Below are 50,352 nucleotides of genomic sequence, written 5' to 3' on the forward strand. Positions count from 1 at the left end.
ATTTGTCAAAAAGAAATGTTTATATGGTAAATATTATGAGAACTTTTCTGACTTTTCTTCAGCTATTTATGAATGTCTGAATGATGCCCATCTGAAACATAAAAAAGAACTGGATTCCTTGCTGACTCTACGATTTCAGAAGTTTAATAAATCTCAGATTATGAACGTCTAAAGTATAGTTTTAGGGGCAGTAAAACTATCCGTAAGCGGTCCGGTTAAGTTTTTTCCTAAAACCCGTCTTCTTGCCTTTGATTTCACCAGGCTCAACCTAACCCTATTTAATCGCTCTCTCTATTCTGGTTTTATTAGAAATGGCCAGGTAAGCGAAGCGAATTTTTATCAGGAAAGCATCAAAAAACAGGCATTTTTTGCCTATTTTTTGATCACAGAAACAATGATGGCAGCCCGGGGACGAGGGGGAGGATTAGCCCTTTGGATAAAAGAGATAAGTGAGACAAAACCAGCTGAAAAATAAGTGATTAGAGGAGAAATAGATGGGATATTCTATTGAGGTAGATGGGACAAATTTTGACAGTGAAGTGATCGAGAAATCCTATCTAAATACGGTGATTTTAGACTTTTATGCTCTGTGGTGTGGACCCTGTAAATTGGTAAAACCGATGCTAGAAAAACTGGCAAGCGAATATAATTTTATCCTGGCCAAAATAGATATAGATAAAAATCCCGAATTAGCCGAACAATACGATGTGGAAGGAGTTCCCGATGTGCGAATTGTCAGCAAGGGAGAAGTGTTACCCTGTTTTGTTGGTGCTTTGCCAGAAGAACAAATTAGAGACTTATTTTCCCGTCTCGATTTAAAATCGGAATTAGAAACAGGATTAGCAGAAATACAAGAAGCGATTGCTCTCGATAATTTGCCCGCAGCTAAACAATTATTTGATCGTCTTTTTCCTAAATATCCCAACGAACCGCGATTAGTTATTATGGCGGTAAAATTTCTCATGCGTCTAGAAAAATGGTCAGATGCTTATCGATTAATCAGTGCTATTAAAGAGGAAAATCCTGTTATCAAAGGATGGAAAACTCTCCTAGAATTTCAACAGTTAAAATCAGAAAATAATCCCCTCGATTCGATATTTTTTACTGGGATTAATTACGCATTAAAAGAAGATTATGCCGCCGCTTTAGATAAACTGATCAGCGTAGTGGAAGAAAGTAGAAAATATCGTCAGGATGGGGCAAGAAAAGCCATGTTAGCCATATTTCAGATTTTAGGAGTTAGTCATCCCCTCACCCAAGAATACCAAGCAAAGTTAACATTTCTGCTCTACTAGGTAGGGTTTACTAAAAAAGTTTGTTGGTGGGGTTAAGAGTCGGTCAGAACTAAAGCAATTACCCTGGAAATTTCAACAAATCTATTCCTTGAATTTCTGTTGACAACTGCCAGGGAATTGCTAGAGACAAGAAAGCTTATTTGTGGCGAATCATTTCATACAGGGCAACGTATTCTTCCCCGGGGCCATTCCAAGAGTAATCGCATTCCATGCCTTGAATCGCTAATTTTTGGAATTCTTCCGGTTGAGTGTACCACAATTCCAATGCCCGGGACATAGCTGATTCGAGGGCATTATTATCGGGATCAAAAAAGACAAAACCATTGCGTTCTTCGGGTTGGTGATAGGTATCATAATCGCGATCAAAAACCGTATTAACTAAACCACCAACTCCCCGGACGATGGGAACGGTTCCGTATTTTAAGCTGATTACTTGTGTCAGTCCGCAGGGTTCAAAATTACTGGGAACCACAATCATATCGGCCCCCGCATAAATGAGGTGAGATAATTCCTCATTAAAGCCCAATTCAATATGGACATCAGGGTTATTATTTAGGTGATTTTTCTCGTGCCAGAACCAGTTATTAATTAACGATTCGGTGGCGGAACCTAGGAGGACAAATTGCGCCCCGCGAGCTAAGGCATAGTACATGGCATGGTGAACTAAATGTACGCCTTTTTGGTCATCTAAACGACCGACATAACAAATTAAGGGCTTTTCTGGTTCATCTCTTAACCAGAGTCTTTCTCGCAGTGCCTTCTTATTGCGTGCCTTCTCGGAGAAGTTATCAATACCATAGGGTGCAGCAATAAATTTATCCACTTCCGGGTTCCAGATATTGTAATCTAAACCGTTGAGAATGCCAGTAAATTTGTGTTGATGCAGGTGAATTGTATGACCTAAACCGTAACTAACATCGGTGTGGTGTGCTTCCCAAGCATGGTGGGGTGAGACGGTGTTGAAATAGTTGGAAAAGACGATACCACCTTTCATAAAATTAATCACAAAAGGATTGAAGTTATCGCGCATTCGGGCATAGCTAAAGTAGTAAGTATCGTTATTTAATCCTGTTGCCCAGAGAATTTCCGCACCAGCAAATCCTTGATGTTTAAAGTTATGGATGGTGTAGAGAACGCGCTGATTGCCCATACCATGATATTTATAAATTTCAAAAAGTAAGGGCGGAATTAAACCAGTTTGCCAGTCGTGACAATGAATTATATCGGGACGTTTATTACTTCTGAGCAAAAATTCTAAAGCGGCTTTGCAGAAGAAGGCAAAACGCATATTATCGTCTTTACAACCGTAGTAAGTACCGCGATTAAAGAAATTATCGCCCGAATTGGGTTGAATAAAGAAACACAAGCGCCCGTGTACCCAACCACAAAAAACGTTACAGTGAATTGCCCCACCGTACCAAGGTACCCACAGGTCCCGATAAGCCTCGTGTAAGCCCCAAATTTGGTCGTAGCGCATACAATCATACATGGGTAGGATTAGCTCCACGCAATGACCGCGAATTTCTAATTCTCGACTCAATCCATATACCACATCCCCCAATCCCCCAGCTTTAATCACTGGGGCGCACTCAGAGGCAACCTGAACTATATACATATATCAATAACTCCGTCGATTAATCTACAGGTCAGCTAGAAGCAATTTTTACAAAAGTATACAGTCTTCTGTGATTAATTGACTCGATCGAATTAGTTGCGGGTTGGGGTAGTGGGGTGTTGGGGTGTTGGGGTAGTGGGGTGTTGGGGTGTTGGGGTAGTGGGGGAATTTAGCTGAAATTTCCCTATCTCCCTAAATCCCTATCTCCCCAAATCCCCAAATCCCTATCTCCTGTCTCCTGAAGATTAACAGCGTTTTAACTGTCCTAGGAGCAAAATCACCTCATCGATGCCGTTTCTGAGGGTGGTGGCGGGTTGATCGCTGTTATTTACGGTTATGCTAAAGATTAGGGGTTGATTGTCGGCGGTTGCTAGATAACCCGCGAGGGCGATAACTCCGGTTAAAGTCCCGGTTTTTGCCTGTAATCGTCCTTCTAGGGGAGTCTGGCGGAATCTATTGGTTAAAGTGCCATCAACGCCGCCAATGGCTAAAGAACGCCGATAATCAGGATTTTCTGCCATTAGTTGTAAAATTTGACCTAAAGTCTTGGGTTTAATTAGGTTTTGTCGTGATAGCCCCGAACCGTCGCCGATTTTATAACTATCGCTGTTAATTCCCAGTTTTGTTAAAGTTTCTTGCAATCCCGAGACACCGCCGAGCATTTGTAGTAGGGTTTCGGCTAGTAAATTATCGCTATTTTTATTGACTTTTTCCACCAAATATGCTAGGGGTTCTGATTCTAAATTGGTGATCTCATGGCCGAGAATCTGTGAACTAATTTCTGCGTTTTTAACGGTAATTCCCGCTTTTTCAAGGATATTACGCCAGCGAGCCAGGAAATATTCCGAGGGTTGGGGAATAGCTAAATTAAAATCATCTTGACTATCAATAGCCAGAGAACCAGTGATAATCAGGCGATTATTGGCTAAATTGCCCTTAATTGCCAGAGTATTCGGGCTTCCTTGCGCTGCGGTGCTGGTTTGATTCTCAATTAGCCATTGTTTAGCGGCAATGGGATCAGACCATTGTAAATCTAAGCTTTGCCCCAATTGTCGCGGTAAAAGCTTTAAAGTGACGGAATTTTCGTTTAAAACCAAGCTAGAAGCGGGTACAGCATAGTCAAAAAAGACATCTTCCCATTCCCAGGTTTTTTGACTATCGGAGACGACAAAAGGACTAGCAACGACAATTAAGCGATAAATTGAGTTAATTCCCTGTGCTTTTAACTTTTCTGCTAATTTTTCTAACTTTTCTGTGGTTATGGTTGCATCTCCCCTCCCGACTAAGGTTAAAGTTTCTAAATCGGGGGGGTTGCCCTGGGCTAAAATGGGGGTTTTCAGACGATAATCGCGGTTAAATTTGCTGAAAGCGGCGGCAGTGGTTAATAATTTCGCAGTAGAAGCGGGAGTAAAAAAGTTATTTTCGTGGAGACTATAGAGATTTTCCTGAGAATTAAGGGATTTTACGAAAATTCCCCAATAAGCGCCTTGATAATCGGGTCGGGCCAAAATGCGATCGATCCTGGTGGCTAAGTCTGCTGGACAGATAAACTGGGAAGGGGGGGAATTGTCTTGACTGATGGGGGTTGCGAGGGTGACGGGATGGTTTACCCAGAGAAATAGGGAACAAGTCCCCAAGAGAAAAGATAATTTCGAGCGGCGTGTTAGCATAGAATTAAGTCTTGGCAGTAGGTAAATTGACTCTAATTTAGCAGCATTAGTGACCATATTCTGCTAGTTACTCGATAGATTCAGTTAGGGATTGATCCGAGATATTCGCTCCCCTTTTTGCCAAAAAAGTTTCTTGATTCCGTCAAACTTCTATTCATTTGCGAGGATGTTTTTATGAGTTATGATTTTGATTTATTGGTGATTGGTGGTGGTTCTGGTGGTATTGCCACCGCTAGACGGGCAGCCGAATACGGGGCAAAAGTGGGATTAGCAGAATACGATCGTTTGGGAGGAACCTGTGTTAATCGCGGTTGTATTCCCAAAAAATTAATGGTTTATTCTAGTCGTTTTCCGCAACTATTTAAGGATGCGGAAGGTTACGGTTGGAGTCCAGTAGAGAGTCAGTTAAATTGGCAAAAATTAATTAGTGCCGTTAATCAGGAAACTATACGTTTGAATGGCATTTATCAAAAGATGCTCGATAATTCTCAAGTGACGATTTTTCCTAATTATGCCAAGTTTATTGATACCCATACCCTAGAGGTGGGAGACGAGAAAATTACTGCCGATAAAATTTTAATTGCCGTGGGGGGACATCCCGTTAAACCTGATATTCCGGGGATCGAACATACGGTAGTTTCTGATGCCATGTTTCAACTGCCAGAACAACCGAAAAGAATTATAGTTTTAGGGGCAGGATATATTGGGGTAGAATTTGCTGGTATTATGCACGGATTAGGGACAGAAGTGGTGCAGTTAATCCGTAAAGACAAGATTTTAAGAGGGTTTGATGAGGATATCCGCGATGAGATTCAAGCGGAAATGATCCGTCAGGGAATTAAAATTATGCCCCAAACTTTCCCCACTTCGATCGAGAAAACTGCTGCGGGTTTAAAAGTACATATTCAGGGTAAAGAAATCTCAGAAATCTTATTTGTTGATGCCCTAGGATTAGCCGCTACTGGAAGAATCCCTAAGCTGGAAAAATTGGGCTTAGAGAATGTCAATGTCGAGGTAAAAAACGGGGCAATTGTCGTCAACGAGTATAGCCAAACCAGCGAAGATAATATCTATGCCGTGGGCGATTGTACTGATCAAATTAATTTAACTCCCGTGGCCATTAATCAGGGGCGAGCTTTTGCCGATACAGTCTTTGGTAATAAACCCCGGTTAATGAGTTATGAAAACGTTCCCTCGGCAGTATTTTCTACTCCTGAAGCGGCGACAGTGGGATTAACAGAATTGCAAGCAAAAAACCTATATGGTGACACGGGAATTAAAGTTTATCGGTCTAAATTCCGCCCCGGTTACAATGTTTTACCAGACCGAGAGGACAAAACTTTGATGAAATTAGTTGTCCATCAGGAAAGTGGTAAAATTCTCGGAGCGCACATGGTGGGAGATCACGCCGCCGAAATTATTCAAGGAGTAGCCATTGCCGTAAAAATGGGGGCGACAAAAGCCGATTTTGATGCCACAGTCGGCATTCATCCCAGTGCTGCTGAGGAATTCGTCACCATGCGTTGATTAGCAATTTTAGGTGTGTTAAACCAACCTAACACACCGGAGAAAATTAACCCTTTTGGCTATTGACAATTGAGCCATTTTGTGATGGTTTTTCGGCTAATTTTTGAGCAAGATTTAAGATATCGGAGGGGATCATAATGATGGTACTGGTGTTATTTTCCGCTCCAATTTCCGTTAACATTTGTAGGCGGCGTAATTCCAAAGCGGCGGGATTTTCCATGATTAATCGGGAAGCTTCCGCTAATTTTAAGGAGGCTTCCTGTTCTGCGGCAGCTTTAATCAAACGGGCGCGTTTTTCTCGCAATGCTTCCGCTTCCTTGGCCATAGCTCGCTGCATAGCGGTGGGAATTTCCACATCTTTCATCTCCACCCGTTCGATATCAATGCCCCAAGGTTCGCTAATTTCATCGACAATTTGTTGGACTGCTTGATTAATTTTGTCTCGTTTTTGCAAGACATCATCGAGACGATTTTGACCAACTACATTTCTTAAAGTGGTCATGGCCGCTTGGTAAACGGCCGCAGAATAGGATTCGACTTTATTAATCGCTTTGCTAGGATCGATAATGCGATAGTAGAGAACCGCATTAACCTTAATTGTGACATTATCGGCGGTGACAGTTTCTTGCGGGGCGATATCGACGGTTTTGGTGCGAATATCCAGCTGCATTTTTTGGTCAACTAGGGGATTGACATCCTCACCGCCGTAAAACGGACGGCGATTCCCAAACCTCACGATTTAGGTTTCTGCTTCTTTCCCTTGCGGGGTTCCGCACCTGCCTTAACAGATTTACTCTGTTCTGGTCTTATGGTCGCTCTACAGACTGACACCGCAAGCCCTGCGGCCAAAATATTTTTACTGGCGTTAATATCTCGGTCATGGTGAGTCCCACAGTCTGGACAATCCCATTCTCGAACATTTAACGGCATTTTTTCAGCAATATACCCGCAATTACTACATCTTTTAGAGCTAGGAAACCATCTATCTATTTCGATGTAATTTCTTCCATACCAACGGCATTTATAGGCTAATTGTCGGGTAATTTCTCCCCAACTAACATCAGATATTGCCTGAGATAATTTCGGGTTTTTGACCAGATTCTTGACGGCTAAATTCTCAACTACAATCGTTTGGTTTTCACGAACTAATTGAGTGGTTAGCTTATGTAAATGGTCTTTTCTGCTATCGGTGATTTGAGCGTGAATCCTTGCTACTTTGATTCTCGCTTTTTCCCGATTTTTTGAGTCTTTCTGTTTTCTAGAAAAATTTTTCGCTGCTCTTCGCAACCTCTGATAATGTTTCTTAAAATGCTTAGGATTAGATACCTTGTCTCCATCGCTGGTAATCACAAGGCTACTAATTCCTAAGTCAATTCCGATGGCTTTATCGGTTGGGGGTAATGGCTTAATTGTTGGGTCATCAAATCTTATTGAGATATGCCAGCGTCCAGACGGATGTAATCTGACTGTTACTGTGCTTGGTTCACAGCTTTCTGGTATTTGTCTTGACCATCGAATAGGTAAAGGTTCTGTGCATTTGGCTAAATAGATTTGTTTGTCTTTAAATTTAAAAGCAGATTTGGTAAATTCGGCACTTCCTCCCTGATGTTTTTTCTTAAAGTTAGGATACTTAGTACGACCAGCAAAGAAGTTAGTGAAAGCTGTTTGTAAATGTCTTAACCCTTGTTGTAAAGGTACACAGCTTACTTCATTGAGAAAGTTTAATTCTTCTTGCTTTTTCCAATCGGTTAGCATTGAAGAAGTTTGAGCGTAGCCTACTCTTTCTTGTCTTTCGTACCAAGCTTGTGTTCTGACATGGAGAGCTTTGTTGTAAACTAATCTTACACAGCCCAAAGTGCGCCGCAATAGCGACTCTTGTTCGGGTGTTGGGTAAAATCGAAACGAATAGGCTTTTTCCATGTCTCACATTTTAGCATATATTTCGTAAACGATGCTCATATTTAACAGTAAAGCCGTCGTAGAACGACGGGGTTTCAGACCCAAATTTTCGATGATCCAGTACAGTCCGGGGCCTTTGGTGTCTTGATAACGACCTAGACGAAAGATAACACCACGCTGGTATTCTCGATCGATTTTAAAGCCATTTAACCCCAGAATGCCCGCTATCAACAGCAAGGGTGCTAGAAATTCCATATTAATTACCACTTATCGGGTTCAAGTTAATCAGTGTGCGGTGACATCTCAATTACAATCTCCTCGCTCCTGACCACTAATACATTCATTCTAGAGAGTAACCGGGCTGTCGGGGAAACTCATAACGAAATATTACAATTTTTAGGAATTGCCCAACCAGCAGCGATGACTCGACTTCCAGACCCCGACCTGAGATAAACTACAGAATGTTATCAGAATTTACCTTGATATTATGAGCGTAGTTAGCCAAGTCATCCTCAAAGCCGACGACGAACTTCGTTATCCTAGTAGTGGTGAACTACAGGGTATCGGGCAATTTTTAAAAACCGGTGAGCAGAGAATTCGCATTGCCGAGACTCTCGCTGACAATGAGAAAAAAATCGTCGATCAGGCTCAAAAACAACTGTTCAAGAAACGTCCCGATTATAGAGCGCCGGGGGGTAATGCCTACGGTCAGCGTCAATATAATCAATGCTTGCGCGATTATGGTTGGTATCTCCGTCTAGTTACCTATGGGGTATTAGCCGGAGATAAGGGACCGATCGAACAAACCGGTCTGATCGGGGTCAAAGAGATGTATAACTCTCTTAATGTTCCCATCCCCGGCATGGTGGAGGCGATTCGTTGTCTCAAAGAGGCCGCTTTAGGTCTTTTGACTCAAGAGGATGCCGTGGCAGCAGCCCCCTACTTCGACTTTATCATCCAGTATATGTCCTAAGCGATCGGGACAATCCCAAGGGCCTGAAGTCTGAAAAGGGGCAATTTTCGTCTCTTTCAGAGTTCAGGCTTGACTTTTTTCAGTTATCAGTGATCACTGATAACTGATAACTGATCACTGATAACTGATTATGTTTTGGCGCATTGTACTACTTACTTTTCTGATTCCATCGGTCTATGGGGTGTTTGGCTGGTCGATCACCCATGAGCGTTTATCATGGAGTGATTGGTTACTTGCCCGCGGTGATGAGATGAATTGGACTCTCACTAGCGAATGGCTAGAAATCATCATCTATATCCTAGCGGTAGGGGTTATCCTCTCAATTGCCCTAGGATTAACTCTGTTTAGTCACTTAATGCCGGTATTTTTCCGCAGTTGGTTTAAAAACGATATTAGTGCTGTATTATCAATTCTCGGCTGGTCTTTGGCGGTAGTCTTTATCTTCCACAAGTGGGCGGTATTTAGTCGAGTTTTAATCCTCTTAGCCGCCACTATCCTTGGTCGTCTAGAACTTCAGGAAGCAGGTTACAATAGGTGGCAAGTTTTCCTGATGCTCACCATCCTCTGCTTAGGTAGTTTTGGCTTGGGAATTTGGGCTTATAATCTTTGGGGTCACGAATTTCATCGAGTTACTACGGATTAATCTTATCTGGTGCGTGGGGTGCGGATTACTAATTTTGGTTTTTCATTCCAAGGTTATCGCCGCAAACACGCACCCTACAAAATTGCTTATCTCTAATCTTTAAAAAGTATGCCAAAAAAAAATAACGATACGCTCAAACGAGTCTTAATTGTTTCCTCTGGCTTAGTATTTCTGGCTTTAATGGTGGTGCCAACTTTAGGTTTATGGAAAAATAATAATTCTAATTCCCCCCAAGGCAGTCAACCCGGGCAAGAGGCAACTATTCCTACCGAAAAATTAGAAGAAATGGTCAAAGGTTACGAGAAAATTCTCGAACGTGAACCAGATAACCCCACTGCTTTGCAAGGACTAGCCCAAGCTCGCTTACAGTTAAAAGATTTTATCGGAGCCAGAGAACCTTTAGAAAAGTTATATCAAAAATATCCCGACAATCTGGAAGTTATGCTAGTTCTTTATGGAACAAGATTACAAACTCAAGACGTTTCTGGAGCCAAAAGTATTCTAGTAAAATTAGTCAAAAACTATCCCCAAGAACCGAAGTTTAAAGAAGAATTAACCCGTTTAAATCAAGCGATTGCGGCAGCTTCTAAACAGCCACCCCCAGAACCTAAAAAGTAATGAAAAAAGAATTAATCATCGAAGTTGGGCGAAGTGAAAGACAATATCGAGAATTTTTTATTTCTTGACTTGTTGCGATTATCGACATTGCTTGGGCATTACTGCGGCCCTTCTTCGGTAAATTAGCCCCTTTGCCTAGGAATGGCACTGCCCCCTAGACGACTAGAAAGAAACTTCGCTAATATCATCTAACCCTGACATTAGCTAACTTTGTTAGATAAGAACTTTTTCGAGAATATATGATCGGCCTATAATAGTAACTGTAGTCACCCCTATCCTTTAGCGATAATTCTTGGTTTGGGGTTGATGTCCTTCAGCGCAAGCGAGATTGGTTATGAAAATTAGCGAACTAGAAAACTACTTGGCTCAGGTTAAGTCAGAGATTGGTGACATCGATATCGTCTATCAATGTCACAGCCAGCACTATAGTTGGTTGGACAAAATGAGAAGCCATCAACTGAAAGTGTTAAAAAATACCGTAGACACTAAATTATTAATTTCTCTGCAATAGCCATTTTCTCTTGCTAGATGCCGGCAAGGTAATCCGGTCTGTCTAATCTGCTTAACAGTTTATCTTTTCTTCACTGTCGATAGGTTCTTAAACCAGCCGCGTCGCCAAAAGAAAATGATTAAACTGAAAGCAACGGTTAGCATCAACACCCAGACGAATACATAGCCCCAATACCATTCTAATTCGGGCATATTATAGGGGGATTTATCAGTATCAAAGTTCATGCCATAAATACCGACAATGAAGGTGAGCGGGATAAAAATCGTCGAGATTACCGTTAAAGTTTTCATAATCTCGTTCATTTTATTACTCACGGAAGACAGGTAAAAATCCATTAAACCATTGGCAAATTCCCGGTAATTTTCGATAACATCGAGAATTTGTACCACATGGTCATAACAGTCTCTTAGATAGGGTTTAATGGTTGTATCGATGACAATATACTCATCGCGTAAAAGCGCATTGAGGGTGTCCCTTTGCGGCCAAATTGCTCGTCGCAGGGAGAGTAATTCCTGACGCAGTTGGTAAATTTGTGATAAAGTCTGTTCCGTGGGACTAGCTAAAATTTCGTTTTCTAACTCCTCGATTCTTTCTCCGTAGGACTCTAAAACAGGAAAATAACCGTCAATAATAGCATCCCAAATTGCGTAGGCTAAATAACCCGATTTTTGCTGCCGGATGGAACCTTTATTTAAACGGATTCTTTCCCTAACTCCCTCTAAAGAATCGTATTGTCCTTCTTCCTGCACGGTTAAAACATAATTCTTCCCAACGATTAAACTGATTTGTTCTAGCAAAAAACCCTGATGATCGATCAGGATAGCCATTGGCACTATTATTAAAATATAATTCTCGCATTCTTCCACTTTTGGTCTTTGGGGAATACTGACTATATCCTCAAGGGTTAAGGGATGTAAATGAAAAATTTCCCCCAACTCTTGCAGTTTATCTTCATTACCCAAACCGACGATATCAACCCAAGAGATGGAATCATCGGATAAATATTTAAGACAGTCTTGAGGTAAGAGATTATTAACTCTAGTGGCTTGTTGAGAATTATAATTAATTAAAAATATCTCGGTAGCAACGGCATTTTCATCGATGGTGATTAACCCCGGCATCGTCCCGGGTTGGTTATAGTGATAATCATAAAGGTGGGGTTTTGTCTGGGAGGATTTTCGCCCTTTTTTATACCTAGTTAATCTTTTGTTATTGCTCATAGTTGAGATCGATCGCTGTTTGCCTTTTTCTTAGCATTGATCGCTCAAACATTCCTCAATTTTTAGCTAACTTTAAGATTGTCCCAGACTCTTAAAAAACGAAGATTAAACGTAAATGCCAATTATTAGCCGTTTCCCTCTCGATTTCGATGCGACGGATAAACTCACGAAAATAAAAACGGCGCTCTATTTCCGATAAATCTCGCCAAAATTGCGGAAAAGCAACGGCACGAGCGATAATAGTCAGGTTATCCGGGGGTAATTGGTCTAAACGTCCTTGAATCTGCGCGATCTCGTTTTTCAGTTTATAGGCCCGTAGATTAGCCGTTTCTTGATCTAAAATTCCCGCCGCTTCTAGGGAGGGCAATTGCGACAAAATATCGTTTTTTTGCCCTATTTCCTCGCTCATTCCCCGTTTGATCCCCTCTAAATCTGGTAAAGATATCTGAGCGATCGTCGGTGGTAGGTCTTGACAAATGCGCTCGATTGTGCTATTGAGAATTTTTTCATAAGCGATCGCCGAACATTTTTTTGTCCGGGGACATTGCAAAGGTCGCAAATAGAGGTATTCTAGGCCCTTTCCTCGCGCCGTCACTTTGGTAATCGTCATCCCCGATTGACATTGACTACAGACGACTAAACCCGCTAAGGAACGCGGGGCGCTGGCACTGCGGGGGGGTAATTTGCGATTATTTCTCAGGATGCGATCGATCTGGGCCGCTTCTTCCCGGGAGATAATCGGGGTGTGGGTATCGGGGATAATATCTTGACCGAGATAGCACAAATCGCCGCGATAAACGGGATTAGTCAGCCATTTATGGGCAGTAGCTACCGATATCTTCTTACCATAGCGTTTTTCTAGATAGCGCACCGTGGAACGCAGGGAAGCGGAAATCAAAAAGCGATCAAAAAAGTCTTTGACTACCGGCGCGGTACTGCGATCGAGTATATAACGCTCCTTGCCACGACGATAACCGTAGGGTGCTTTTCCGGGGGGAGGCAAAGCTTGCAGACGATTATGAGCGTGGCCTGCTTTTAAACGATTACTTAGTTCGTTTTTTGATATTTCTTGCAGAATCTTGGCAAAATTCAGCTTATAATCTGGGTCTTCTAGGGCAATTATATCTATGTCGAGGGCTTCTAAGGATTGTAAAATTTTGCTAACTTCCGTGCCATTGTCTCCCAATTCTGCTAGGCGACGCAGGATCAGCAGTCGGGGGGGAGTCTCTTGACAATCGCGGAGCAGTTGCTGCCGTTGTGAGCGATCGCCAAAATCCTGATACACTTGTTCGGGAGAATAGGTCGAAATCGAGTTATCGGGGGGACTATCAAGCAGGGGATTGGTATAGGTGTAGGCGATAATTTTCATGTTTTGCCGAGATGCTCCTATAGATAAGCTGTAGTGCTGAAAAAATGACGCACCCCACCGCTACAAGAACAGCCTACAATATTTAGACTAAATCCAGTTATTGAAGACTGATTATTTATACAACCCCGTAGAAATGTTAGATTTTAGGGGTGGTGATAATTTATCTATCTATCCCTCCCATTGATCGATCTAGGAGATAAGCAATGAAAATGAAAGTTATCGTTCACGAGGCGGAGGAAGGTGGCTTCTGGGGGGAAGTCCAGGCGCTCCCCGGCTGTGCCACCCAAGCAGAAACTTTCGAGGAACTACTAGAGAATTTACACGAGGCGATCGAAGGTTGTCTATCCATAGATGTGGAATCCTTGCCGACCGATCCGAAAACTCGTATTCTAGAAATAGCGATATGAAATCGATTTCTGGGAAAAAGTTCGCCAAAATTTTAGAGCGTCACGGATAGGAATTATTGAGAATTCAAGGTAGCCATCACATTTACTGTCAGCCGGATAATCCCACCCGTATCTCTGTGCCGATTCACGGAAATCAGGATTTAAAAATCGGATTACTCAAGCATTTTTTGAAACAAGCGGGACTTTCTGAAGAAGATATTTGATCAATGCGATCGTTGTAATTCCGTCACTCCCGAAAGATCGCAGAATTACCAATAACGATTATCAGCCTACAATATTACTAGGCGATCGAATATTCCCGGAAATTCAGATGAGTCAATCCCCCGTCACCAATTCCCTAGAAATTATCCTGACAAATATCACGGAAAAATTAGACTCTTTACAGAAAGATTTCACCGATCTAAAAGTAGATATGGCCGAGGTGAAAACCGAACTCAAGATTATTGATAGGCGATTGGAAAAAGTAGAGGGAACACAGGACGCTTTAATTCAGGATGTATCGGACCTTAAGGGAGCAAAATCGTTGATTATTCCCGTGGTAGTGGCAGTATTAACCAGTATTCTGACTCTGCTGGTGCGATCAATTCCGAATCCTTAAAGGATTTTTCTGGGAACGGCGATCAATTTTTGCAGGTGTATTCTCGTTTTCCCTTCAATCCGCCGGAGGGAGAAGGATCGGCTCGAAAACCGTCACATCCTCTTGATTTAACCTTTGAGCTAGATCAGCTTCTTCCAATCTTTCTAGAAAGGGCAAAATATCACTAAATGCCCGAAAACCTAAACTTTCAAGCTCATCGATGGTGATCGAATCGTCGGAGATATTACCTTTGCGTTGCAAAAGCAGACGAATTCTTTCCTCTTTGGCGTTTAAGGCCGCTTGTTGTCGGAAATCCTTTTCGGCTGCTTTTAATCCTTTTTCGAGAACTTCCATCGTGATCGTTTTAACCTGAAGATCGGCCGCAGTGGAGAGTACTTTATTTCCCAAGCGGTTGAACAAACGGGGTTTGCCGAGAGAAACCTCACAAAAACGTCTTGCCGCATCTGGTAAAAAGGGAAGTACACACCTGTCATCTTTCGGATCCGTACAATCGTTGTTAATTCTGGCACTTTTGAGATAGTTAATTAACATCTGGTATGTGGTATCGGCATCTAGTTCTTCTAGTGGCAAATGCAAGTCAAATAAACCGCGTTCACTGGTTAATAAATCTCCCGTCATCCCGATGGGGTGGGCCGTCAGCATAAACCAAGCCCGACCTTTTAACATTCCCTGCGCGTCGTGCATCATTTGCCGTACCACACTAGGATTTTGTTTATCTAGATCATCAATCGCGATCAGAATCCCCTGCGGATATTCTTCTTGCGCCCGCTCTAACAATGTATCGAAGCTCACAGTCGGATATTGAAATTTCGTAATCGGTAAATCTTTCTCGCCGATTTTACCACCGATTCCTAAACTACCGCTAATTTCAGCGCTACGCTCTTTCAATGGTTTTTCGGTGGGAATTCCCATCTGATGGAGTTGACGCTGCGCCCAATCGTCATTTGGCATCGCTCTAGCGAGGGCGATCAGTGCTGTAGTGGCGATATCTAAACCTGCGGGTAGAGATATATAGGTAGTCAACATTTGCGGACGATTGCGGCGCATAACCGACAATACTTCCAGTAAAAAAGCACTTTTGCCGATTCCTAAACGACCAGAAACCAGAATCCGACGACGCTCGCGACTTTGGAACAGATTAAACACCCGTCCCAATTCATTTTCTCGCCCGGTAAAAACACGATCGAGGGTATCGCTGTTTAAATCGATCGGGCTTTCGGTAAAGGGGATTTCCTTCAGTCCTAACCGTTGGATATTGTCAAAGGATTGCTTAAAAAGATCATCGGCACTTGTCATAAATATACCTCGCTGGTTTGTCGTTCGATCGCCCGTCGAGAAGCTTGATAGATAATGTCTATCTCCTCCACTTTATCGGGATCGGTCTGTGGTAGTTGTTGGTAGATTGCTTTCGCTCGATCGAGTTCCTCCATTCCTTTCTCTAGATGTCCTTGGGATACGAAAACATTCCCCAATCCAGTGCGACTTTTAGCGATTCCGGGTAAATCCTGTAAATATTCGTACCAACGCAGGGCATCGCGATAGTAGAGACGGGCTTTCTCTCGATCGGACAGAACTTCGTAGGCGCGGCCGGTGTGGTAGAGCGCGTTCGCATGGGCTAGGCGATCGTCACTGGTGCTAAGTTGATTGACGCTATTTAACAATAGTTGTAACCCTTGCTGCCATTCGCCATCCCGCACCAGACGACTACCGAGAATGGTTTGGGTAGTGGGCAGCGCCTTCCAGATATCTTTTCGATCGTAATGTTCGGGACTAATCAGATCTAGGGCGGTTTTATAAGCTACTAAAGCCTGTCGGAGATCGTCGAAATTTTTGTCGCGATCGTACCTTTGAGAAAGAGCTATTCCTAATCGGTATTGAGAGTCAATAAAATCTTGACAACCTGCGGGGGAGACTTCTAGAGCTTCTTGAAGTAGAGCGATCGCAGTATCGAGATCGCCGGGGTTATCCCGTTGCATCAAAGCTTCTGCCAAATCCCCTTTATTCTTCGCCCATCTCACAGGAAGTGCGGCGCGAGTAAAGATTTGAGCGGCTTGATTGTAGAGATCGATCGCCCGTTCTAAATTGTCCTTCCGCTCTCCTAAAACTCGCTCGCAATAGGCATTGGCCAAATTCTGCTGACTCATCGCCCAATTTTCGGGGAAATTCTCGCGGGTATAGACTTCTAACGCTTGCCCGTACAGTTCGATCGCTTTCTCCAGATTCTCCGCCCGATCGCCCAGTATTCGATTAATGTAAGCGCTGGCAAGGTTATTGAGGGTTCCCGCCCAATCTACGGGGAAATTCTCGCGGGTTCTAACTTCTAAAGCTTGCCCGTACAGTTCGATCGCTTTCTCTAGATTTTCCGCCCGATCGCCCAGTATTCGATTAATGTAAGCGCTGGCGAGGTTATTGAGGGTCATCGCCCAATAGACGGGGAAATTCTTGCGGGTTCTAACTTCTAAAGCTTGCCCGTACAGTTCGATCGCTTTCTCCAGATTATCAGCCCGATCGCCCCGAATTCGATCGCTGTAAGCGATAGCGAGGTTATTAAGGATTCTTGCCAAATCGACGGGGAAATTCTTGCGGGTATAGATTTCTAAAGCTTGCCCGTACAGTTCGATCGCTTTCTCCAGATTATCAGCCCGATCACCCCGAATTCGATCGCTGTAAGCGAGAGCGAGGTTATTGAGGGTTCCCGCCCAATCTACGGGGAAATTTTTGCGGGTTCTAACTTCTAAAGCTTGCTCGTACAGTTTGATCGCCCTTTCTAGATTCTCAGCCCTGTCGCCCAGTATTCTGTTTTTGCAAGCGATAGCGAGGTTATTAAGGATTCTTGCCCAATCGACGGGGAAATTCTTGCGGGTGTAAATTTTTAGGCTGAGATTATGAGCAATAATACTTAATTCTAAATTTGTTGCTCGATCGCCTAACGGAAACTTGTCAATGGTGACATCAATGGTGACAGCAAAATTCTCGAAAAGGCAGGCTATTTTTTCTCGCTCGTCTATTGATTTATCGGCGATTAAGCTTGTGAAGACTAAAGGTAAAGCGTCTAAAAGTAAATCATCTAATTTATTAATATTTGCTTTTAAAAATTGCTGTAGCTTCGTTTCATCTCTGGAATTTTTTCGATAAAAATCCCCAAAAGCAAAGAGAAAATCCTTAAATTTTCTCGTGGGAGTTGGCGACTGACCGAATCCTTTCGCTTTTTTCGACATCGTGGTATAAGTTAAGTAGCTGGTTATAATTAAATTAAAAATGGATTTTAGGTTCGATCCCCCCTGCCCCCCTTGATAAGGGGGGTGCCGATAGGCGGGGGGATCCCCCCTGCCCCCCTTGATAAGGGGGGTGCCGATAGGCGGGGGGATCCCCCCTGCCCCCCTTGATAAGGGGGGTGTCTGACAACTTTTAACGCCTACCTACTTAACAATCCAGATTTGTTCCGCATGGCGGGCTGTAAATCGGGATACCCGATCGAGCTATCAATATTTTACCGCAAGGAAAAAGCGCCGGGGATAAAATTGTACTTTCCCTAACCCGAAGTGATGTTTTTTCATCAAAAAAAACTCGATCGCTTAAATGCGATCGAGTCGAGAAAAAATAGACTAATTATTAATAGTCGAAGTCACCACCGCCGGCGGGAGGAGCGGATTTTTCTTTTTCCGGTTTATCCACCACAATACACTCGGTAGTTAAAACCATACCGGCGATAGAAGCGGCATTTTGTAGGGCAGAACGAGTCACTTTCGCGGGGTCAACGATACCCGCCTCAAACATATCGGAGAACTCACCGGTAGCGGCATTATAACCGACATTAAAGGGCTTTTCTTTCACCCGTTCGGCAATAACTGCACCGTTTTGGCCGGCATTTTCAGCGATCCGTTTTAAGGGGGCAGCAATGGCGCGAGAAACGATTAAAGCACCGGTTAATTCTTCATGCTGGAGGGTTTCTTTAGCCCAGGTTTCCAATTGGGGAGCCAGGTGAGCTAAAGTAGTACCACCCCCGGGGACGATACCTTCTTCTACGGCTGCTTTAGTGGCGTTAATTGCGTCTTCTAGGCGCAATTTGCGGTCTTTCATTTCCGTTTCGGTAGCGGCACCGACTTTAATCACTGCCACACCGCCGGCTAATTTAGCCAGACGTTCTTGCAGTTTTTCTTTATCGTAGGAAGAATCGGTTTCCTCGATTTGACGGCGAATTTGCTCACAACGGGTTTTCACTGCCACGTCGTTGCCTTCGGCGACGATGGTGGTGGTATCTTTGTTCATAGTGATACGGCGGGCCGTACCTAAGCTGTCAATTTTAGTGGTTTCCAGTTTTAAACCCGCATCTTCGCTGATTACTTGACCACCGGTTAAGACGGCGATATCTTCTAACATCGCTTTTCTGCGATCGCCAAATCCAGGAGCTTTCACCGCAGTGACGTTAAGAACACCGCGCAGACGGTTAACCACTAGGGTTGCCAAAGCTTCTTTTTCGATGTCTTCGGCGATAATTACTAGGGGTTTGCCTTGACGGGCCACTTGTTCGAGAATGGGAACCAAATCCTGTACTAAACCGATTTTTTTGTCGGTAATCAGAATAGCGGGATCCTCAAAAACGCATTCCATGCGCTCGGTGTCGGTGACAAAGTAGGGAGAGATATAACCTTTGTCAAAACGCATCCCTTCGGTGATTTCTAGTTCGGTGGTCATCGATTTCCCTTCTTCTAGGGAAATTACGCCTTCTTTACCGACTTTATCCATGGCCGAGGCGATCATTTGACCGACTTCATCATCGTTACCGGCAGAGATAGCGCCCACTTGTGCGATCGCTTTGGAATCTTCTACGGGTTTCGCGTGTTTGGCGATTTGACTGACGAGGAAATCGGCAGCTTTATCGATCCCTTTTTTCAGAGAAATCGGGTTAGCACCGGCGGCGACGTTGCGTAAACCTTCTTTAACGATAGCGTGAGCGAGAACGGTGGCGGTAGTAGTACCATCACCCGCTACATCGTTGGTTTTTGAGGCGGCTTGGCGAATTAAAGCCACACCAGTGTTCTCGATATGGTCTTCCAGTTCGATTTCTTTAGCGATGGTGATGCCATCATTGACGATTTGGGGCGCGCCAAATTTCTTTTCGAGGACGACGTTACGACCTTTGGGGCCAAGGGTGACGGCCACCGCTTCGGCCAGCAGATCCATGCCTTTTTCTAAGGCGCGACGGGCATCTTCGTTGTAGATAATAGATTTAGCCATAATGTATCGTTATTCGTGCAAAATAGGGGTTTTCAAGGGTAGATGATTAGGAAACGACGGCGAGAATGTCTTTTTCGGAGAGGAGAACGTATTCTTCGCCACCAAGTTTGATATCGGTTCCGGCATATTTGGAGTAGAGAACTTTGTCACCCACACCCACTTCCACAGGGGTACGGCTGCCGTCATCGTTGCGTTTGCCAGTGCCGACGGTCACGACTTCCCCGATTTGGGGTTTTTCTTGCGCGGCGTCGGGAAGGAAAATGCCACCGGCGGTTTTTTCTTCGCTGGGGCTAACTTTAACGAAAACTCGATCGCCTAGGGGTTTAACAGTAGTTACGTTGATGCTGACTGCAGCCATGGAATATCCTCCGTTTCTTTTGTATTTGGGTAAGTGTCTTTTCCAGATTAGCACTCTTACCTTCCGAGTGCTAATTTACCGAAATACAAGGCCCCCTGACAACTGCTCGATCGGTACGGGTTTCCGAACTATGGTGTTAAGCTAGGGTTTGCTGAATAAGTTTGTTGGTGGGGTTAGGAGTCAGTCGTCGGGAGAATTAAGAATGAGCATTAATCAATTAAATGCTCTATTTAGGGTCGGCTGAAAAAGTAGGGGCGAAGCATTCGGGCAATAACCTATCGGTGAAACCGTAGATTTTCTATCCGAATGCTTCGCCCCTACAGGACGCGGGCCGATGAAGACGCAAGGTTTTGAAGCACGATTCTCTCAAAATCTTGCACCTGTGGGAGCAAGAAAAGCCACAAAACCCTTACCATGCCTACATTTCACATTTATTCAGCCAGCCCTATTTAGGGTTTGCGGCAAAAAGTTTTTCCTAGGGGCAGGGTGTAGGGTGTGGGGTGTGGGGTGTGGGGTTTTACCGATTTTGAGGGGGTCAATTACCTAATTTTCAGGGAAAAAGTCCCTGAATTTCCCCCTGATCACTCCCATATCTGGTACTTTTTGAGGGGAAAAAAGTCCAAAAGTCTTATCCAACAAGGTTTTTAGATTTATTCAGCCGGCCCTATTTAGGGATTTTAGGCAATTTATGCTTATTTTTCTCATTTTTGCCCTCTCAAAAATTAATTATGCAAGAACTCTATTAAATCTGGTTATTAAAAACTGATTATTTATTCTCCCTATTGCTTTTTGCCTCTTGCCTTTTGCCTAAAACCCATAACTTTTGTACCTCACTAGACTGAAAAACGCTATAGTATAAGCTCTTGTGCAAAAACAAAGGAGTTGAGCGGAAACACTCAACTCCTTTGTTTTTTATGCTTGATTCTATCTATAAAGTGTTATTGTGACTGCCAAAAACTTGCGCTTTTAGTGCATCAATTTCGGCTAATAACTCGCGACGATTTTCATCTTTGAGCAGATAGCGCCAGACAAACCAACCAGTGTAAACGATCCCAACTAATTGTAGGATAGGAGCAAGGAGGGGAATATCATCGATCGCATCTAAAACCGCTAGGGTAACTTTCACGGTGACAAAACTGGCTAAAATTGCCCCCAGAACGATTAAAGGTTTTTTGTATCCAGAGAAGAAACTACCGATATAATCGGGGACGTTAGCCAGATAGGACATCACCGAATCCCAAACTGGTTCTACATATTCAGACCAAATCTGTTCGGTGCTGCTGCTGGGTTTGCTCAGAGACCCGGGTAAATCCGTTCTAATCGGATTTTGGGTCTCGGTGGGTTGCATTGATTCCATATTAACTGATCCTCATCATAAAGGTTAGACAGTGCGCGAATACGACCAACGGGGGTCAATTTTAACAGACTGAATAGACTAACTCGCTGTTGCCCATATTATCGGATAATTGCGATACTAGGCGGAAAGTTGCTCAACAACTATTAAGAATCAAGGATTTAGCTTCTCAATTTTATCGTCAGTCTGACCGCAATTCTCTATTCTAACAGCAGGTAGCGATCGGAGTTGAGGAATCAGGGGGTGTCAGTTGGGTGCTAGGGATTGGTTGTTAGGATTAGCAGATAAGATAATTAAATGCAGACTAAATATCTTCGAGATGCGTTCTATGGACTCAACAGTTAGCTTGCTTACCCGCATTACTCAAACACCCGGCCAGTGTGGTGGTCGTCCTTGTATTCGGGGGATGCGAATTCGAGTAACGGATATTTTGGAAATGTTAGCGGAGAATGTGAGCATAACTGAAATTCTAGAAGACTTTCCCGATTTGGAACTCGCAGATATCCAAGCTTGTTTACTTTTTGCAGCACGGTGTACGGATTTTCCTAAACTAACGGCATGAAAATTTGGATTGATGCTCAACTACCTCCAACTCTAGCAAGCTGGTTATCAGCGACCTTTGATTTAGAAGCATCGTCCCTGCGAGACTTATCCCTTCGAGATGCTCAAGATATCGAGATATTTGCAGCAGCGCGAGCGGAAAATGCCGTGATTATGACCAAAGATAGTGACTTTATTGATTTGGTTTGTCGTCTGGGAACACCTCCTCAAATTTTATGGTTAACCTGTGGTAATGTCACAAATCAGAATCTGCGGCGATTACTGACAGCTACTTTACCCGATGCGTTGAAACAACTAGAGCAAGGAACAATAATTGTAGAGATTAGCAATACTCCTTAAAGTCCTTCCCTATTCGTGGATAAGTTGCATGGGTGCGGTGCGAGGATCGATGATTTTCTGACCTAAACCCGAAAATTTGACCGCTAGATTCATTTTTTTGCCCGTACCGAGGATATGGGTCACTTCTCCTTCTCCAAAAGTAGAGTGTAACACTCGATCGCCTACCTGCCATTTTCTTTGATCAGAGACAGTTTTTTCCATGGCAACCACTTTTGGGGTCTTTTTCGGTTTCAGGTTGCTTGTGAGCAATTCTGGGGGCAATTCCTGCAAAAATTGGGAAGCTACCTTCATCTCTTTATTCCCCCAGACATATCTTTCTTTTGCGTAGGTTAAAAATAATTGTTCCTTGGCCCGAGTCACTCCCACATAACACAAACGGCGTTCTTCCTCAAGAGCAATGGGATCGTTTAAACTACGATTATGGGGAAAAATGCCCTGTTCTAAACCGACTAAAAAGACGATAGGAAACTCTAAACCTTTGGCGGAATGAAGGGTCATTAACGAGACTTTTTCTTGACCTTCCTGAAGATTATCTAAATCCGAGGCTAAACTAGCACTAGCGAGAAATTCCTGGAGATTGGTTTCTTCGTTTTCCTCTTGGAATTGTACCACAGCGCTATACAATTCTTGAATATTCTCGATCCGGGTATCAGCTTCCTCGGTTCCCTGCTGTTTTAACTCATCGATATATCCCGAATCTTCCATGATTTTATCTAGGATTTCACTAGCGGATAAATCAGCGATTTTTTCTTGCAGGTTTTGGATAATTTTAGCTAATTTATTGATGCTTTTAGTCGCACGACCGGCGAGAGTATTAACGGAAGTTTCATCGCTGATAATTTCCCATAAAGGTACTCCTAATTCTTGGGCAGCTTTGAGCAAATTATCGATTGTGGTTTTACCGATACCGCGCCGGGGAGTGTTAATAATTCTCAGTAAACTAACGGTATCAGCAGGATTGGCAATCACTCGTAAATAAGCGATCGCATCTTTAATCTCCTGTCGATCATAAAATTTAAATCCCCCGACAATATTATAGGGGATATTATTGCGAATTAACCCATCTTCAAAGGGGCGAGATTGGGCATTAATTCGGTAGAGAATGGCAAAACTACCCCAATTTAATTCGGGGTTTTCTTGGGTAAATTCTCTAATTTTATCAAGAACAAAAGCTGCTTCTTCCTGTTCATCTCTGGCTTTAAAAACATAAATACTCTCGCCTCCTTCTCTGGTGGGAACAAGGACTTTATCGATTCTTTGACTATTCTTTTCAATTAACTTATTTGCCGCTTGCAGAATATTTTCCCGTGAACGATAGTTTTCCTGTAGTTTCACCATCGTGCGAGTATCATCATCGGGTAAACCATCGCCAAAGTCCGCTTGAAAATTGAGCAGAATAGTAAAATCTGCCATCCGAAAACTATAGATAGATTGGTCGGCATCACCCACCACAAAAATCGATCGATCCGTCCAATTCCACTCACTTTTTTTCGTTTCACCATTGGTGGACAAAAGCCGAATTAACTCGTACTGAATCCGGTTAGTGTCTTGGTATTCATCGACTAAAATATGCTTAAATTGCGTGTGCCAATAACCGAGAATAGATTCATTTTGCTGAAAAAGACGGACTGGAACCAGTATCAAATCATCAAAATCTAGGGCATTATTTTGTGCCAATTGCATCTGATAAGCCTGATAAACCTCAGAAATGACCTTTCCCCGAAAATTAGGGTTTTCTCTGGCGTAATCCTCGGGAGTTAACCCTAAATTTTTAGCATTACTAATCGCATAACGTAGATTGCGGGCATCAAATTTTTTATCGTCTAAATTCATCTGTTTAGTGACGATATTTTTCACCAAACTCTGGGCATCAGACTCGTCCATAATCGAAAAATTCCTTTGCCAACTATGACCATATTCATCCTGATATTTATTAATGTCATAGCGCAAAATTCGACCACAAAGACTGTGAAAAGTCCCGATCCAGAGTTTTTTAGTATAATTCCGATAAACTTGAGAAAAGAGTTTTTTCTGTTCGTATTCTTCTAAAAGTTCTAATCTTTGACCGTATTTTTCCTGTGCTTTCTGTTGAGCAAAAGTTTTTTCAATTCTAGTTTTCATTTCCCGGGCCGCCTTATTGGTAAAAGTGACCGCGAGAATATTTTCCGGCTCGACCCCGTGATGACGGATCAAATGGGCGATACGATAGGTTAAAGCGCTAGTTTTTCCCGATCCTGCTCCAGCAACCACCAACAGGGGGCCGCAAAAATGCTCAACAGCAAGGCGCTGGGAAGGATTGAGTTGTTCTAAATAATCGGCTGTGACTGTCATAATCTTTCCCTATAGCTCTGCGACCTCTATTAATCAGGCTACATCATCGAGACGGGGATCGGGCATTAGTCAACCCCTTCAAGAAATAAAAATTTTTTGGGCTAGTTTGTTTCAAATCGCTCAAGATTCTAAGTTGTCATCTACAATGGAATTAGCGGAGACGAAAGTTTCCGTTCACTCCTCACACCACACTCCGTCCGGACAATGTTCGGGCGGTTTCTTATTGAAAATACTCGATCTCTACAAATTCCCTGTTACACTGTATGATCAAAGATTTCTTGGAATCTTTGTGCGTTCAAATGTACTACTATGTGAGGGACATCACTTGTCTAAACGTTATTTGTTCACCTCCGAATCGGTTACGGAGGGACATCCCGATAAAATTTGTGACCAGATTTCTGATACTATTCTCGATGCTCTGTTATCCCAAGATGACCACAGTCGTGTAGCGGCTGAAGTGGTTGTCAATACGGGTTTAGTCTTGATTACCGGTGAAATCACCTCGAAAGCGCAGGTTCATTTCGTCAATTTAGTTCGCAGTAAAATCGCTGAAATCGGTTATATCAACGCAGATAACGGATTTTCCTCGAATAGTTGCACCGTTTTAGTCGCTTTAGACGAACAATCTCCCGATATTTCCCAGGGTGTCACGGCTGCTCAGGAAAATCGCGAACTTCTCAGCAATGATGAACTCGATAAAATTGGTGCGGGAGACCAGGGTATTGTCTTCGGTTTCGCTTGCAATGAAACCCCCGAATTTATGCCCTTACCGATCAGTTTAGCCCACCGCATCGCTCGCCGTTTAGCGGCAGTCAGAAAAACGGGTGAACTGTCCTATCTGCGTCCCGACGGTAAAACGCAAGTATCGGTTATTTATGAAGATGGTCGTCCCGTGGGTATCGATACTATCCTTGTTTCTACCCAACACGATGCTACTATCGGCGATATCACCGATAATGATCTCGTCCAACAAAAGATTAAAAGTGATCTCTGGGAAGCGGTAGTACAACCGGTCTTCAGCGATTTAGAGATTAAACCCGATGCCAATACCCGTTATCTGGTTAATCCCACCGGAAAATTCGTCATTGGTGGACCCCAAGGCGACGCGGGATTAACGGGACGGAAAATTATCGTCGATACCTACGGTGGCTATTCTCGTCACGGTGGCGGCGCTTTCTCCGGTAAGGATCCTACCAAAGTCGATCGCTCCGCGGCCTATGCTTGCCGTTATGTGGCCAAAAATATCGTCGCTGCTGGTTTGGCCGATAAGTGCGAGATTCAAGTGGGTTATGCGATTGGGGTAGCTCGTCCGGTGAGTGTCTTCGTGGAAACCTTTGGCACCGGTAAAGTCGCTGATGATGTGATTCTGGACTTAATCAATAAATACTTTGAACTCCGTCCGGCCGGTATTATCCAAACCTTTAACCTGCGCGGTTTACCCTCGGAAAGAGGCGATCGTTTTTACCAAGATGTGGCCGCTTATGGTCATTTTGGCCGCAATGATCTCGATTTACCCTGGGAAAAGACCGATAAAGCCGCTATCCTCAAAGAAGCTTTGACTTCTGTGGTAGTATAGGGTTAGAAATTAACTGCAATTTTTGATTGAGGAGTAGAGTTTCAGGCTCTATTCCTTTTTTGGACGGTTTTTAAACAGAAAAAGCTATATTTATCAGTAAATCGAATCTGTCTTTCTGTTTGTGTTCTTTGTGCCTTTGTGTTTATCCTTAACTCTTATGGGATAACCGGACAGCAAAAGGTTTAGTTTTAAATATTGATGATACTTTCAACACTTTAGCCTCCCTATTCTCTGGGTCTTCTTGTAGCTAAAAAAAGCTCACCTGTTATACTAAATACGTTGAGTATAGGCTACATATCAGGAGAGGCACTCATGGAAAAGGCAATAGGCAATAGGGTGAATAAATAATCATTCTTTAATAACAGGATTTAGTGTTATTTGTTGATGAGTGAAGATGAATATAGCGTTTCTCATCAAGAGGAAGTGTAACCTGATTGGGTAAGGAAAACTTCCCACCTCACCAATAAGATAACTGCTATATAGTTAAAATTGACAACTTAGGTTAAGATGATGCTAGGTTTCACCAGTTAAAGACCTATGGATAACAAAATTCTCGACGTTCACCATCTCACCGTTGAATTTTCTAATCAGAAAAGAACAACAGTCGCCGTTAATAACATTAGTTTTAGCTTGCAGAAAGGTCAAGTTCTCGGTTGTGTGGGGGAGTCGGGTTCAGGAAAATCCGTCACCTCCCTCGCACTCATGGGATTGGTTCCTTCTCCTGGAAAAATTACCGGGGGAGAAATTTGCTTTCGTCCGGCAAAAGGTCAGTCAATGCAAGCAGTAGATTTATTATCTATTCCCCCGGAAGAATTGCGTTATTATCGCGGGGGAGAAATGGCGATGATTTTCCAAGAACCAATGAGTTCTCTTAATCCAGTTTATAACATCGAGTTTCAACTCACAGAAGCAATTTTACTGCATCAAAAAGTCACCACTGAACAGGCAAAAAATCAAGCCATCTCTCTACTGCAAGAAGTGCGCTTATTACCCAGTGATGAACAGTTAGAGGAGAAGTATATAGAAACTTTTCCCTTAGAAAATAAGGGTCATGTCAGAGAAAAAATTAGAACTTATATTCAGGAACAAAAAGAGGCAATTCTCAAGCGTTATCCTCACGAATTATCGGGGGGACAATTACAAAGGGTAATGATTGCCATGGCGATTTCTTGTAATCCTACCCTATTAATTGCCGATGAACCAACCACCGCTTTAGATGTGACTGTCCAAGCAGAAATATTAAGATTATTAAGAGATTTGTGTAAAAGCGATCGAGAAATGTCAATGGTTTTTATCTCCCACGATTTAGGAGTTATTAACGAAATTGCCGATCAAATTGTCGTGATGTATCAAGGAGAAATTGTCGAACAGGGAACTAAAGAAGAAGTATTAAATTATCCCCAACATCCCTACACAAAAGGTTTACTTGCCTGTCGTCCACGCTTAAACTCTCGTCCAGAAAAATTGCCCACCGTCAGCGATTTTTTACGAGTGGGAAAAGACTCTCAAGGTAAGATTATTGAATTACAGGAAATTACTCCACCAGCAGTTAAATTTATTACTCTCCAAGAGGAAGAAAGCAGAATTGAAGGTTTACAACATCACGAGAATATTTTATCGGTAGAAAATTTATCGGTTAGATTTCCAGTTAAGGGAGTTTTCGGGCAAGTAAAGACCTTTTTTAATGCCGTAGATCAGGTCAGTTTTGCCGTTAAACGGGGGGAAACCCTGGGTTTAGTCGGTGAGTCGGGATGCGGAAAATCTACCTTAGCAAGGACAATTCTGCGCTTAATTCCTGCCACTTCTGGAGATATCTATTTCCGAGGAGAAAATCTCGCTAAATTAAACCCCAGCGATCCAAAATTAAGACTACTGCGACGGGAATTACAGATAGTTTTTCAGAATCCCTACAACTCCCTGAATCCCCGTTTATCCATCGGTAAAGCAATTTTAGAACCGATGGTTATTCATCATACCGGCGGCAATTCCCAAAAGCGACGGCAACGAGTAGAATATTTATTAGAACGAGTTAAACTTGATCCTAATTGGTTTGATCGCTATCCCCATCAATTATCAGGAGGACAACGACAAAGGGTGTGTATTGCTCGCGCTTTAGCCTTAAATCCTCAGTTTATTATCTGTGATGAATCTGTCTCTGCTTTAGATGTTTCCGTGCAAGCGGGAGTCTTAAATTTACTCAAAGAATTACAGCAGGAATTTAATCTCACTTATATCTTTATTTCCCACGATTTAAGTGTCGTCAGATTTATGAGCGATCGCATTATGGTGATGAATAAAGGTAAAATTGAGGAAATGGGTACAGCTAACCAAATTATTAACTCTCCCCAAAGTGATTACACCCGTAAACTTATCGCTTCCATTCCCCAATTTACCGAAAGTATCGCTAGTTAAAATTAGCCATCAAACCTAAAGGATTAGCTGCCTCTAATTGTGCCGATAAACCTAACAAAGTGATTTCATCAGCAGGTTTACCAACTAACTGAATTGCCACGGGTAAACCCTGACTATCCACTCCTGTGGGTAAAGCAATCGCAGGTAAACCACTCGCATTAGCAATCGGAGAAGGGGCAATCCAACCAATCATCTTATTAACCGCTTCTTCCGGTGGTAAATTTTCCCACTCAGCAATTCCGGGGGGTTGATGTAGAAAAATTGGCAAAAGTAAGACATCAAAATTATCAAACATCGCCACAATTTGCCGCGAAATAACGTGCATCTGCCGCACCGCTTGCAGGTATTCCCCCGCACTGCCAGAATTGTCCAATAACCATTGGTTAAGGGGACTTAATAAATCCCTGGGAATTGCCGCCGCTGCCGTCCCCGCTTGCCAAATACGGCGAAAAGGAGCGATTAAAGCCTGTAAATCGGGAGAATACTCCGTTAAATGATGCCCCATACCCTCTAAAATTTTAGCCGTCTCGATCACAGCATTTTTATAGACGGCAGCCGCTTCGCCGAAGGGGGATATGGAAGTAGAAAAAGCGATTCTTAGGGGTTTTACGCCTCTCTGAGTGGCTTGTAGGAAAGAAAAGGGCGGATCGGGTAGCCAGTAGGGATCGCCCGTCGTATAGCCCGAAATCACGGTAAGCAGCGCCGCCCCATCTGCCACCGTCTTAGAAAGAGTGCCGTTAGTGGCGATACCGCTTTGAAATTCCCCCACCGGGGCATAGGAAACGCGCCCGCGACTGGGTTTTATCCCCACCAAACCGCAACAACCCGCCGGAGTACGAATGGAACCGCCACCGTCGGAACCCTGGGCAATCGGGCAGAAACCCGCCGCTACCGCCGCCGCCGCGCCACCACTGGAACCTCCTGCGGTATAATCGCGGTTGAAGGGGTTACGAGTCGGCAAAAAACCCGGATTTTCGGTGTAGGGAAAGGAACCTAGCTGGGAAGTGGCAGTTTTGCCCAGAAGGATAAAACCCGCCATTTTCATTCTGGTGACGATTCCTTCGTCGTATTGGGCAATATTTCCCTGTAAAGCGGCGACTCCGTAACTAACCGGCATTCCGGCGACGGCATTTAAGTCTTTAATGGCGGTGGGAACTCCAAAAAAAGGCGGTAATTCGGCAGTATCGGTGATTTGACTTAATTGTTCCGTTTGGGCGCTCGCGGTTGCTAGGGCGCTTTCCCTGGCGACATGGACAAAACTACCAATTTGACAGTCAAATTTCTCAATTCTGTCGAGGTATAAATGGGTTAATTCTAGGGGGGAGATTTGTTTAGTGCGAATCAGTTGGGCTAATTCTAGGGCGGATTTTTGCAATAATTCATCACTCATGAGCGATCGAGTTAAAATAGGTAAGTGAAAATAATTATATTCGTTAGTGGCAAGATGGTTTTAAAAGAAAAAGACAAAGAAAAAAAAAGTACATTTCCGTCAAAATTTCCCTATCCCCTATCCCCCCTTGTCTTGGAAAATTATGACCCCACAGTTAATTGAAATTCTCTCGGCTGACGAAATTCGTCGCACTATTACCCGTTTGGCTTCGGAAGTTATCGAAAAAAGTGGCGATTTAAATAACTTGATTTTGATCGGTATCTACACGCGAGGAGTGCCTTTAGCTAATTTAATTGCTAATCAAATTGAGAGTTTAGAAGGGGTAAAAGTTCCCGTGGGAGCGATCGATATTACCTTCTATCGCGACGATCTTGATCGCATTAAAACCCGCACTCCTGCTAAAACCAAAATGCCCCTAGATGTGACGGGAAAAACCGTGATTTTAGTCGATGATGTTATCTATAAAGGTCGCACGATCCGCGCCGCTTTCAATGCTATTATTGAGTATGGCAGACCGCAAAAAATCCGCTTATTAGTCCTCGTTGATCGTGGTCATCGGGAATTACCAATTCACCCAGATTTTACGGGCAAAAAACTCCCCACCGCAGCCGAGGAACAGGTAAAAGTTTATCTACAAGAGATTGACGGCAAAGATGGGGTGGAATTAATCAAATAAACAGGAGTTAAGACTATTAGCGAGGAAGGAGTTTGCTAACTAATCCCCAGAGGAAAATAAACAGGATTGCCCCGATAATAGCCACAAAAATACCCGGTATGCTCAAGCTAGAACTCCCTAGGGCAAAACTGCCAGTTTGAAGCAAATTTAACAGGGTTCCCCCCACAAAAGCCCCGATAATTCCTAGCAAAGTCGTGGCCACAATACCACCCCCCTGTCGCCCAGGATAAATAGCTTTTGCGATCGCACCAGCAATAAAGCCCAAAATTATCCAAGAAATGACATTAATCATGATTTTAATCCCGTTCAGTTAATTTTGTCTTTGATGTTTTCGATTGCGTCCTGAGCGGCGTTTTTCATGTCCTCCAACAAATTTTCTGCCTTATCTTTGACATCAGCTGCCACGTTCATTGCCGCTGCTTGTACCTGCTTTAATTCTCCTTCTGCTTTCATTTTCTCGTCGCCAGTTAATTCTCCAGCAGCCGATTGTACTTTCCCCTCGACATTTTTGGCAGCCGCTTTCATTTTGTCTTCGATGCTCATAAATTTTTCCTCGGTCAAGAAATTGTTATTGTTATTTTTATAACACAAATGCGGTAATTACTGCCCTTTAAAAACGTAAATAAATCTTAAGTTTTTGGGAATAATTAGGGCTTGCTGAATAATGGTAAAACCCTTTTAAAATAAAGCTTTTGACCTGTTAAAGTCCGATGTTAGTGCAAGAAAATAGGATTGGGACTTTCAAAAACCTTGCATTATCCTTCTTGTAGTACATCGCTTGGTACAAAAAACAAGGGCAACAAAGCCTGAAACGAGCGGCTCCTGACTCCTGACTCCTGACTCCTACCCCCAGGAAAAACTTTTTCAGCAGACCCTAATTATTATTGGTTTCGCCATTGAGAGCGATCTATATCTGGCAAGGCTTGCGCTTATTGTTAATTTTTTTAAACGGCAAAAAAATTAACAAATTTAACCATCGAATCACCAGAGCCTGCTGAAGCTTTCAGCCTCTATATATTTGCTAAATACAAAAATCATCTATTTTTAGGGCAAGGTAAAAGCAGCAATTACGGGATAATGATCGGAAGGAATAAGATTCAACCAACGAGAACGATCTACTTTTGCCCAATCTAACTGCAAACGGCTATCATAATAAATTGTATCGATGGCTAAATAAGCGGTATCGCTGTAATTATTAAAGCTCATTTGTTCTGCTAATTCCCAATCTGCTAAAGCGTCCTTTAATTTAATTTCTTGCCGGAGAGGTTGAGTTAAAATCTGACGGGGTAATTGCTGAGCATTAACATTAAAATCCCCCGTTAAAAATAGGTAATCTTCTGTTAAATCTAGTTGACAAAAATGCTCTTGTATGCACTTAGCCCCTAAGTCCTTAGCTTGGTCGCTATAGTAATCGAGATGGGTATTATAAAACTGCAAAGTTTGCCCCTCAAGAGTGCCAAATTTAGCCCCCGTTACCATGCGGGGATAAGGATTACCCCAAGCTTCAGTGATACTGCCAATAATATCGGGAGTTTCTGATAGCCAAAATTCGTATATTTCCAAACATTTTAACCGACTTGGTTGATATAAAATCGCACAATGTTCATCTAATCCTGTCCCCCTGCGATCGCCGCCTAAACTTTGGTATTTTGGCAATAAACGGTGTAGATCCAATAGTTGATTAGCGCGAGCTTCCTGAGTACCAATTATATCAGGAGAATAGTGAGCAATTAAAGCCGCTACTGCTTCCCTTCTTACTCGCCAATTACGCTCATCGGGATCGGGTTTATCGTAGCGAATATTAAAGGACATTGCTGTTAGTTTCATAGGAAAATGGAGAATGAGGAAGGGAATCGGGAGTGGGAAGTGGGGAAGTGGGGAAGTGGGGAAGTGGGGAAGTGGGGAAGTGGGGAAGTGGGGAAGTGGGGAAGCTGTCTCATCACCCTATCACCCCAAAACCCTCCGCAACGCGCACGCAGTGACCACCCTATCACCTGAATACTGAATACTGACTCCTGACTCCTAACTCCTAATAATTAATTATCAGGATTTTTTGGCAATTGTCCAGAAGGGAAAAGTCTGACTGGGATTGATGATAACCCCCGTGATGCCATGGCGAGCAAAAGCGTATTCCTTGGTTTGCCAAAGGGGAATATAGGGAACTTCATCGGCGAGAATTTCTTGAATTTTGCCAAAAATTTGCTTTCTTTTGGCTGGGTTACTTTCCCGACGGGATTGTGCGATTAATTGATTCATTTCTTGACTATAAAAAAATGAGCCTTGACTTTGCGATCCTCCTTCTTCGCAGCCAGTTTCTGGGGAACCTTTAGCACAATCTAAAAAGGGATAAATATAGTTATCTGCATCCAAAAAATCTGGATACCAATTAGATAGGGCAGTGGTATAAAGTCCCTGGCTAATATTACGGAAAAAGGCCGCTCCTAGGATACTATTGGGTTCAAATTGAATCCTATTATCTAAATCCCGTTTTGATAGGGCTTTCATCACTGCCGCCACGCTGCTGGAAGTAATCGATCCCGAGGAGTGCCAAACTTCTACAATTGCGGGTTTTTCTGGACTATAACCAGCGGCTTTTAGTAATTGTTTAGCTTGCTCTATATTATGGTTGCCATAGCGCTCTTTAAACACCGGTTGTGACTCGGAAAAAGTAGTAGGAATGAGACTAAAAAGAGGGATGCCTTGACCTTGTAAAATGCGCTCATTAAGTAAATCTCGATCGACTAGAGAAGCAATGGCTTGTCGCACTAAAATATTGTTGGTGGGTTCACTTTTGAGATTGACGCTCATAAAGTTAATTGCTGCCCCAGAAGATTCGATGGCTTGCCATTTTCCCTGCGCCGCTTCTGTGCGTAATTTTCTCACTTGAGGAGGGAGTAAAGATTGATAGGCAATATCCACCGCACCCGTCTGAAAACCGTTGAATAAATTGGCAGGATTCGAGAGATAAATTTGAACATTAACTCCCTTATTTTTGGCCGGTTCTCCCCAATAGCGATCGAAGGCTTCTAAACTAAAAGAATCGCTGGTAACTGCTTTTAATCGATAATGTCCCGTGCCGATAAATTCTTCAGGTTTAAATTTACCCTCGCCAATTTGATAAAATTTGGGTGAAACTGCACAGGCTCCGGGGTAAGCTAAAAGAGCGGGAAAGGCGGCAAAAGGTCTGGTTAGTTTAATAGTAATTTCGTCTTCTTTGGTAGCAGTGATTTTATCAATTGTATCCCGGAGAAGAAAGGAAGGTTCACCACCATTTTTGATAAATCTTTCTAGGGAAAACTTCATCGCCTCTGCGTTAAAAACCGTGCCATCATGAAAAATAACTCCTCGACGTACTGGGATAGTATAGGTCAAACCATCGGGGCTAATTTCGGGCAATTCCGTGGCAAGGAGAGGCTTTAAATTAGTGGTTCCTTCCGCGTAGGTGTAGAGAGTTTCACCGAGATTATAAATAATAAAAAGTCCTGCTAACTCATAACTATCGGCAGGATCGATCGAGCGTGGTTTTAGGGTTGTCCCGATCATCAGGCGATCGCTATCTCGTTGTGGTAAATTGGAATTAGTGGACTGACAGCCCACGGTCAGAAGAAGACAGAGGCAAAATAAACTTAAATAGCGGTAAAGTTGGCGTAAAGGTCTCATCGATGGCGATTAACGGCAGCTAGGTATCAATCAATCCTATCATTTTTGAGGATAATCTTTTTCCCTAGGTTCCCTTAAGGAACTAGGTTGATTGCTTAATTGGTTGGGTAAAATTCTTCAATAACTGGACTGATTACCCGGACAATTAAATTAAATTTTCCGGTCGAGAATGGCAAAAACTTGATCAATTTGGCCAAGAAGAAGAGCCAGGGACGAAAAAGTGTTAAATGGTTCAGGATAGCTGGAGCCATGGAGGTAGATAAACAGGGGAATGGGTCAGATTTTTCAACCTAGATCAGGTGACAGCAACTAATTAGAAACTCATCTTCTTTTATCTATCAGCCATTTAGGTTAATCCTGTCCCTTCTAAACAAGCTCGATCGAAAATTGCCCCCGTGGTTACTGCCGAGGCTAAACTAGCACAAAGAAGATTGGCATCAGTAAAATTTGTTCCGCGTAAAATCGCCCCGAAAAAAATTGCTTCCTCTAAATCAGTTGCCGACAGATCTGCCCCAGAAAGATTAGCGCTAGTAAAATCCGCTTGGGTTAAAATCGCCCCGACAAAACTCACTCCCCGGCCATCGACACCGCGAAAATCCGCCCCGGACAAATCTAGATGATTAAAAACCGCCCCAGCTAAAAAAGCGCCGGCCAAACTTGCCCCAGTCACGATCGCATCGAGGAGAATTGCCCCGCGTAAATCGGCATTACGAAAATCTGCTCCCCTTAAATTTGCCCCGGTCAGGTCAGCACCGCGTAAATTTGCCCGTAAATTCGCCCCTGCTAGGTCGGCCCCCGCTAAATCAGCCCCTGCCAAATTCATGCCCGCTAAATCTTTTATCTCACCCTGACGAATTGCTAATAAATCAATACTGGGAAAAGTCATGTTCAGCCACGGTTAAATCCTGTAAAAATATCTTAGAATATTCGTAAACCTTTGTTAAGAAAGCGCTCCATGTCCCTAGAGCTATTATCCCTAGAAAATATTGAAGAAATCGCCCACCAATACGGATACTGGGCAGTATTTGTCGGCATCACCCTCGAAAATACCGGGATTCCCATCCCCGGGGAAACCATCACCATTGTGGGCGGCTTCCTTGCCGGTAGCGGTGATTTGAACTATTGGTTAGTTTTAGTCAGCGCAATTACAGGAGCAGTTTTAGGCGATAATTTTGGCTATTGGCTCGGTCGCGCTGGGGGTTGGCCGTTTTTGTTAAAAGTTGGCAAATTCTTTCGGATTCCACCTCAAAAACTAGAATTAGCCAAGGAACAATTTAGTAAAAATGCACCCCGGGCGGTCTTTTTCGGTCGCTTCGTGGCCCTGTTAAGAATCTTTGCCGGTCCAATGGCGGGAATTGCCCGAATGCCCTACGGTCGCTTTTTCCTCTGTAATCTCGGTGGAGCAACGGTGTGGGCGACGATTATGGTGACATTATCCTTCTTTTTAGGCCGTTTGTTCCCCTTGCACCAGTTAGTCAGTTCTATGGCTCGTTTTGGTATCTTGGCTTTAATTATCGTCCTGGCCTGGACAATTATCCACCCCATCCTTGAGTCACGGAAAACGTCGGTTTAAGGCCAGGAGGCGGTCTTGGGGTTTCCCCAAGTAGAGCAACTGCCGTGTTGCTTAGTCTATTTGACGACTTAGGGCCACAGAAAACCTCAACCCGCTTGCGCTGAGGTTGAGGTAGTTTATAATCTATGTCTGCCAAAAGTTTCTCATTTTAGCTGTCCAGCCAGACAAATGAGCAGTTTTAAAGAGATTTAAAGAGGATTTGGTTCTGTATTTACCCCCGACAAACTGGATATTCACAGGCAATTTACGGCTACAGACGAACGGATATCTTTGCGTCCGTTAGCCTTTTTTCGTCAAAACGATGAAATGTCCGTATCGACTATCTGGAATCATGTACTCATAGACCTTTTCCCGATCATTTTTATCTTGAATAAATTCATCTACAGCCGTCTTTGGGCCCGAAGAAAAGAAACCGTAGTCATCGACGATGATAATCGCTCCGGGGGGGGTGATCGGGTGGAGAAACTCTAGTACCTGTTTGATTGGTTCGTACAGATCGAAATCCACATAGGCGAAAGAAACCCTCGCTGGTAAATTTTCCCCTCGATCGAGGATTCGATCGAAAAATCCTTTGTGAATTACATAGCGATGTTCGGGAAAAGAAATCTTCCGCAATCGCTCTAGAACCATTCCCTCACGGCATCGCATTTTTCCCCTATAGGCTTCCATATTCCCCAAATCGAAAATATCGTGGAGCAAGCGATCTTTTTCCGAGGGGGCGGGCAACCCTTCAAAGGAATCGAATAGATGTAAGGTCTTGTCCGTTCCAGCGATTTCATTGGCGATCAGCGCGGAGGTTTCTCCCTGCGCCACACCAAACTCGCACACATCGCCCTCTATCTCTCGACACCGGCCCAAACCCTGCACGAGATAATAGGCCTCTGAAGGAGGCGTGCCGAGTAATCTGGTTAATAGATGCAGACGAAGATCGTTAGGCTCTATTACGGGTTCGGATTCGTTGAGCCTCCCCTCGTAGGCCTGTGCCAGATTGGCGAAATTATCGAACCAGATCGGCAGCTCCGATGTCCGGTGGAGTGGTTCATCCTCGATCGAGGACGAAATCGGAGCAATGGATTGATCATTCATAGCTGTTACACATTTAAAATGGGCATTAGTATCTTAGAAAAGAAACGCAGATTTATTAATTATCGATAAGAAAGCGGTTATCAGAAATAACCGCTTCTGGAATTTTAAAATAATCTGTTTAACGTTCGCGGCGCCCGGAGTTTTTGCGCTCACCGCCGCCACCACCACCAAAATTATCTTCTTTGGGACGAGCTTTGTTGACTTTCATCTGTCGTCCCATCCATTCGGCCCCGTCAAGAGTTTCGATCGCTTTTGCTTCTTCCTCCTCGGAGGACATTTCCACAAAACCAAAACCGCGCATTTTACCCGTTTCCCGATCCACGGGCAAGTAAACGCGACTAACTGTGCCGTATTCAGCGAATACCTCTTTCAAGTCATCTGTCGTGACGTCATAAACCAGATTACCAACGTAAATCGTCATGGATTGTCTCCCAATATCACAGCCATTTCGAGAAGGAGATCGGACACAACCCAGTCAAGGCCATCAGGGAAAAACCACTTCTGTTTGAAACCAATGCTGCTACCGAACCTAACTACTCTCTCTAAACTAGCATAGCTTATCAGTGATCAGTAGGAATATGGAGTATTAAGTGAGCAGTATTATAGGGCAGTTTTCTGCTTTCTTTTCACTGATTACTGTTTACTGATCACTGATTAGGGTAGCCAAGGATATTGACTAAAATCGGGGGGACGTTTTTCCAGGAAAGCCTGTTTACCTTCGGCTCCTTCGGCGGTCATATAGTAGAGTAAAGTGGCATTGCCCGCTAACTCCTGTAAACCCGCTTGACCATCACAATCAGCATTAAAAGCCGATTTTAGGCAGCGAATCGCCAAGGGACTTTTTTCGAGAATTTCTAAGGACCATTTAATCCCTTCCCGCTCTAATTCCTCCACCGGGACGACATGGTTAACCAAACCCATTTCTAAAGCTTGTTGGGCGTTATACTGCCGACAGAGAAACCAAATCTCGCGAGCCTTTTTCTGACCGACTACCCGGGCCAGATAACTAGAGCCAAAACCGCCGTCAAAACTGCCCACTTTCGGACCGGTCTGGCCGAAAATGGCGTTATCCGCCGCTAAGGTTAAATCACAAACCAAGTGCAAAACATGACCGCCCCCGACCGCATAACCTGCCACCAGCGCGATAACTACCTTGGGGATGGAGCGAATTAATTTCTGTAAATCCAGCACATTGAGCCGGGGTACGCCATCATCGCCAATATAACCCGCCTGACCGCGCACCGTCTGATCGCCGCCGGAACAAAAAGCATATTTGCCGTCGCTGTGGGGACCTGCACCCGTGAGCAATACTACCCCAATGCGGGCATCCTCGCGAGCATCACAGAAAGCGTCGTAAAGCTCAAAAACTGTCTTCGGACGGAAGGCATTACGCTTATGGGGGCGATTGATGGTAATTTTGGCGATTCCCCCCCATTTATGGTAAAGAATATCCTCGTAGGTTTTGACGGATTGCCATTCAACGGTCATAGTCTCGGTTATCGGCACAGCTTTTTTACCTTACCCTATTTTGTCCCCCACTTTGAAGCCTGGAGCGCCAGAATAGGGGAATGGATAGTTGACCGAAAAGGTTTAAAGCTGATTCCCTTCTTGATGTTTTCTGAGTATTGATTGAAAATATATTTATCCTATTTGCTAACTTTAAAGAGGTAAAAATATGAGTACAAGTAATAAAACTAAGCTTGAATCATTAGAGTTTTATTTGGGGTTAAAATATCCAATAACAATTTATCCTGATGATGACGAGGGATATGTATCAGAAATCAAGGATATTCCAGGATGTTTCACTCAGGGAGAAACCATAGAGGAAACCTTAATCAGTAATCAGTAATCATTGAACTGAAAACTTCCATCTGATAACTGATAACTGATAACTGATAACTGAATTAAAGCCATTCGATTTCTTTAGCTTTTTCGGGTAGTTTAGCCGTGGCTTGTCCTTGGCTGCGGGACTGAAACCCAATTAAATCGAGGGGAGTAGCCAATAAATCTACTAAATCTGCTTTACCAAACAGTAACTTGAGAGTATTTTCTGGTAGCTCTTTTAATAACCAACGACCGAGAGTAAAAAATAACTCTTGATTGGTTAAAGGTCGCATCAATTCGACACCATACAATTCGTGAAGATAGCGATTTGATCGCCCGTAACGTTTTAATTGACTTCTTAAGTCTTCTAAGGTGGAACGATGACGATGGTAAATAATTGCCTCTGGTGCGTAGGTTAATTGCCAGTCGGTTTGTTGTTGAATACGCCAACAGATATCGGCATCACCACCAGTAGTTAAATAAGGACGAAATAAACCAACTTTTTGAAAAGCTTCTCGAAGAATAGCGAGGTTAGCAGTTTGACCGTAGGGACAAAAAGAATGTTCTAAAAGAAATTTTGGTGACATAAAGTGACGACGTTCTGCATACTTTTCCAACCAAGTTGAACCAGTTAAGGCAGCAATTTCACCCGCTACCAGACCGATGTTAGGATCACTAAAGGGTTGGATCAATTCTGTCAACCATTGCGGTGCGGGACGACAATCGGCATCGGTAAAGACCAAAAAAGGATAACGAGCGCTTTTGATCCCCTTGTTACGAGCAGCGTAGGAGCTTTGTATCTGATTTTCGCTTAAAATGATCAGGTTCAGTCCCCGCTGTTCTTCTGCTGCCTTTCCTAATAATTCTGCTGTGCGATCGCTACTATTATTATCAACTAAAATATATTCAACTAATTGACGGGGATAGGTCTGTTTGGCTAAACAATCAATGAGAGGGGGTAGATCTTTCTCTCCGTTATAAATTGGCACGATCACGGATACTTCGGGCAAGAACTGCAAGGTAGTTGACATCGTTGGAGTCCAATAAACGGGGGACGGTTGAACTATTCGCTACAATACTACTATAATCAATAGCAACAAAAAGCAAGTCTATTGTCACTTATTTTAAACCAACGATGAAAAGTTTCTTCCGAAAATTATTTTTCTATGTGGGTATTCTTTGGCTCTCACCCTTAATCATTGCTTTTCAGGTAGCTAACAATCGAGAACTTATCTTAGGTGATGTGCGGCGTTGGGTAGAGTTATTAGGCCGGGAAAAAAGAGCAGATTGGTTACAATTGTTAGCTCTGTGTCTGGAGGCAAAAGAATTTAGAAATTTATATTATTGTCGTCTTTTTCAAGGGGGTTCATTCAGCCGTTTTTTTATGTATATTCTTAGGTTTTTCTATCGAGAAAGTTCCTATTTATTTCTAGATTCTTCTTGTTCGATTGGCAAAGGATTATTTATTCAACACGGTTTTAGTACGATTGTTATGGCGGATTTGGGCGATAACTGTTGGATTAATCAACAGGTAACAATTGGCTATAAAGATAAAAGCGGTCGCCCCAAAATTGGCAATAATGTCAGGATTACCGCCGGCGCTAAAGTCTTGGGAAACATTACCATCGGCGATAATGTCACCGTGGGCGCAAATTCAGTGGTAGTCAAAGATGTTCCAGCTAATTGTGTGGTGGTGGGTATTCCCGCTCGTATTGTTAAACGGGACGGCGTTAAAGTAGATGAAAAATTATAAACGTTGACTTAAAATATATTCGGCAATTGCCAGATCCCCCGGAGTCGTAATTTTTAAGTTAGTTTCTTCACCGACGACAATTTTGACGGGAAAACCACATTTTTCTAATAAGGCAGCATCGTCGGTGACTTCCCAAGCTAATTTTCGGCCCTGTTCATGACATTCTTTTAATAATTTTACCTGAAAACCCTGGGGTGTTTGGGCCGCCCACAACCGCGATCGATCCGGTGTATCCTCAATCCAGCCCTTGCTATCGACAATTTTAATCGTATCTTTCACCGGAATCGCCGCAATGAAACCCTGACAAGTGGCTAAAGCGGCGGCACAGCGATCGAATAATTCGGGAGTGGCTAAACAGCGCGCCCCATCGTGAATTAAAACCGTCTCAGCCCCCTCTGGTAGGGCTTGTAAGCCATTGTAAACCGATTTTTGTCTGGTTTCGCCTCCTTGGATGATTTGCACGGGTTTAAGGGCATTTATAGGGGTGATAATTTCTCGGATCTCCTCAAAGTCTTCCGGTTGTGCCATGATGCCAATCCAGATAATTGCCCTCGATTCCATGGCAGCCAGCAAAGTCCAAGCCAGGAGAGGTTTTCCGTGCAGGGTGAGCAGTAACTTATTGCGATCGCTGCCCATCCGTTTACCCATTCCCGCTGCTGGAATTAACAAATACATATTTTTTTTCAGGTAAAAAGTTAACAAGAGTCAGGAAAGAGAATTCAGTGGACAGGAGTGGGGAGCTTTTTGCCTCTTATTTGTAAACAGTAATCACTGTCCGGCTGATGGTTAATCGCTTAAATAACCCAAAAACTATGCCTCTTAAGAGAATAAATCGAGGGGAAAGTGACCATAAGTACCGACTAATTGATCATTTTCTGACTGACAAGAAACCAGGACACCGCGATAGGTTCCCGTATAGGAATCGAGATAGGAAGCTTGTCTTTGGGTATTGTATTTAATATACACCGCTCCTGGTTCTGGGTGGTCTTCTGGGAGACTATTAGGTAGGGGGTATCCCAGGGCTTGTAGATAACTTTTCAGGGCTTTAAATCCCTCTTCATTGTTATCGGCACAGATACCTAAGTTAATTGATTCCGAACCTTGGTTAACTAATAAAATTGCCTGTCTTAGAGCTTCTTCTTCTTCAGGGGATTGGGCAATTTTTAGTTGAATACATCCATATTCTTTTAGGAGTTTCAAGGCTTCTTCCATAGACATGAGCGGTTAGATATGTGGGGCTAAAGATAAAAAATCAACTGTTGCTGCTGTCCTTACCGACAAATTCCCAAGAAAAAAGCCCTAAATCATTGGGGTTTAGAGATAGGAAAATTTTGCATTGGTCTTATCATATCAGGTTGGGGACAGGAAAATTTATCGGGGTTGTTCGATCGCTCCGGGTTGTGCGGGCATTTCACACTAAATCCGGTTATTAAAGAATGATTATTTATTCCCCCTATTGCCCATTGCCTATTGCATTAGTGCCTGTCCTGATATGTAGCCTATGCTCAACGGATTTAGTATAACTCACTCCGTTTTGATAGCCAAAGTAAGCACCTATAATAATTCCAGCACCAAAACCAATCGCTAGGTAAGGCAAAATTATACTGAGGGGAAAAGAGGATTGTCTCCGATGAGATGGAAAAAATCCCTCACCAGTCGCCACAATATTCTCAGCAGCTTCAGGGAACTCCTCCGGTTTCTCTAGGGCTTTTTCTTCGGTTGTTTCAGAGTCTTCCAAAGCTTCTGGGGCATCTTCTCGGTCATTTTCGGCGATTTCTGCGGTTATTATCGGCAAAGAGTTTAATTTGGTGACACGATTGACGATTAAATCATCTTGACTCAGGGTTATCGATTCTTGCCAAGCGGGGATATCGGATTCCTGGGTCATACCGTAAACGATCACTTGTTCTAATCCATCGATGCCCAAGCTTTTGATTTCTGCCGACAAAAAAGGTAATAACTTGTGTTGATTGGGTATATTTTTGGATTGAACTTTTAGAGTCAGGGCATTTTCTTGCGGGGTGGCTTCAACAACCTCTATTTTTCTGGTTAAGAGACTTTGGTTAAGTAGAGCAATAATAGCGGCTGGATCCTGGAGTTTAGCGGCATGGATAAGTTGTGCCTGATTCATGGCCTTGAGGGACTAGGGAGGGGATATTATAATACTAAACCCTGTGGAAAATGTATAGGAAAGTGGGTGAGTGCCGGAGCAGGGGGAAACAATCCATAACTGGGTTTTTAAAGTTGAATGGGGACTTAATCATGGTATTAAAAACCGATTTGGTATCGGTCTGTCCATCCCTGCCCCCGGTGCCACTTAAATTTCCGCCACGGCTCTTTCGATTAAACGACGAGCCAGGGTTTGAATACCAGTATGTTCATAGTAATTGGTGGTCATATCGAGGAATGCCCCAACATATACCAATTTGTCGGCAGAAAAGTCGATAAATCCCTGAATTTTGCTCAATAATCCCTGCTGGCTCAAACTGCGCTCGCTGACAAAACCACTCATCCAACCTTTAGTGGAGTCGAAACTTTGACCGATAAAGTCTAATTTTCTGGCAGTATTTCCCCCCGGAATCAATTCTTTAATACTGCCGAAAGTGGAGTTAGATTCTAATTCTTCCGGGGTGAGAATGCTCAGGCCCGATTCCACTTTGCGGATAAAACTGCCCCCCAGGGGAATTAAACCATCCAAACAAACTAACGCCGCCATCCGCATCAGGGATTCGCCGCTATAATCTCCCAGAGAAGCGACGAAATCATCGATACTATCGCCCGGAATGCCATTGATTTGACAAAAAGCGACTAATTCGGTCACTAATTTCAAGGTTAGATCGATGGTTTGCGCTTTTTCGGGGGCAGGGGTTAATTTTTCGATTAAACCGCCCATGAGGGGAATTTTACCACCGACGGCATTAGCAAGAGAGGCGGCGGCTAGGGCATTATCGGCGCTGTCGATGGTTTGGTAGAGCCAGAGCGCCCGTTGATAGCCCTGGGATTGATCATTAAACAACCAAACGGCTCGATCGCCAATCTGTTGGATCATGCTTTCGTCGGTTTCGCCGGTGACTGTGATAATCGTATTTTTAAACCCGACTAGGTTATCCCACTGTCCCGGCACGACATAATCAAGGGTTTTGAGAACTTTGACGGTGAGATTATTCGTCGGTAATTCGTCCACCAGTTCAAAAATTGGCTTACTCACGGATGTCTCCTTACTTTAATTTTGCTAGACCATCTAAATCGAACTTAGCTAACCAAGCTTGGCGATCGCTGGCGGTAAAATCCGCATCCCGCGATAAAACCTTGACTTGATAACGATTATTGACTAAAACGGCGCTGGCGGTTGCACCCTGTTCCACAGAGGGAAAACCTTTAATTGTGGTTTGACTGTCTTGGAATTTATTGGCCGCGGCGGGATTATTGCTGATGTCAGATATGGCTAACATAGCCAGAACTTTGCCATCTTGCTTCAGTTTTGCCTCAGCAAAGCCTTTTTTCTCCTGGGTATAGATGCGCTCGTATCCTCCCCCAGAAGGCGGGAAAAACCGATTAAAACTGCCGCCAGAGGTGGATTCTTTCACCACTGCCGCCGCCCCGCGAGCGGTACTTTCCTGTTGCGCTTGGTCAAATTGCGAGGGAGCTTTAGCACAGGAAGTTACTAGCAAAAGTACCGCCAATACCCCTGCTATCAAGATTTTGCCAAATCGAAAGTTCATAGTTCTCTTAATTAAAACTTGCTCAAGTTTGTTTGTAGTATATCTCTCGCTTATTGCTGATTATTGTTAAGTTTTTCTAGATTTTCTCACACCAGACCGAAAAAAACAGAAAATCAGCAAAATTCGAGTCAATAACTAATTTTTAGGAGTACATCTCAATATTAGCTCTCCTGCCAAAATCAAAAATCTGACCTTAGGTGAGGAGACTCCGAGACAGAAGAACTCAAAAAGCCGCCTCTCCCCCATACCCTAACACCCCACACCCTGCTCCCGGGAAAAACTTTTTGCCGCAAACCCCAGCTACAGTCCCGCAATTGCCCCTCGCGCCATAGATGCGATCGCTTGCTCCGTGGCCCGGGGTAGATGATAATATTTACCCCCGGCTTTTAGGGCTAATTCTTTGGCAAAACCAGTGGAGACGAATTTTTTCTCCGTATCGATGACCAGCAGTTTAATGCCTAAAGAGCGAATTTTAGCGGCAATATCGAGCAGTTCTGCCTTAATATCGGGTTTTTCCCCCTCCGGAATCGGTTCGCCTAAAGATTTCGCCAAAGGAATATTACTTCTACCGTCGGTAATCGCCACAATCACCACTTGACCGATATCCCCCGATAAACGAGCATTCATCCCCACATGAACCGCTTGGGTTAAACCGTGGGCTAAAGGGGAACCGCCGCCACAGGGCAGGGTTTCTAGACGTTTTTTCGCTAGGGTAATCGATTTGGTCGGTGGCAATAGTACATCTGCTCGCTCACCCCGGAAAGGAATCAGGGCAATCTGGTCGCGATTTTCGTAAGCTTCCGTTAACAGACGCATAACCGCACCTTTAGCCGACTGCATCCGATTCAGGGCCATGGAACCGGAGGCATCAACCACAAAGACAATTAAAGAACCGGCCTTGCGGGCCAGCCGTTTTGAGCGCAGATCCCCTTCTTCTATAATCACATGACGTTCGGGATTCCTCAAGCGACGGGCTTTTTGATAGGGGGCGGCCGCCCGGAGAGTGGCATCGACGGCGACTCTTTTCACCTTGCCCCGGGGTAACATCGGCTTAATATAACGTCCCCTATCTTCCGAGAAAATCAGGTTACGCGCCCCCGATTTCCCCTGACGCTGGGCCATCTGGGCAAAATACAGCACACTGGGATCCAGTAAAACCCCTTCCGGGTCGAAAACAAATTCTTCCGGGAGATTATCGGGCTGTTCTGGTTCTTTTTCTTCCTCTTTCTCCTCCTCTTTTTCTTCCTGTTCCTGCTGGTTTTCGTCTTGGGGCGGTTCCGGTGGTGGTGGCGGTGGTGGTGGCTGTTGTTCCTGTTCTGGGGGTGGCGGCGTAATCAGCGATCGAGGTACAATAACTAATTCGACGGCTCTTTTTAAGTCATCGGCACTGACTACATCCCGACCTTCTAAAGCGGCGGCCGCCTTGGCTACTCTCACGGCAAAAATCTCGGCGCGATGACCTTCTACCCTACCGCGCACCGCTTCCTCCACTAGATAACTAATTTGTTCGGGTTTAATTTTTACCTCTTTTAACCATTCCCTCGCCAGAATAATTTCGGTTTTTAGATCATCGATTTCTTGGGCATATTGGGCGATAAAAGCGGTGGGAGAAACAGCATACTCGATCGCCTGATTGACGGCGGTGACTCGTTGGTCTAAACTAAGGACACCATCGGCGGAAAGAGCAATGGCAATTCTATCTAATAAATGGGGTCGTAAATCCCCTTCTTCTGGGTTATAAGTAGCGATCAGAAGCGGTTTACAGGGATGTTGAAAACTGATGCCTTCCCGTTCGATTTGGTTACGTCCTTCGCTTAAAACCGTTAGTAATTGGTTAGCAATTTGGTCATCAAGTAGATTAATTTCATCGATGTAGAGAATTCCCCGATGGGCGCTGGCTAATAAACCGGGTTGAAAGACTGGTTCCCCCTGTTTCACCGATTCTTCCACATCGACGGAACCCAATAAACGATCCTCCGTGACTCCTAGGGGAATCTGCACGAAAGGGGCCCGGATAACTTCCGTGGCGACCTCTCCACTGCTATATTCTTCTTTAGTGCGATCGTCCCATTCGTCGGGATGGTTGGGATCACAATTAAAGACATTACCTGCGATAATTTCGATCGGTGGCAGTAAGGAATGTATCGCTCGCGCCATGACTGATTTGGCGGTTCCCCGACGACCGGCAATTACCACACCCCCCAGGGCGGGATCCACGGCGGCTAAGAGTAGGGCTAATTTAATCGCTTCTTGGCCGACAACGGCAGTTAGGGGAAAATTGAGGGTCAGAGTGGGCATAGATCTAGATTCAGGCGGCCAAATTCTAGTGTAAAACAGAAGCTCACTGGTCTGGCACTTTTCCCTTTTCTTCGACCCGCAAGTAAAATTTTTTTGATTCCCTTTTCTGGAATCTTAGCCGGCTCTCGATGGATTTCTTCCTCCCCGAACTGATCGAGAAGTTGCCGGGTTAATCTAGGATTAGCTCCTGATAACGGCTGTAGAGAGGACAAAAATATGATAGCGACAATAATCGATCGCCTTACGGAAACCAACCCGCAAATTATGCGAGAATGGCAAGGAAGATTAACCCCGAAAAATATCTCGATCGCCTCGATTATCTCCCTAGTTGGTCAATTATTAGTTTATTTATACTATCAAAATCTCTTGCCGGTAGGGGAGGGATTTAGTCGTTACTGTACCGCTAATCCCCCCAATAACAACGATTATTATCCCTATAGTGGGATTAAATACTGCATCCAAGACTTAAATGGTGAATGGATGATTATCTCCCGGTTATGGTGGTTAGATATCTTCACTTTTCTGAGCATTACCGGCATTTTCGCTCTTTTAGTGGTGGGAACCTATCAATTAATCGCCGATCTTTCTGGGGAAGAACGCCGGGGTACACTTAATTTTATCCGTCTGAGTCCCCAACCCGCCAGAACAATTTTTATCGGCAAAATTTTCGGGGTTCCCATTCTCCTCTATCTCGTCTGTCTTCTCGCTTTACCCTTTCACTTGGGGGCGGGTTTATTAGCAGGTATTCCCTTGTCGTTAATTTTAGCCTTCTACGCGGTTCTAATCGCTAGTTGTGCCTTTTTCTATCATGCCGCCCTTAGTTTCGCTTTAGCCACGCCATGGTTAGGAGGATTTCAACCCTGGTTAGGCAGTGCTACGGTCTTAATCTTTGTGTTTTATAGCAGTATTTTTACTTTATCGGGCTATGGTGGTTCCCGTACCCCCTTTGATTGGTTAATTCTCTTTAATCCTAGTTTTGTCCTCCCCTATCTAGTTAAATCTACCTTTCTCCCCCCCGATGCGGTACGCTATCTAGGAATCTCACAAATCTTCGACCTTCGTTGGTACGGTCAATCTCTCTGGCAATCGGTTATAATGGGTATTAGCTTAATTTTGCTCAATTTTTCCCTCTGCACCTACGGTTTAACCAGAATTCTCCAGCGTCGCTTCCATAATCCCCTCGCTACTCTTGTTAGTAAACCCCAAAGTTACTGGATGATGGGTTGTTTTAGCACTATTAGCCTAGGTTTTGTCTTCCAAACTCTGCAACCGAGGTATATTTTCGATAATTTTGCGATTCTTAGCGTTTTTGTGGCGATTTTTGGCTTGTTAATCCTTTTTGCCCTCACTCCCCCTCGTCAAACTCTCCAAGATTGGACTCGCTATCGTCATCTGCAAGGAAAAACGGGCATTAGTCTGGGGAAAGCTGTAATCTTTGGCGAAAAAAGCCCTTCTACCCTAGCCATGGCTGTTAACGTCGCCATTGCCATTTTATTCATCCTTCCCGCTATTTTTATCGCCCCTCTCGATGGATATAAACTAGCCACTGCAGCCGGGTTTCTCTTGGCAATGAACATGATTTTAGTCTATGCCGCTATCGCCCAATTATTGATGTTAGCCAGCACAAATAAACGCGCTTTGCTGGCAGCCACTAGCATCGGCATTTTGATTATTTTCCCCTTCCTCTGTTTCGCTGTCTTGGGAGTTAATCCCAGTCAATCTCCGCTGTTATGGTTTTTTACTCTTCTTCCCATTGCCGCTACTAAATACGCTACACTTCCCTCTTTCGCTTTGGCAATTTTCAGTCAGTGGTTGGGTTTAACCCTCGTCGGATGGCAAATTAATCGGCAATTAAATCGCCTTGGTGCCTCGGCAACTAAAGCGTTAATGCCAAGCTGAAAAATACCGATTCACGGGGGGGATTAAATAATATTTCTGCCGACAATTTTCTCCCCTTGAGTATCAGTTAAATTTTTTTTCCAAAAAAGCTTGACAAAACCCCACGACTTGACAGATAATTTCTTATAGAATGGGAATCCGTGCCTGCCTGCGACCCCCCTCTTTTCAGGTCAAATAAAGCCCAAAAAGATTAACCCCAAAAAGTAGGCTGAGTTAATCTCAGTTCCGGTGCTGATTCGGAGCATCTTTCAATTTGACAACGCCTATTGTAGGGCTAATTCATGAATTAGCCCTACACATAGTAATTTCAGTTCCCATCTGATTAGGAGCATCTTTCAATTTGACAACGCCACATTTTTACCCCACCACCGATAAACTATCAACAATTAGCGAGGGAGTATAACAGGAACCATTCCATTGATTATCGGCCCCCAAAGCGATTAAATTTTGCAAAGCCGTATAAACATTTCCCGTCACCATTGTATCTTTAACTCGTCCGGTGATTTTGCCCTTTTCTATGCGATAACCCAGATCGATATTGACAGAAAAATCGCCGGAAATATCGGCCCCATGACCTAAAATTTGGTCGATAACTAGGCCTTCGTCTATTTGCGAGATTAAATCCTCTAAAGTTCCCTCTCCAGGTGCAACGATTAAATTAACCAAATCTGGCAGAGGATAAACGCCTAAACTAGGACGAAAACCGTTTCCCGTCGGAGGAGTTTTTAATAATCTGGCCGTGGTAAGATCGCTATAGAATTCCTTAACTCTACCTCCCTCAATTAAAGATAAAAATTTGGTGGGAGTTCCCTCATCATCAAAGGGACAACTATAGGGTTCTCGCTGGGGTTGTTGGGATAAAGTCAACTTTTCTGACATCACCAATTGACCGATTTTATCACTCCAGGGCGAAGACTTTTCTAAGATCTGTTTACCATTTAAAGCCATCGCCACCGTACCCCATAACAGGGTAACTGCATTAGCAGTCAATAAAATTGGTAATTTACCCGTGGGACTATCCACATTATTGGCAGCCCATTGTAGTCGCTGCAATAACTGTTTAATTACCGTATCGGGATGAGGTGTACTGCGAGTATATTCTCCATCATAAACCGCCAGAAAATCCTCCCCCCGTACCCATTCAATCCCCAGATAATAACTCAAAGCTGTATCGGTATATTGACAATATAAACCCTGGGAATTAACCAAACGGGTGATTTCCCGTTCACATTCCCATTCACCACTACAAATAACCTCAGGGTAAACTTGGCGAATATGGCCAATCATTTGATTACCCATCTCGATTAAAGATTCTACCGCCACATCTTGCCCAATCGGGTCATAGATTGCCTGTCGTGGTGCCGAAAATTCGATTTCTTCCGGGGCATTGAGATAGGATAAATTTAACGCCGTTTCTACTAAAATTTCCGGTTCCACATCACCATAACCCACCGCTAACCCCGGACAACCCTCGCGCCATAATCTTAAGGCAGTTCCCACAGATTCGGAACTTTCTAGCTGTTTGAGACGATTAGCCTCAAAAAAAACGGGATGGGAAAGGGAGGAAGATTGATAAACTTCGGCTGCCACCGCTCCCGATTTGAGAGCTAGTTCGATGAGTTGTTGCGGATCGATCGTCATGGTGATAGTTTTTGAGATAATAGCTATCTGATTATCTCAAGCCCCGGCACTTCGGCGCAAACGCTGCTAATAAGACTGCGGCGAGTTAAAAAATTTTTGCTTATTCATCAATATTTTTGAGCAAAGATGATCAAGTTGGTAATGAAGTTATCATAGAATCGATCAAGAGTCAAAAACATGGATACTCCCACCTAGAGAGGCCGAAAAAATGACGATTGCCAAAAGCGACGAAACTGCCACCTCTCCGGCACTGATAGAAGAAGATTTCGAGGACTTCTGGGAACCCCCCCCACCCCCCACAGACTTAATTTTTGAT

At 43.7% G+C, this 50,352-nt stretch carries 44 protein-coding genes and 6 pseudogenes; 20 read left to right on the top strand and 30 right to left on the bottom strand.

What is annotated here, in order from left to right; translation table 11 throughout:
* From H6G48_RS19265 to H6G48_RS19270, 3 genes and pseudogenes are all read left to right on the top strand, one after another.
* Window positions 1–172: pseudogene (locus H6G48_RS19265) on the top strand (IS630 family transposase); the annotation flags it as partial.
* A 3-nt stretch (window positions 173–175) separates the two neighbouring features.
* Window positions 176–475: pseudogene (locus H6G48_RS26500) on the top strand (hypothetical protein); the annotation flags it as partial.
* 19 nt (window positions 476–494) lie between these two features.
* Window positions 495–1,295 carry a tetratricopeptide repeat protein gene (locus tag H6G48_RS19270; RefSeq protein WP_190722880.1) on the top strand — a complete coding sequence of 267 codons (801 nt, stop codon included), beginning with the start codon at window positions 495–497 and terminating at the stop codon, window positions 1,293–1,295.
* Between the two features lie 136 nt (window positions 1,296–1,431).
* On the opposite strand, the gene glgA is transcribed toward H6G48_RS19270, so the two are convergent.
* Window positions 1,432–2,910 carry a glycogen synthase GlgA gene (glgA, locus tag H6G48_RS19275; RefSeq protein ID WP_190722881.1) on the bottom strand — a complete coding sequence of 493 codons (1,479 nt, stop codon included), beginning with the start codon at window positions 2,908–2,910 and terminating at the stop codon, window positions 1,432–1,434.
* Between the two features lie 245 nt (window positions 2,911–3,155).
* Window positions 3,156–4,580, bottom strand: a complete 1,425-nt coding sequence (gene dacB / locus H6G48_RS19280) for a D-alanyl-D-alanine carboxypeptidase/D-alanyl-D-alanine endopeptidase (protein ID WP_190722882.1) — start codon at window positions 4,578–4,580, stop codon at window positions 3,156–3,158.
* Window positions 4,581–4,754: 174 nt separating this feature from the next.
* Here dacB and gorA point away from each other — a divergent pair, with 174 nt between their 5' ends.
* Complete coding sequence (gene gorA / locus H6G48_RS19285; protein ID WP_190722883.1) at window positions 4,755–6,107, top strand: glutathione-disulfide reductase; 1,353 nt, start codon at window positions 4,755–4,757, stop codon at window positions 6,105–6,107.
* A gap of 46 nt (window positions 6,108–6,153) precedes the next feature.
* Here the strand turns inward: gorA and H6G48_RS19290 are convergent.
* From H6G48_RS19290 to H6G48_RS27260, 3 genes and pseudogenes are all read right to left on the bottom strand, one after another.
* Window positions 6,154–6,795 (bottom strand): annotated as a pseudogene (locus H6G48_RS19290) (slipin family protein); the annotation flags it as partial.
* 44 nt (window positions 6,796–6,839) lie between these two features.
* On the bottom strand, window positions 6,840–8,027 hold the full coding sequence (locus tag H6G48_RS19295; protein WP_190722884.1) for an RNA-guided endonuclease InsQ/TnpB family protein: 1,188 nt from the start codon (window positions 8,025–8,027) through the stop codon (window positions 6,840–6,842).
* A 90-nt stretch (window positions 8,028–8,117) separates the two neighbouring features.
* Window positions 8,118–8,261: pseudogene (locus H6G48_RS27260) on the bottom strand (slipin family protein); the annotation flags it as partial.
* 232 nt (window positions 8,262–8,493) lie between these two features.
* Here H6G48_RS27260 and H6G48_RS19305 point away from each other — a divergent pair.
* The 3 genes from H6G48_RS19305 to H6G48_RS19315 all read left to right on the top strand — a co-directional run bounded on the left by H6G48_RS19305 (window position 8,494) and on the right by H6G48_RS19315 (window position 10,240).
* Window positions 8,494–8,979 (top strand): allophycocyanin subunit alpha-B, encoded by a 486-nt coding sequence (locus H6G48_RS19305; RefSeq protein WP_004162595.1) that lies wholly within the window; start codon window positions 8,494–8,496, stop codon window positions 8,977–8,979.
* 130 nt (window positions 8,980–9,109) lie between these two features.
* Window positions 9,110–9,622, top strand: coding sequence for a hypothetical protein (locus H6G48_RS19310; RefSeq protein ID WP_190722885.1), 513 nt, complete (start codon window positions 9,110–9,112; stop codon window positions 9,620–9,622).
* A gap of 108 nt (window positions 9,623–9,730) precedes the next feature.
* Window positions 9,731–10,240: a tetratricopeptide repeat protein gene (locus H6G48_RS19315; RefSeq protein ID WP_190722886.1), complete on the top strand. Its 510-nt coding sequence runs from the start codon at window positions 9,731–9,733 to the stop codon at window positions 10,238–10,240.
* 570 nt (window positions 10,241–10,810) lie between these two features.
* Here the strand turns inward: H6G48_RS19315 and corA are convergent.
* Together corA and H6G48_RS19325 are read right to left on the bottom strand one after the other, a co-directional pair.
* A complete protein-coding gene (gene corA, locus H6G48_RS19320; protein ID WP_190722887.1) occupies window positions 10,811–11,971 on the bottom strand; it encodes a magnesium/cobalt transporter CorA in 1,161 nt (386 codons plus the stop codon).
* Between the two features lie 91 nt (window positions 11,972–12,062).
* Window positions 12,063–13,340, bottom strand: coding sequence for a recombinase family protein (locus H6G48_RS19325; RefSeq protein WP_190722888.1), 1,278 nt, complete (start codon window positions 13,338–13,340; stop codon window positions 12,063–12,065).
* A 203-nt stretch (window positions 13,341–13,543) separates the two neighbouring features.
* On the opposite strand from H6G48_RS19325, the gene H6G48_RS19330 reads away from it, so the two are divergent.
* The 3 genes and pseudogenes from H6G48_RS19330 to H6G48_RS19340 all read left to right on the top strand — a co-directional run bounded on the left by H6G48_RS19330 (window position 13,544) and on the right by H6G48_RS19340 (window position 14,345).
* On the top strand, window positions 13,544–13,747 hold the full coding sequence (locus tag H6G48_RS19330) for a type II toxin-antitoxin system HicB family antitoxin (protein ID WP_004160718.1): 204 nt from the start codon (window positions 13,544–13,546) through the stop codon (window positions 13,745–13,747).
* A pseudogene (locus H6G48_RS19335) lies at window positions 13,744–13,950 on the top strand (type II toxin-antitoxin system HicA family toxin). Before H6G48_RS19330 ends, H6G48_RS19335 begins: the two are co-directional and overlap by 4 nt.
* Before the next feature lie 107 nt (window positions 13,951–14,057).
* A complete protein-coding gene (locus tag H6G48_RS19340) occupies window positions 14,058–14,345 on the top strand; it encodes a hypothetical protein (RefSeq protein ID WP_002736002.1) in 288 nt (95 codons plus the stop codon).
* A 54-nt stretch (window positions 14,346–14,399) separates the two neighbouring features.
* On the opposite strand, the gene H6G48_RS19345 is transcribed toward H6G48_RS19340, so the two are convergent.
* The 5 genes from H6G48_RS19345 to H6G48_RS19365 form a co-directional block, all read right to left on the bottom strand.
* Window positions 14,400–15,641 carry a hypothetical protein gene (locus H6G48_RS19345; protein WP_190722889.1) on the bottom strand — a complete coding sequence of 414 codons (1,242 nt, stop codon included), beginning with the start codon at window positions 15,639–15,641 and terminating at the stop codon, window positions 14,400–14,402.
* Window positions 15,638–17,563 carry a tetratricopeptide repeat protein gene (locus tag H6G48_RS19350; RefSeq protein WP_190722890.1) on the bottom strand — a complete coding sequence of 642 codons (1,926 nt, stop codon included), beginning with the start codon at window positions 17,561–17,563 and terminating at the stop codon, window positions 15,638–15,640. Before H6G48_RS19350 ends, H6G48_RS19345 begins: the two co-directional genes overlap by 4 nt.
* Before the next feature lie 394 nt (window positions 17,564–17,957).
* Entirely contained in the window at window positions 17,958–19,583 is a 1,626-nt protein-coding gene (groL, locus tag H6G48_RS19355) for a chaperonin GroEL (protein ID WP_002755764.1), read from the bottom strand.
* Window positions 19,584–19,629: 46 nt separating this feature from the next.
* The gene (groES, locus tag H6G48_RS19360; RefSeq protein ID WP_072926587.1) at window positions 19,630–19,941 is read right to left on the bottom strand and encodes a co-chaperone GroES; all 312 of its coding nucleotides are present in this window, start codon (window positions 19,939–19,941) and stop codon (window positions 19,630–19,632) included.
* Between the two features lie 928 nt (window positions 19,942–20,869).
* On the bottom strand, window positions 20,870–21,298 hold the full coding sequence (locus tag H6G48_RS19365) for a CAAD domain-containing protein (RefSeq protein WP_002744522.1): 429 nt from the start codon (window positions 21,296–21,298) through the stop codon (window positions 20,870–20,872).
* 325 nt (window positions 21,299–21,623) lie between these two features.
* Between H6G48_RS19365 and H6G48_RS19370 the strand changes: the two genes are divergently transcribed.
* Both H6G48_RS19370 and H6G48_RS19375 read left to right on the top strand, forming a co-directional pair.
* Window positions 21,624–21,857, top strand: a complete 234-nt coding sequence (locus H6G48_RS19370; protein ID WP_039899814.1) for a DUF433 domain-containing protein — start codon at window positions 21,624–21,626, stop codon at window positions 21,855–21,857.
* Window positions 21,854–22,195 carry a DUF5615 family PIN-like protein gene (locus H6G48_RS19375; protein WP_002759489.1) on the top strand — a complete coding sequence of 114 codons (342 nt, stop codon included), beginning with the start codon at window positions 21,854–21,856 and terminating at the stop codon, window positions 22,193–22,195. Before H6G48_RS19370 ends, H6G48_RS19375 begins: the two co-directional genes overlap by 4 nt.
* 9 nt (window positions 22,196–22,204) lie before the next feature.
* Here the strand turns inward: H6G48_RS19375 and pcrA are convergent, their stop codons facing one another.
* Complete coding sequence (gene pcrA / locus H6G48_RS19380) at window positions 22,205–24,526, bottom strand: DNA helicase PcrA (protein WP_190722891.1); 2,322 nt, start codon at window positions 24,524–24,526, stop codon at window positions 22,205–22,207.
* A gap of 325 nt (window positions 24,527–24,851) precedes the next feature.
* Here pcrA and metK point away from each other — a divergent pair, with 325 nt between their 5' ends.
* Window positions 24,852–26,102, top strand: a complete 1,251-nt coding sequence (gene metK / locus H6G48_RS19385; RefSeq protein WP_106909849.1) for a methionine adenosyltransferase — start codon at window positions 24,852–24,854, stop codon at window positions 26,100–26,102.
* A gap of 537 nt (window positions 26,103–26,639) precedes the next feature.
* Complete coding sequence (locus H6G48_RS19390; protein ID WP_190722892.1) at window positions 26,640–28,514, top strand: ABC transporter ATP-binding protein; 1,875 nt, start codon at window positions 26,640–26,642, stop codon at window positions 28,512–28,514.
* Here H6G48_RS19390 and H6G48_RS19395 read toward each other — a convergent pair.
* A complete protein-coding gene (locus tag H6G48_RS19395) occupies window positions 28,507–29,904 on the bottom strand; it encodes an amidase (RefSeq protein WP_190722893.1) in 1,398 nt (465 codons plus the stop codon). The two genes, H6G48_RS19390 and H6G48_RS19395, sit on opposite strands and share 8 nt — an antisense overlap.
* 142 nt (window positions 29,905–30,046) lie before the next feature.
* Between H6G48_RS19395 and pyrR the strand changes: the two genes are divergently transcribed.
* A complete protein-coding gene (gene pyrR, locus H6G48_RS19400) occupies window positions 30,047–30,580 on the top strand; it encodes a bifunctional pyr operon transcriptional regulator/uracil phosphoribosyltransferase PyrR (RefSeq protein WP_002759497.1) in 534 nt (177 codons plus the stop codon).
* 16 nt (window positions 30,581–30,596) lie between these two features.
* On the opposite strand, the gene H6G48_RS19405 is transcribed toward pyrR, so the two are convergent.
* The 5 genes from H6G48_RS19405 to H6G48_RS19425 all read right to left on the bottom strand — a co-directional run bounded on the left by H6G48_RS19405 (window position 30,597) and on the right by H6G48_RS19425 (window position 35,126).
* The gene (locus tag H6G48_RS19405) at window positions 30,597–30,872 is read right to left on the bottom strand and encodes a GlsB/YeaQ/YmgE family stress response membrane protein (protein WP_190722894.1); all 276 of its coding nucleotides are present in this window, start codon (window positions 30,870–30,872) and stop codon (window positions 30,597–30,599) included.
* A 14-nt stretch (window positions 30,873–30,886) separates the two neighbouring features.
* Window positions 30,887–31,123 (bottom strand): CsbD family protein, encoded by a 237-nt coding sequence (locus H6G48_RS19410; protein ID WP_052278120.1) that lies wholly within the window; start codon window positions 31,121–31,123, stop codon window positions 30,887–30,889.
* Between the two features lie 501 nt (window positions 31,124–31,624).
* Window positions 31,625–32,407 (bottom strand): endonuclease/exonuclease/phosphatase family protein, encoded by a 783-nt coding sequence (locus H6G48_RS19415; protein ID WP_190722895.1) that lies wholly within the window; start codon window positions 32,405–32,407, stop codon window positions 31,625–31,627.
* A gap of 216 nt (window positions 32,408–32,623) precedes the next feature.
* A complete protein-coding gene (locus H6G48_RS19420; RefSeq protein ID WP_190722896.1) occupies window positions 32,624–34,240 on the bottom strand; it encodes an ABC transporter substrate-binding protein in 1,617 nt (538 codons plus the stop codon).
* 346 nt (window positions 34,241–34,586) lie between these two features.
* Window positions 34,587–35,126, bottom strand: coding sequence for a pentapeptide repeat-containing protein (locus H6G48_RS19425; protein ID WP_002775354.1), 540 nt, complete (start codon window positions 35,124–35,126; stop codon window positions 34,587–34,589).
* Between the two features lie 69 nt (window positions 35,127–35,195).
* On the opposite strand from H6G48_RS19425, the gene H6G48_RS19430 reads away from it, so the two are divergent.
* The gene (locus tag H6G48_RS19430; protein WP_147071293.1) at window positions 35,196–35,813 is read left to right on the top strand and encodes a DedA family protein; all 618 of its coding nucleotides are present in this window, start codon (window positions 35,196–35,198) and stop codon (window positions 35,811–35,813) included.
* Between the two features lie 279 nt (window positions 35,814–36,092).
* Here H6G48_RS19430 and H6G48_RS19435 read toward each other — a convergent pair whose 3' ends face one another.
* The 3 genes from H6G48_RS19435 to menB form a co-directional block, all read right to left on the bottom strand.
* Complete coding sequence (locus H6G48_RS19435) at window positions 36,093–36,899, bottom strand: TylF/MycF/NovP-related O-methyltransferase (protein WP_190722897.1); 807 nt, start codon at window positions 36,897–36,899, stop codon at window positions 36,093–36,095.
* Between the two features lie 118 nt (window positions 36,900–37,017).
* Window positions 37,018–37,320 (bottom strand): RNA recognition motif domain-containing protein, encoded by a 303-nt coding sequence (locus H6G48_RS19440; RefSeq protein WP_149985430.1) that lies wholly within the window; start codon window positions 37,318–37,320, stop codon window positions 37,018–37,020.
* Between the two features lie 233 nt (window positions 37,321–37,553).
* Window positions 37,554–38,387 (bottom strand): 1,4-dihydroxy-2-naphthoyl-CoA synthase, encoded by an 834-nt coding sequence (menB, locus tag H6G48_RS19445; protein ID WP_043999569.1) that lies wholly within the window; start codon window positions 38,385–38,387, stop codon window positions 37,554–37,556.
* Between the two features lie 187 nt (window positions 38,388–38,574).
* On the opposite strand from menB, the gene H6G48_RS19450 reads away from it, so the two are divergent.
* Entirely contained in the window at window positions 38,575–38,748 is a 174-nt protein-coding gene (locus H6G48_RS19450; RefSeq protein ID WP_190722898.1) for a type II toxin-antitoxin system HicB family antitoxin, read from the top strand.
* Between the two features lie 55 nt (window positions 38,749–38,803).
* Here H6G48_RS19450 and H6G48_RS19455 read toward each other — a convergent pair whose 3' ends face one another.
* On the bottom strand, window positions 38,804–39,754 hold the full coding sequence (locus H6G48_RS19455) for a glycosyltransferase family 2 protein (RefSeq protein ID WP_190722899.1): 951 nt from the start codon (window positions 39,752–39,754) through the stop codon (window positions 38,804–38,806).
* A gap of 104 nt (window positions 39,755–39,858) precedes the next feature.
* Here H6G48_RS19455 and H6G48_RS19460 point away from each other — a divergent pair, with 104 nt between their 5' ends.
* Window positions 39,859–40,476: a serine O-acetyltransferase gene (locus H6G48_RS19460; protein ID WP_190722900.1), complete on the top strand. Its 618-nt coding sequence runs from the start codon at window positions 39,859–39,861 to the stop codon at window positions 40,474–40,476.
* Here H6G48_RS19460 and ispD read toward each other — a convergent pair.
* The 6 genes from ispD to bchD form a co-directional block, all read right to left on the bottom strand.
* Window positions 40,471–41,151 (bottom strand): 2-C-methyl-D-erythritol 4-phosphate cytidylyltransferase, encoded by a 681-nt coding sequence (gene ispD / locus H6G48_RS19465; protein WP_190722901.1) that lies wholly within the window; start codon window positions 41,149–41,151, stop codon window positions 40,471–40,473. The genes H6G48_RS19460 and ispD overlap by 6 nt on opposite strands.
* A gap of 144 nt (window positions 41,152–41,295) precedes the next feature.
* A complete protein-coding gene (locus H6G48_RS19470; RefSeq protein ID WP_147071284.1) occupies window positions 41,296–41,694 on the bottom strand; it encodes a DUF1824 family protein in 399 nt (132 codons plus the stop codon).
* A 235-nt stretch (window positions 41,695–41,929) separates the two neighbouring features.
* Window positions 41,930–42,607, bottom strand: a complete 678-nt coding sequence (locus H6G48_RS19475) for a hypothetical protein (protein WP_190722902.1) — start codon at window positions 42,605–42,607, stop codon at window positions 41,930–41,932.
* 186 nt (window positions 42,608–42,793) lie between these two features.
* Window positions 42,794–43,684 (bottom strand): hypothetical protein, encoded by an 891-nt coding sequence (locus H6G48_RS19480; RefSeq protein ID WP_190722903.1) that lies wholly within the window; start codon window positions 43,682–43,684, stop codon window positions 42,794–42,796.
* Between the two features lie 10 nt (window positions 43,685–43,694).
* Window positions 43,695–44,198 carry a hypothetical protein gene (locus H6G48_RS19485; protein ID WP_190722904.1) on the bottom strand — a complete coding sequence of 168 codons (504 nt, stop codon included), beginning with the start codon at window positions 44,196–44,198 and terminating at the stop codon, window positions 43,695–43,697.
* A 300-nt stretch (window positions 44,199–44,498) separates the two neighbouring features.
* Complete coding sequence (gene bchD / locus H6G48_RS19490; protein ID WP_190722905.1) at window positions 44,499–46,496, bottom strand: magnesium chelatase ATPase subunit D; 1,998 nt, start codon at window positions 46,494–46,496, stop codon at window positions 44,499–44,501.
* 216 nt (window positions 46,497–46,712) lie between these two features.
* On the opposite strand from bchD, the gene H6G48_RS19495 reads away from it, so the two are divergent.
* Window positions 46,713–48,395, top strand: a complete 1,683-nt coding sequence (locus H6G48_RS19495; RefSeq protein WP_190722906.1) for a hypothetical protein — start codon at window positions 46,713–46,715, stop codon at window positions 48,393–48,395.
* A gap of 357 nt (window positions 48,396–48,752) precedes the next feature.
* Here H6G48_RS19495 and H6G48_RS19500 read toward each other — a convergent pair whose 3' ends face one another.
* Window positions 48,753–50,036 (bottom strand): TldD/PmbA family protein, encoded by a 1,284-nt coding sequence (locus tag H6G48_RS19500; protein WP_190722907.1) that lies wholly within the window; start codon window positions 50,034–50,036, stop codon window positions 48,753–48,755.
* A gap of 208 nt (window positions 50,037–50,244) precedes the next feature.
* On the opposite strand from H6G48_RS19500, the pseudogene H6G48_RS27655 reads away from it, so the two are divergent.
* A pseudogene (locus H6G48_RS27655) lies at window positions 50,245–50,352 on the top strand (Uma2 family endonuclease); the annotation flags it as partial.

It is taken from the genome of Microcystis flos-aquae FACHB-1344 (genome assembly GCF_014698375.1).
Classification (GTDB): Bacteria; Cyanobacteriota; Cyanobacteriia; order Cyanobacteriales; family Microcystaceae; genus Microcystis; species Microcystis aeruginosa.

Coding starts and splice junctions, on each gene's coding strand:
- H6G48_RS19270 (WP_190722880.1), top strand. CDS start 495: ATGGGATATTCTATTGAGGTAGATGGGACAAATTTTGACAGTGAAGTG.
- glgA (WP_190722881.1), bottom strand. CDS start 2,910: ATGTATATAGTTCAGGTTGCCTCTGAGTGCGCCCCAGTGATTAAAGCT.
- dacB (WP_190722882.1), bottom strand. CDS start 4,580: ATGCTAACACGCCGCTCGAAATTATCTTTTCTCTTGGGGACTTGTTCC.
- gorA (WP_190722883.1), top strand. CDS start 4,755: ATGAGTTATGATTTTGATTTATTGGTGATTGGTGGTGGTTCTGGTGGT.
- H6G48_RS19295 (WP_190722884.1), bottom strand. CDS start 8,027: ATGGAAAAAGCCTATTCGTTTCGATTTTACCCAACACCCGAACAAGAG.
- H6G48_RS19305 (WP_004162595.1), top strand. CDS start 8,494: ATGAGCGTAGTTAGCCAAGTCATCCTCAAAGCCGACGACGAACTTCGT.
- H6G48_RS19310 (WP_190722885.1), top strand. CDS start 9,110: ATGTTTTGGCGCATTGTACTACTTACTTTTCTGATTCCATCGGTCTAT.
- H6G48_RS19315 (WP_190722886.1), top strand. CDS start 9,731: ATGCCAAAAAAAAATAACGATACGCTCAAACGAGTCTTAATTGTTTCC.
- corA (WP_190722887.1), bottom strand. CDS start 11,971: ATGAGCAATAACAAAAGATTAACTAGGTATAAAAAAGGGCGAAAATCC.
- H6G48_RS19325 (WP_190722888.1), bottom strand. CDS start 13,340: ATGAAAATTATCGCCTACACCTATACCAATCCCCTGCTTGATAGTCCC.
- H6G48_RS19330 (WP_004160718.1), top strand. CDS start 13,544: ATGAAAATGAAAGTTATCGTTCACGAGGCGGAGGAAGGTGGCTTCTGG.
- H6G48_RS19340 (WP_002736002.1), top strand. CDS start 14,058: ATGAGTCAATCCCCCGTCACCAATTCCCTAGAAATTATCCTGACAAAT.
- H6G48_RS19345 (WP_190722889.1), bottom strand. CDS start 15,641: ATGACAAGTGCCGATGATCTTTTTAAGCAATCCTTTGACAATATCCAA.
- H6G48_RS19350 (WP_190722890.1), bottom strand. CDS start 17,563: ATGTCGAAAAAAGCGAAAGGATTCGGTCAGTCGCCAACTCCCACGAGA.
- groL (WP_002755764.1), bottom strand. CDS start 19,583: ATGGCTAAATCTATTATCTACAACGAAGATGCCCGTCGCGCCTTAGAA.
- groES (WP_072926587.1), bottom strand. CDS start 19,941: ATGGCTGCAGTCAGCATCAACGTAACTACTGTTAAACCCCTAGGCGAT.
- H6G48_RS19365 (WP_002744522.1), bottom strand. CDS start 21,298: ATGGAATCAATGCAACCCACCGAGACCCAAAATCCGATTAGAACGGAT.
- H6G48_RS19370 (WP_039899814.1), top strand. CDS start 21,624: ATGGACTCAACAGTTAGCTTGCTTACCCGCATTACTCAAACACCCGGC.
- H6G48_RS19375 (WP_002759489.1), top strand. CDS start 21,854: ATGAAAATTTGGATTGATGCTCAACTACCTCCAACTCTAGCAAGCTGG.
- pcrA (WP_190722891.1), bottom strand. CDS start 24,526: ATGACAGTCACAGCCGATTATTTAGAACAACTCAATCCTTCCCAGCGC.
- H6G48_RS19390 (WP_190722892.1), top strand. CDS start 26,640: ATGGATAACAAAATTCTCGACGTTCACCATCTCACCGTTGAATTTTCT.
- H6G48_RS19395 (WP_190722893.1), bottom strand. CDS start 29,904: ATGAGTGATGAATTATTGCAAAAATCCGCCCTAGAATTAGCCCAACTG.
- pyrR (WP_002759497.1), top strand. CDS start 30,047: ATGACCCCACAGTTAATTGAAATTCTCTCGGCTGACGAAATTCGTCGC.
- H6G48_RS19405 (WP_190722894.1), bottom strand. CDS start 30,872: ATGATTAATGTCATTTCTTGGATAATTTTGGGCTTTATTGCTGGTGCG.
- H6G48_RS19410 (WP_052278120.1), bottom strand. CDS start 31,123: ATGAGCATCGAAGACAAAATGAAAGCGGCTGCCAAAAATGTCGAGGGG.
- H6G48_RS19415 (WP_190722895.1), bottom strand. CDS start 32,407: ATGAAACTAACAGCAATGTCCTTTAATATTCGCTACGATAAACCCGAT.
- H6G48_RS19420 (WP_190722896.1), bottom strand. CDS start 34,240: ATGAGACCTTTACGCCAACTTTACCGCTATTTAAGTTTATTTTGCCTC.
- H6G48_RS19425 (WP_002775354.1), bottom strand. CDS start 35,126: ATGACTTTTCCCAGTATTGATTTATTAGCAATTCGTCAGGGTGAGATA.
- H6G48_RS19430 (WP_147071293.1), top strand. CDS start 35,196: ATGTCCCTAGAGCTATTATCCCTAGAAAATATTGAAGAAATCGCCCAC.
- H6G48_RS19435 (WP_190722897.1), bottom strand. CDS start 36,899: ATGAATGATCAATCCATTGCTCCGATTTCGTCCTCGATCGAGGATGAA.
- H6G48_RS19440 (WP_149985430.1), bottom strand. CDS start 37,320: ATGACGATTTACGTTGGTAATCTGGTTTATGACGTCACGACAGATGAC.
- menB (WP_043999569.1), bottom strand. CDS start 38,387: ATGACCGTTGAATGGCAATCCGTCAAAACCTACGAGGATATTCTTTAC.
- H6G48_RS19450 (WP_190722898.1), top strand. CDS start 38,575: ATGAGTACAAGTAATAAAACTAAGCTTGAATCATTAGAGTTTTATTTG.
- H6G48_RS19455 (WP_190722899.1), bottom strand. CDS start 39,754: ATGTCAACTACCTTGCAGTTCTTGCCCGAAGTATCCGTGATCGTGCCA.
- H6G48_RS19460 (WP_190722900.1), top strand. CDS start 39,859: ATGAAAAGTTTCTTCCGAAAATTATTTTTCTATGTGGGTATTCTTTGG.
- ispD (WP_190722901.1), bottom strand. CDS start 41,151: ATGTATTTGTTAATTCCAGCAGCGGGAATGGGTAAACGGATGGGCAGC.
- H6G48_RS19470 (WP_147071284.1), bottom strand. CDS start 41,694: ATGTCTATGGAAGAAGCCTTGAAACTCCTAAAAGAATATGGATGTATT.
- H6G48_RS19475 (WP_190722902.1), bottom strand. CDS start 42,607: ATGAATCAGGCACAACTTATCCATGCCGCTAAACTCCAGGATCCAGCC.
- H6G48_RS19485 (WP_190722904.1), bottom strand. CDS start 44,198: ATGAACTTTCGATTTGGCAAAATCTTGATAGCAGGGGTATTGGCGGTA.
- bchD (WP_190722905.1), bottom strand. CDS start 46,496: ATGCCCACTCTGACCCTCAATTTTCCCCTAACTGCCGTTGTCGGCCAA.
- H6G48_RS19495 (WP_190722906.1), top strand. CDS start 46,713: ATGATAGCGACAATAATCGATCGCCTTACGGAAACCAACCCGCAAATT.
- H6G48_RS19500 (WP_190722907.1), bottom strand. CDS start 50,036: ATGACGATCGATCCGCAACAACTCATCGAACTAGCTCTCAAATCGGGA.